Origin of the sequence: Polaribacter sp. Hel1_85 (genome assembly GCF_000766795.1) — a bacterium.
Classification (GTDB): domain Bacteria; phylum Bacteroidota; class Bacteroidia; order Flavobacteriales; family Flavobacteriaceae; genus Polaribacter.
In genome coordinates, this window is the sequence record NZ_JPDS01000003.1 from 288,358 (window position 1) to 346,028 (window position 57,671).

Annotated in this window: 46 protein-coding genes and 2 tRNA genes (2 of these 48 only partly in view); 17 read left to right on the forward strand and 31 right to left on the reverse strand. The window is 29.7% G+C overall.

Annotated elements, in window-relative coordinates; genetic code table 11:
* Both PHEL85_RS15030 and PHEL85_RS15035 read right to left on the reverse strand, forming a co-directional pair.
* On the reverse strand, positions 1-2,183 hold the 5' portion of the coding sequence (locus PHEL85_RS15030) for a SusC/RagA family TonB-linked outer membrane protein (protein WP_036827065.1). It extends 1,276 nt beyond the left edge of the window; 2,183 of the gene's 3,459 nt are visible here — the first part of the coding sequence; its start codon is at positions 2,181-2,183; its stop codon lies off the left edge, out of view.
* A gap of 134 nt (positions 2,184-2,317) precedes the next feature.
* Positions 2,318-3,445 (reverse strand): FecR family protein, encoded by a 1,128-nt coding sequence (locus tag PHEL85_RS15035; protein WP_036827928.1) that lies wholly within the window; start codon positions 3,443-3,445, stop codon positions 2,318-2,320.
* Positions 3,446-3,499: 54 nt separating this feature from the next.
* On the opposite strand from PHEL85_RS15035, the gene PHEL85_RS15040 reads away from it, so the two are divergent.
* On the forward strand, positions 3,500-4,099 hold the full coding sequence (locus PHEL85_RS15040) for an RNA polymerase sigma-70 factor (RefSeq protein WP_081965164.1): 600 nt from the start codon (positions 3,500-3,502) through the stop codon (positions 4,097-4,099).
* 157 nt (positions 4,100-4,256) lie between these two features.
* Here the strand turns inward: PHEL85_RS15040 and PHEL85_RS15045 are convergent, their stop codons facing one another.
* The 5 genes from PHEL85_RS15045 to PHEL85_RS15065 all read right to left on the reverse strand — a co-directional run bounded on the left by PHEL85_RS15045 (position 4,257) and on the right by PHEL85_RS15065 (position 6,826).
* Entirely contained in the window at positions 4,257-4,979 is a 723-nt protein-coding gene (locus PHEL85_RS15045; protein WP_036827068.1) for a tRNA1(Val) (adenine(37)-N6)-methyltransferase, read from the reverse strand.
* A gap of 1 nt (position 4,980) precedes the next feature.
* On the reverse strand, positions 4,981-5,502 hold the full coding sequence (locus tag PHEL85_RS15050) for a hypothetical protein (RefSeq protein WP_036827070.1): 522 nt from the start codon (positions 5,500-5,502) through the stop codon (positions 4,981-4,983).
* 150 nt (positions 5,503-5,652) lie between these two features.
* Positions 5,653-5,739 (reverse strand) — tRNA-Ser (locus tag PHEL85_RS15055).
* On the reverse strand, positions 5,738-6,262 hold the full coding sequence (rimM, locus tag PHEL85_RS15060) for a ribosome maturation factor RimM (RefSeq protein WP_036827073.1): 525 nt from the start codon (positions 6,260-6,262) through the stop codon (positions 5,738-5,740). The genes PHEL85_RS15055 and rimM overlap by 2 nt, the downstream gene beginning before the upstream one ends.
* An 18-nt stretch (positions 6,263-6,280) precedes the next feature.
* Entirely contained in the window at positions 6,281-6,826 is a 546-nt protein-coding gene (locus PHEL85_RS15065; RefSeq protein WP_036827076.1) for a 30S ribosomal protein S16, read from the reverse strand.
* Positions 6,827-7,143: 317 nt separating this feature from the next.
* Between PHEL85_RS15065 and dnaE the strand changes: the two genes are divergently transcribed.
* The 3 genes from dnaE to PHEL85_RS15080 all read left to right on the forward strand — a co-directional run bounded on the left by dnaE (position 7,144) and on the right by PHEL85_RS15080 (position 13,515).
* Positions 7,144-11,481, forward strand: coding sequence for a DNA polymerase III subunit alpha (gene dnaE, locus PHEL85_RS15070; protein WP_036827078.1), 4,338 nt, complete (start codon positions 7,144-7,146; stop codon positions 11,479-11,481).
* 70 nt (positions 11,482-11,551) lie between these two features.
* Complete coding sequence (locus tag PHEL85_RS15075; protein ID WP_036827081.1) at positions 11,552-12,865, forward strand: D-arabinono-1,4-lactone oxidase; 1,314 nt, start codon at positions 11,552-11,554, stop codon at positions 12,863-12,865.
* On the forward strand, positions 12,865-13,515 hold the full coding sequence (locus PHEL85_RS15080; RefSeq protein WP_036827083.1) for an HAD family hydrolase: 651 nt from the start codon (positions 12,865-12,867) through the stop codon (positions 13,513-13,515). The genes PHEL85_RS15075 and PHEL85_RS15080 overlap by 1 nt, the downstream gene beginning before the upstream one ends.
* A gap of 3 nt (positions 13,516-13,518) precedes the next feature.
* Here PHEL85_RS15080 and gldA read toward each other — a convergent pair whose 3' ends face one another.
* The 5 genes from gldA to PHEL85_RS15105 all read right to left on the reverse strand — a co-directional run bounded on the left by gldA (position 13,519) and on the right by PHEL85_RS15105 (position 19,954).
* A complete protein-coding gene (gene gldA / locus PHEL85_RS15085) occupies positions 13,519-14,415 on the reverse strand; it encodes a gliding motility-associated ABC transporter ATP-binding subunit GldA (protein ID WP_036827085.1) in 897 nt (298 codons plus the stop codon).
* A 92-nt stretch (positions 14,416-14,507) separates the two neighbouring features.
* Positions 14,508-15,278: a hypothetical protein gene (locus PHEL85_RS15090; RefSeq protein ID WP_036827087.1), complete on the reverse strand. Its 771-nt coding sequence runs from the start codon at positions 15,276-15,278 to the stop codon at positions 14,508-14,510.
* Positions 15,279-15,351: 73 nt separating this feature from the next.
* The gene (locus PHEL85_RS15095; protein WP_036827089.1) at positions 15,352-18,102 is read right to left on the reverse strand and encodes a TonB-dependent receptor; all 2,751 of its coding nucleotides are present in this window, start codon (positions 18,100-18,102) and stop codon (positions 15,352-15,354) included.
* Positions 18,103-18,127: 25 nt separating this feature from the next.
* On the reverse strand, positions 18,128-19,006 hold the full coding sequence (locus tag PHEL85_RS15100) for a GLPGLI family protein (protein ID WP_036827091.1): 879 nt from the start codon (positions 19,004-19,006) through the stop codon (positions 18,128-18,130).
* A 105-nt stretch (positions 19,007-19,111) separates the two neighbouring features.
* The gene (locus PHEL85_RS15105; protein WP_036827094.1) at positions 19,112-19,954 is read right to left on the reverse strand and encodes a GLPGLI family protein; all 843 of its coding nucleotides are present in this window, start codon (positions 19,952-19,954) and stop codon (positions 19,112-19,114) included.
* A 124-nt stretch (positions 19,955-20,078) separates the two neighbouring features.
* Between PHEL85_RS15105 and PHEL85_RS15110 the strand changes: the two genes are divergently transcribed.
* From PHEL85_RS15110 to PHEL85_RS15120, 3 genes are all read left to right on the forward strand, one after another.
* Positions 20,079-21,680 (forward strand): sensor histidine kinase, encoded by a 1,602-nt coding sequence (locus PHEL85_RS15110; protein ID WP_036827097.1) that lies wholly within the window; start codon positions 20,079-20,081, stop codon positions 21,678-21,680.
* Positions 21,673-22,350 carry a response regulator transcription factor gene (locus tag PHEL85_RS15115; protein ID WP_036827099.1) on the forward strand — a complete coding sequence of 226 codons (678 nt, stop codon included), beginning with the start codon at positions 21,673-21,675 and terminating at the stop codon, positions 22,348-22,350. The genes PHEL85_RS15110 and PHEL85_RS15115 overlap by 8 nt, the downstream gene beginning before the upstream one ends.
* 64 nt (positions 22,351-22,414) lie before the next feature.
* On the forward strand, positions 22,415-23,029 hold the full coding sequence (locus tag PHEL85_RS15120; RefSeq protein ID WP_036827102.1) for a deoxynucleoside kinase: 615 nt from the start codon (positions 22,415-22,417) through the stop codon (positions 23,027-23,029).
* Positions 23,030-23,327: 298 nt separating this feature from the next.
* On the opposite strand, the gene PHEL85_RS15130 is transcribed toward PHEL85_RS15120, so the two are convergent.
* Positions 23,328-23,897 carry an RNA polymerase sigma factor gene (locus PHEL85_RS15130; protein WP_036827107.1) on the reverse strand — a complete coding sequence of 190 codons (570 nt, stop codon included), beginning with the start codon at positions 23,895-23,897 and terminating at the stop codon, positions 23,328-23,330.
* Between the two features lie 200 nt (positions 23,898-24,097).
* On the opposite strand from PHEL85_RS15130, the gene PHEL85_RS15135 reads away from it, so the two are divergent.
* The 3 genes from PHEL85_RS15135 to PHEL85_RS15145 all read left to right on the forward strand — a co-directional run bounded on the left by PHEL85_RS15135 (position 24,098) and on the right by PHEL85_RS15145 (position 27,340).
* On the forward strand, positions 24,098-24,961 hold the full coding sequence (locus tag PHEL85_RS15135) for an RNA polymerase sigma factor RpoD/SigA (RefSeq protein ID WP_036827110.1): 864 nt from the start codon (positions 24,098-24,100) through the stop codon (positions 24,959-24,961).
* A 363-nt stretch (positions 24,962-25,324) separates the two neighbouring features.
* Complete coding sequence (gene rpe / locus PHEL85_RS15140; protein ID WP_036827937.1) at positions 25,325-25,981, forward strand: ribulose-phosphate 3-epimerase; 657 nt, start codon at positions 25,325-25,327, stop codon at positions 25,979-25,981.
* Positions 25,982-27,340 (forward strand): exonuclease domain-containing protein, encoded by a 1,359-nt coding sequence (locus PHEL85_RS15145; RefSeq protein ID WP_036827113.1) that lies wholly within the window; start codon positions 25,982-25,984, stop codon positions 27,338-27,340. It abuts the gene before it with no gap.
* Position 27,341: 1 nt separating this feature from the next.
* On the opposite strand, the gene PHEL85_RS17460 is transcribed toward PHEL85_RS15145, so the two are convergent.
* Positions 27,342-27,959, reverse strand: a complete 618-nt coding sequence (locus PHEL85_RS17460; RefSeq protein ID WP_052108607.1) for an outer membrane beta-barrel protein — start codon at positions 27,957-27,959, stop codon at positions 27,342-27,344.
* A 117-nt stretch (positions 27,960-28,076) separates the two neighbouring features.
* Entirely contained in the window at positions 28,077-28,493 is a 417-nt protein-coding gene (locus tag PHEL85_RS15155) for a CBS domain-containing protein (protein WP_036827115.1), read from the reverse strand.
* A gap of 307 nt (positions 28,494-28,800) precedes the next feature.
* Between PHEL85_RS15155 and PHEL85_RS15160 the strand changes: the two genes are divergently transcribed.
* A complete protein-coding gene (locus PHEL85_RS15160; RefSeq protein WP_036827118.1) occupies positions 28,801-34,857 on the forward strand; it encodes a T9SS type A sorting domain-containing protein in 6,057 nt (2,018 codons plus the stop codon).
* 67 nt (positions 34,858-34,924) lie between these two features.
* Here the strand turns inward: PHEL85_RS15160 and PHEL85_RS15165 are convergent.
* From PHEL85_RS15165 to PHEL85_RS15215, 11 genes are all read right to left on the reverse strand, one after another.
* Positions 34,925-34,998: transfer RNA gene (locus PHEL85_RS15165), tRNA-Arg, on the reverse strand.
* Between the two features lie 14 nt (positions 34,999-35,012).
* Positions 35,013-35,462, reverse strand: coding sequence for a GatB/YqeY domain-containing protein (locus PHEL85_RS15170; RefSeq protein WP_036827121.1), 450 nt, complete (start codon positions 35,460-35,462; stop codon positions 35,013-35,015).
* A 21-nt stretch (positions 35,463-35,483) separates the two neighbouring features.
* On the reverse strand, positions 35,484-35,933 hold the full coding sequence (locus PHEL85_RS15175; protein ID WP_036827124.1) for a retropepsin-like aspartic protease: 450 nt from the start codon (positions 35,931-35,933) through the stop codon (positions 35,484-35,486).
* Positions 35,934-35,985: 52 nt separating this feature from the next.
* The gene (locus PHEL85_RS15180; RefSeq protein ID WP_235318294.1) at positions 35,986-36,780 is read right to left on the reverse strand and encodes an alpha/beta hydrolase; all 795 of its coding nucleotides are present in this window, start codon (positions 36,778-36,780) and stop codon (positions 35,986-35,988) included.
* Positions 36,777-37,646, reverse strand: a complete 870-nt coding sequence (locus tag PHEL85_RS15185) for an alpha/beta hydrolase (protein WP_036827129.1) — start codon at positions 37,644-37,646, stop codon at positions 36,777-36,779. The genes PHEL85_RS15180 and PHEL85_RS15185 overlap by 4 nt, the downstream gene beginning before the upstream one ends.
* Positions 37,647-37,758: 112 nt before the next feature.
* Positions 37,759-39,069 carry an NADH:ubiquinone reductase (Na(+)-transporting) subunit F gene (gene nqrF / locus PHEL85_RS15190; RefSeq protein ID WP_036827130.1) on the reverse strand — a complete coding sequence of 437 codons (1,311 nt, stop codon included), beginning with the start codon at positions 39,067-39,069 and terminating at the stop codon, positions 37,759-37,761.
* Positions 39,069-39,806 carry an NADH:ubiquinone reductase (Na(+)-transporting) subunit E gene (nqrE, locus tag PHEL85_RS15195; protein WP_081965165.1) on the reverse strand — a complete coding sequence of 246 codons (738 nt, stop codon included), beginning with the start codon at positions 39,804-39,806 and terminating at the stop codon, positions 39,069-39,071. Before nqrE ends, nqrF begins: the two co-directional genes overlap by 1 nt.
* Before the next feature lie 6 nt (positions 39,807-39,812).
* Complete coding sequence (locus PHEL85_RS15200; RefSeq protein ID WP_036827134.1) at positions 39,813-40,460, reverse strand: NADH:ubiquinone reductase (Na(+)-transporting) subunit D; 648 nt, start codon at positions 40,458-40,460, stop codon at positions 39,813-39,815.
* Between the two features lies 1 nt (position 40,461).
* The gene (locus PHEL85_RS15205) at positions 40,462-41,208 is read right to left on the reverse strand and encodes a Na(+)-translocating NADH-quinone reductase subunit C (protein ID WP_036827136.1); all 747 of its coding nucleotides are present in this window, start codon (positions 41,206-41,208) and stop codon (positions 40,462-40,464) included.
* A gap of 2 nt (positions 41,209-41,210) precedes the next feature.
* On the reverse strand, positions 41,211-42,419 hold the full coding sequence (locus tag PHEL85_RS15210; protein WP_036827138.1) for an NADH:ubiquinone reductase (Na(+)-transporting) subunit B: 1,209 nt from the start codon (positions 42,417-42,419) through the stop codon (positions 41,211-41,213).
* 4 nt (positions 42,420-42,423) lie between these two features.
* On the reverse strand, positions 42,424-43,773 hold the full coding sequence (locus PHEL85_RS15215) for a Na(+)-translocating NADH-quinone reductase subunit A (RefSeq protein WP_036827139.1): 1,350 nt from the start codon (positions 43,771-43,773) through the stop codon (positions 42,424-42,426).
* Between the two features lie 205 nt (positions 43,774-43,978).
* Between PHEL85_RS15215 and PHEL85_RS15220 the strand changes: the two genes are divergently transcribed.
* The 3 genes from PHEL85_RS15220 (at position 43,979) to PHEL85_RS15230 (ending at position 46,778) form a co-directional block, all read left to right on the forward strand.
* On the forward strand, positions 43,979-45,196 hold the full coding sequence (locus PHEL85_RS15220) for a DUF5103 domain-containing protein (RefSeq protein ID WP_036827141.1): 1,218 nt from the start codon (positions 43,979-43,981) through the stop codon (positions 45,194-45,196).
* A 74-nt stretch (positions 45,197-45,270) separates the two neighbouring features.
* Entirely contained in the window at positions 45,271-45,657 is a 387-nt protein-coding gene (gene apaG / locus PHEL85_RS15225) for a Co2+/Mg2+ efflux protein ApaG (protein ID WP_036827143.1), read from the forward strand.
* Between the two features lie 146 nt (positions 45,658-45,803).
* A complete protein-coding gene (locus PHEL85_RS15230) occupies positions 45,804-46,778 on the forward strand; it encodes a DUF3667 domain-containing protein (RefSeq protein WP_036827146.1) in 975 nt (324 codons plus the stop codon).
* Here PHEL85_RS15230 and PHEL85_RS15235 read toward each other — a convergent pair.
* Positions 46,775-47,455: an NRDE family protein gene (locus tag PHEL85_RS15235; RefSeq protein WP_036827148.1), complete on the reverse strand. Its 681-nt coding sequence runs from the start codon at positions 47,453-47,455 to the stop codon at positions 46,775-46,777. The genes PHEL85_RS15230 and PHEL85_RS15235 overlap by 4 nt on opposite strands.
* A 153-nt stretch (positions 47,456-47,608) precedes the next feature.
* On the opposite strand from PHEL85_RS15235, the gene pruA reads away from it, so the two are divergent.
* On the forward strand, positions 47,609-49,234 hold the full coding sequence (pruA, locus tag PHEL85_RS15240) for an L-glutamate gamma-semialdehyde dehydrogenase (protein WP_036827150.1): 1,626 nt from the start codon (positions 47,609-47,611) through the stop codon (positions 49,232-49,234).
* A gap of 73 nt (positions 49,235-49,307) precedes the next feature.
* Here the strand turns inward: pruA and PHEL85_RS15245 are convergent, their stop codons facing one another.
* Both PHEL85_RS15245 and PHEL85_RS15250 read right to left on the reverse strand, forming a co-directional pair.
* Positions 49,308-49,991 carry a hypothetical protein gene (locus tag PHEL85_RS15245; RefSeq protein ID WP_036827153.1) on the reverse strand — a complete coding sequence of 228 codons (684 nt, stop codon included), beginning with the start codon at positions 49,989-49,991 and terminating at the stop codon, positions 49,308-49,310.
* A complete protein-coding gene (locus PHEL85_RS15250) occupies positions 49,988-53,695 on the reverse strand; it encodes a zinc-dependent metalloprotease family protein (protein WP_036827155.1) in 3,708 nt (1,235 codons plus the stop codon). The genes PHEL85_RS15245 and PHEL85_RS15250 overlap by 4 nt, the downstream gene beginning before the upstream one ends.
* A gap of 70 nt (positions 53,696-53,765) precedes the next feature.
* Between PHEL85_RS15250 and lipB the strand changes: the two genes are divergently transcribed.
* The gene (gene lipB, locus PHEL85_RS15255; RefSeq protein ID WP_036827158.1) at positions 53,766-54,476 is read left to right on the forward strand and encodes a lipoyl(octanoyl) transferase LipB; all 711 of its coding nucleotides are present in this window, start codon (positions 53,766-53,768) and stop codon (positions 54,474-54,476) included.
* Between the two features lie 29 nt (positions 54,477-54,505).
* On the opposite strand, the gene PHEL85_RS15260 is transcribed toward lipB, so the two are convergent.
* The gene (locus tag PHEL85_RS15260) at positions 54,506-55,558 is read right to left on the reverse strand and encodes a nucleoid-associated protein (protein ID WP_036827161.1); all 1,053 of its coding nucleotides are present in this window, start codon (positions 55,556-55,558) and stop codon (positions 54,506-54,508) included.
* A 380-nt stretch (positions 55,559-55,938) separates the two neighbouring features.
* The gene (locus PHEL85_RS15265; RefSeq protein WP_036827163.1) at positions 55,939-56,538 is read right to left on the reverse strand and encodes a ribonuclease HII; all 600 of its coding nucleotides are present in this window, start codon (positions 56,536-56,538) and stop codon (positions 55,939-55,941) included.
* A gap of 188 nt (positions 56,539-56,726) precedes the next feature.
* Between PHEL85_RS15265 and PHEL85_RS15270 the strand changes: the two genes are divergently transcribed.
* Positions 56,727-57,671: the start of a putative porin gene (locus PHEL85_RS15270; protein WP_036827165.1), read on the forward strand. 1,014 nt of this gene lie beyond the right edge of the window; only the first 945 of its 1,959 coding nucleotides appear in the window; the start codon lies at positions 56,727-56,729; its stop codon lies off the right edge, out of view.

Consider the following 57,671-nt stretch of genomic DNA (forward strand, 5'->3'; position numbering starts at 1 on the left):
TTTTCTCCAGTAACTAACCATGCTGCAGATGCAGAGGGAAAAGTACCATAACGATTGTTTGGGCCAAAACGAGATGAACCATCTCTTCTAATTGTTCCGGCCAGGATATAACGTTCATCAAATTTATATTGTACACGTGCAAATTGTGAGACTAATCCGCTTTCTGTTTTATCTTCATCTATATTAAGTATCTCTGCTTCAGATCCAAAATTATTAAGAATTTCATCATCTGGAAAATTACTAGCTTCCATAAGATAACTACGCCTAATACGACTCTCTGCACTATATCCTAATAAAGCTTGAATATCATGTTTATCACCAAATACTTTAGAATACGCTAAGGTATTATCCCAAACGTTTGCTGAACTTTTTGAATTAAAAAACCTTCTTTCTCCAAGACTTTGATCATCAGAACGAATAGATCCTTGTTGATAATAACGTAAACTTTCTGAGTCTGAATAGCTATTAGAAAAAGCGGTCTTTAATTTTAAACCATCTACTATTTGATATTCTAAAGATCCAGTTACACTAAGAGTAAGTGACTTTGAGTGATTGGTGTTACTTAAAGTAATATACGGGTTTTCTGTGTATTGATCTTCTGTATAAAAACTACCATCTTCATTAAAAGCCTTAATATCTGGGCGTATTTTTCTAAATGACTCTAACAGCTGATCTTTATTATCAGCATCTCTTACACCTCCACTTACTCTCAATTCAAATTTTAGATCCTCATTAATTCTTGTATCAAAATTAAAACGACCACTATAGTTTTCCGTTTTACCTCCTTTAATGACACCTATTTGATCTATATATTTAAACGATGCAAAATAGGTACTTTGCTCAGACCCACCACGTACAGAGAAGTTATGATCTACACTTATAGGTGACTGTGAAAATTCTTTTAACCAATTATTCTCGCCATCATAATATGCATCAGGGTTTTGAACCAAATCAGACATATCCCATTCACTAGTATTTAAATCAAAAAAAGCCTGTTCGTCTAACCATTCTTCAGCACGAGTATCAAAAGACCCTCTAGCCCAAGTATCTTGTTTATGCATTGCTTGCGTAAAGTTTATATAATCATCTTTTTCAAAAAACTCATAGCCATTAAAATCAGGATCACTAACTGATGCACGCGTAGAGATTTCAAACGTAGGTTTTTGATTAAGCTTACCTCTTTTAGTTGTTACTAATATCACCCCACCGGCAGCTCTTGAACCATAAACAGCAGATGCTGAGGCATCTTTTAAGATGTCAATACTTTGAACATCATCAATATTTAAATTAAAAAGAGTATTAGCGACATCACCACTAGTAACCTCAAGGGCTTGTGGCACACCATCAATAACCCATAAAGGTTGATTATTTCCTGTTAGAGAAGATGCTCCTCTAATAATTATATTTACATTTGAAGTTGGCGATGCTGAATTAATTTGAACATTTACACTTGCAGCTCTACCTTCTAGTAAACTAGAAACACTTGCCCCCATTGGTGCAGTTTCAATCTCTTTAGCTGTTAGTCTAGAAATTACACCTGTTGCGTCTTTAACTTTAGTAGTACCATAACCTATTACTACCACTTCATCTAATTTAGCTTGACTAGGAATCATTTTCACATTAATAGTAGTTTTAGAGCCAACTACTATTTCTTTTTCTTCAAAACCAAGATAACTAAATATTAATACAGTTTTTTCATTAGCATTACTTAATTGAATTTTGTAGTTACCATCAAAGTCGGTAAAAGTTCCACGTTTAGTGCCTTTCACAGATACACTTACTTCAGGAAGTGGCTCTCCCGTCTCATCTAACACCACCCCTTTTACAACTTGTTGTTGCATTTTTACGTCTTTAGCAGCCTCAATAATTAATGACGGTTTATTTTTAATCGAGATTGTTTTGTCTGCTGACAACTCAGAGATAAAATTACCATGAGACAAAACTTTTTTTAAGAGTTTTTCTGCTCTAATATACCCTTTCTTTAATGAAATTTCACTATAATTTTCAAACAAATCTGCCTTATAAATAAAAGTGTAATTTGTTTGATGTTTAATCATTTTAAACACTTCATCTACTGTAACTATTTGATCAGTTTCAATTTTAATCTTTTCATTTTGTGAAAAGACTTCTTTAGGTGTAAAGCTAAAAAGAGTAGTGCAAAAAAGTAATAAGCATGTTTTCATAATTGCGGTTAATACCTTTTTTCGAAATAAAAAAAGAATGTTTGTAAAGTTTTTTTTCATAAATTTGAATTTGGGTTAATTAATTAATTAATCTGACTATAGGGAATAAAACGAACTGTGAGAGGTTGTGTTTTTTATTCCCTTTTTTTTATTATTAAATTTTTATTATTAAAACTATATTCCATGTCAATTGCACTTTTAATTTCTTGTAAGACTATTGATATAGGTTTTTTCTTACTTAACATTCCTGTAAATCTTACATTTTCAATTTCGACATCAGTGATAAAAATCTCTAAATCATACCAGCGTGATAAAACAACCATAATTTCTTTTAATGGTTTATTTGTAAAACTAAACATCCCATTTCTCCAACCAATTTCATCCTCTACATCTACTTTATAAACTTCAAACCTATTGTTTGTCTGAAAAATTTTGGATTGTTCACCTGGTTTAATAACTTTCTTATAAACACTATTAGATAAAGCAACACTACCTTCAATTAAGGTCGTTAAAACTACTGTTTCATCATGATATGCTTTAATATTAAATTCCGTACCCAAAACTTCTACATTTTGCATTTTCGATTGAACTACAAATGAGTCACCATTATGCTTAGAACTAGAAGAAACATCAAAATAAGCTTCACCATAAATAAGTTCTACCTTACGTCTTTCCCCATCACTAAAATTTACTGGATACTTTAGTTTTGATTCTGAATTTAACCAAACCTTAGTTCCATCTTCCAATTCTATAAAAAATTGCCCTCCTCTAGGAATCGTTAAATAATTATAAACTATTTTTTTTTCAGTCTCATTAGACCCTGATTCGTAAATAATTTTTTTTCCATCAGAACTTATTTTTTTACTCTTATACTTTTTTCCTTTTTCTAAAGCAATTCTAGAACCATCTCCTAAAGTTAAAATAGCTTTATCTGTTCCAACAGTAATACTTTCATTAGTTACAGTTTTAAAAGTTGTTTTAGTTAAAAAATATCCCGTTGCAATTAATACAATAATAGAAGCTGCATATTTAAAGAAGTTGTATTTAGATTTTGATTGTATTTTCCCAATCATCCCTTTTAAAGGCTTTTTATAATCGAACTTAATTTTTGAGTTAAGCAAATAATGGAGTTCAACATACTCTTCAAAATAGATTCTATTTTCTTTTATCTCTAAACGATTCCTTAATTCAACTTGTTCTTCTAAAGTTGCTTTACTTTCAACAAATTTTATTATTAATTCATCAATGTTTTTAGTATTCATTTTCATATTATATAAGTATATGTAGTAATAATAATTAAAAACCCTCTATAATAATTGTTTTTTTTATTAATATTGCAATTCAATAATAATTCTACAGCAATTTTCAAACAAGACGTAAATAGTGACCAAAAAAAGCTAAAAGAAGGGAACCCTCTTTACTTCAAACAGTTATACACTTTATATTATAAAAAACTGTGCGTCTATTCTTTAAACTACACAGACGACAAAGATCTTGCTCAAGATATTGTTCAAGATACATTTATGTACATTTGGGACAACAGAAAGAAAATTATTATAACGACTTCTATAAATAGTTTTTTATATAAAATTGTTTATAACAAAATTATGGATCACTACAGAGGTAAGAAAAAAATAGACAAATCTCTTTTAGCATATTATAATGACGCAATTGAAAAAGTGATTGATTCTAATAGTGATTACCAAGATTTAAGATTAAAAAAACTTGAAGAATGTATTCAGTTACTCCCTAAAAGGTGTAAACTCGTATTTTTAGAGAAAAAAGTTTCTAGGTTAAAAAATAAGGAAATTGCTAGTAATTTAAACATCTCTTTAAAAACAGTTGAAGGTCATATTGCTAGAGGCTATAAGTTTTTAAAAGAATGCATAAGTTTACGAACTTCTTCTTTAAGTTAATTTACAACTTATCAAGTATGTTCTTTTATAATTTATAATAAAATGTTTCTGAAAACAAGCTATTTAAAATTAAATTTACTCTTTACAGTAATAGGCTTAACTATTATGATCGTTTTAACAATTCTAAAGACAATCTTTTCGAGTTTTCTAGTTAAACTTACATTTTCAAATAAAAATCTTTTGTCAAATCAATGTATTCTTTTGTGTATTGATGACGTTCAATTTCTATAATTAAACTTTCTTCTTTTATTTCTGTTTGATCAAAAGAAAACGCTAATAAGCTCCTTTTAATTTCTGATGACGGATTTCCCTGAACTCTACAAACCTTATTTAAAAATAAATTATTTTCTATTGCTAAAGCAATAAAATTAGCTTCTTCTTTAAAAGGAATAACAATAGCAAAAATTCCGTTTTCAGACAAAATTTTTGAAACCCCAACAATCAATTCTTTAAAAGAAAGCGAAGTTGTAAAACGAGCTTTATTTCTAGCTTCATTTTCCGTTTCAAATTCATCAGTATAAAAAGGCGGATTAGAAACAATTAAATCATAAACCTCCTCTTCCTCTGCTATTTCATCAGCAAATTCCTGAAAAGTAGCATTATAACAATACAAACGATCTCCCCAATCTGACTCTTCAAAATTGGCAACAGTTTGTTCATACGCATTTTCATCAACCTCAACAGCATCAATTGTCATCGCATCAGACCGCTGTGCAATCATTAATGAAATAACTCCAGTACCTGCACCAACATCTAAAATAGTATCAGGATAATTATCAACAGAACACCAAGCTCCTAATAAAACGCCATCTGTTCCAACTTTCATGGCAGTTTTATCTTGATGAATCGTAAACTCTTTAAATCGAAATGGTTTGCTCATTTTATTTTTTAATCACTTTTAAGGAAGTCTGAATTCTGAAAAAAACATTTAACAAAACAGTTATTGTAAAGAAAATTAAAACACAAATAATCCAATGCTGGAACTCTAAGTTTTCAAAAAATAAAAAATAAATCAATAAAAACAAAAGCCCAACAAAAATATTTATGGATAAAAAAAGATTACTAATTACACTATTTGCATAATCTGTAATTTTATTTTTATTTGCTAATTTAAATCGTTTATGAAATAATAAATGATAATTAGATAATGGCATTTTCTTTTTCCTAGTAATAAAGAATAATACAAACTCAATTACCAAACCTACACTTTGTTGCAATAAAGCAATAGCAATAATTATACACCAAGTTAAAACATTTAACTCGTCTATTTGTGTTAAATACGCTGTCTGAATTATAGAACTAGGGTTTAAAATTAATAATAAACGCCAAATTCCATATGTAAACATTCCTGGAAGCATTATAGTCACTAATACCCATAAATTTTTAGCTAAATATTCAAACATAATTCAAAATCTAAAAACTGATATTCAAAGTTAACTAACTAAAAATCGAAAAACAAGTGAAACTTAAAGTTAAAAAAAAAGACGCATTACAAACTAAAAAAACCTTCAATATAATTTTGAAGGTTTATGTTTTAAAAATATTTTTTCTTGCAGAAAGGAAGGGATTCGAACCCTCGGTACCGTTGCCAGCACACTACCTTTCCAGGGTAGCTCTTTCGACCACTCAGACACCTTTCTAAATATACAAAGCTATCAAACCTTCTGGAGTCTCAACTTGTATTATTTTGTTTTCTCTATCAACTTTTTTAATGAAATCATCAACCATAGGAATAAAAATTTCTGTTCCATCTCTATCAATTTCAAAAAGTGGTTGCGCAGCTTTGTCATTTATATGTACAATTGTACCCACTTCACCAAAATTTGCATCAACAACAGTAAAACCAATAACTTCGTGATAATAAAACTTATCACCAGTTAATTTTGGCAACATTGTATTTGGTAAATATATTCCACATTTTAAAATAGCATCTGCTTCTTCTTCAGAATACACGTCTTCAAACTGAACACGTAACTGATTTCCTTTATGAAGTGAACTTTTATCAATAAAAAATGGAACCAAATTTGCGCCAATTTCGACGTAAACTGATTCCATTTCTTTGTACAACTCAGGTTCGTCTGTATCTAATTTGATAACAACTTCACCTTTAAAACTATATTTTGTAACGATTTTGCCTAAATAAAAACAATCTTCTTTACGCATCTTCGAAAAATTTATAATTTATTCTGTTGCTTTTGCTTGTGCATCATCAATTGTTTCTGGAGCTGCTTCTACTGCTTCTTCAGCATCTGCAGCTACTTCTGCAACCTCTTCAACAACTGGTTTAGCTGCTTCAATTCTTGCTTCGTTTACAGCTTTTTCTGCTGCTAATGCTGCTGCTTTAGCTTCAGATTGTGCTTTAGATAATCCAGCTTCTTTATCAGAAATCTTAGTTGCTTTTTCTTCTAACCAAGCTGCAAATTTAGCATCTGCTTGCTCTTGAGTTAAAGCACCTTTTCTTACACCACCAGCTAAATGATTCTTTAACATTGCACCTTTATAAGATAAAATGTTTTTTGCAGTATCAGTTGGTTGTGCACCATTTTGTAACCATTCCACAGCTTTATCAACGTTTAAATCAATAATTGCAGGGTTAACGTTTGGATTGTAAGTACCTATTTTTTCTAAGTATTTACCATCTCTTTTTGCACGAGCATCAGCGGCAACGATCCAATAGAATGGTTTACCTTTTTTACCGTGTCTTTGTAATCTAATCTTTACAGACATAATTTGTTAATTTTTTTAGGTTCTCGACCTCGATTATTAATAGTCTTACCATCTCGTAGTAAGTGGGCGCAAAAATACAAAACCTTTTTAAACTAAAACCCTAATTATCAATATTTTTTATAGCGTTCGAGCGGGCTTTCACTACTCGCTTTTTTTCGTACCTCAAAAAGAGCTCAAACAAGTCGTTCAATCCCTAACGCACTCACTCTTAACCCATCAACAACCGTTAATAACTTATACTCATAAATTCCATCAAAAAAATGTAAATTTACAGTCCGTTTTAAACGAATAAACTCATCAACAAATAAACATTTTCCATGTACTTAATTTTTGATACTGAAACTACAGGTTTACCTAAAAGTTGGAATGCTCCAATTACAGACACAGACAACTGGCCTAGGTGTATTCAAATTGCATGGCAACTACATGATGAAATGGGTAATGTATTAGAACACAACAATTTTCTAATAAAACCAGACAATTTTAATATCCCTTATGATGCAGAAAGAATTCATGGTATTTCTACTGAATTAGCAGCAGAACAAGGTATTTCTTTAAATGAATGTTTAACTTTATTTAATGAAGTTTTAGGTAAAACCAAATTTATAGTTGGTCAAAATTTAAATTTCGACCTTAATATTATGGGGTGTGAATTCCATAGATTAGGTGTAGAAAACAAAATGCTTTCCTTACCAGTTTTAGACACTTGTACAGAAAAAACGGCATTAATGTGTCAAATCCCTGGAGGTCGAGGAGGAAAATTTAAACTACCAACTTTAACAGAATTACACAATCATTTATTTGGTGTTGGTTTTGGTGAAGCTCACAATGCAACTGCCGATGTTGAGGCTACAACTCGTTGTTTTTTAGAATTAATTCGTTTAAGAGAATTTACCAAAGAACAATTAGATGTTGATGCAGATTATTTTAAAAATTTCTCTGAAGCCAACCCAAAACCAATTCAAGTAATTGGTTTAAAACATATTAATCTTAAGAAAGAAAGCGATAAAATTCGCCAACGTCTAGAGAAACTAAAAAACACAGAGACTACAAAATCTACTTCTGTTGGTTTAGAAGAATTAAAAGATGTACAATTTTCCCACTTACACAATCATACTCAATATTCTGTTTTACAATCTACCATGCAACTTGGTAATATTGTAAAAGCCGCAGCAAAATATAACATGCCTGCAGTTGCTATGACAGATACTGCAAATATGATGGGTTCTTTTCACTTTGTAAATGCAGTTTTAAATCATAATAAAAACGCAGAAACTCCAATAAAACCAATTATTGGTTGTGAGTTTAATATTTGTGAAGATCATAAAAATAAATCGCAAAAAGATAATGGTTATCAAGTTGTTTTACTTGCAAAAAATAAAAAAGGATATCACAATTTAGCAAAAATGTCTTCTGCTGCTTTTGTCGATGGATTTTATTATGTTCCAAGAATTGACAGAGAACTTGTAGAAAGATATAAAGAAGATATTATTGTTTTAACAGGTAATTTATATGGTGAAGTACCTAGTAAAATTCTTAATCTTGGAGAAAAACAAGCCGAAGACGCTTTAATCTGGTGGAAGGAACAATTTAAAGATGATTTATATATTGAGTTGATGCGTCATGATCAGCAAGATGAAAAAATTGTAAATGAAACTCTTCTAAAGTTTTCTAAAAAGCATGATGTAAAAGTCATTGCAACAAATAACACTTTTTATTTAGATAAAAAAGATGCAAATGCACATGATATTTTATTATGTGTAAAAGATGGTGAAAAACAAGCGACTCCAATTGGAAAAGGTCGTGGTTATAGATATGGTTTGCCAAACCAAGAGTATTATTTCAAATCTTCGGATGAAATGAAAACACTCTTTTTAGACATCCCAGAAGCAATTATCAACATTCAAGAAATTGTAGATAAAATTGAAATTTTTACTTTAGCTCGAGACGTTTTATTACCTGCTTTTAATATTCCTGATGAATTTAAAGATGTAAAAGACAATGAAGATGGAGGAAAACGTGGAGAAAATAATTTTTTAAAACACTTAACTTTTGAAGGTGCTAAAAAACGTTATGGAGAAATTACAGAATCTATAAAAGAACGTTTAGATTTTGAGCTAGAAGTAATTGAAAAAACAGGATATCCAGGTTATTTTTTAATTGTAGAAGATTTTATTCGGGAAGCAAGAAAAATGGATGTTGCTGTGGGTCCTGGTCGTGGTTCTGCAGCTGGTTCTGTTGTTGCCTACTGTCTTTGGATTACCAATATAGATCCTATAAAATACGATTTACTTTTTGAGCGTTTCTTAAATCCAGAACGTGTTTCCATGCCCGATATTGATATTGATTTTGATGATGAAGGTCGTGGTAGAGTTATGGATTATGTAATTGATAAATATGGTGCAAATCAAGTTGCGCAAATTATTACATATGGAACAATGGCTGCTAAGTCTTCTATTAGAGATACTGCCAGAGTTTTAGATTTACCTCTTTTTGAAGCCGATAGAATTGCGAAGTTAATCCCTGGAATTAAACTTAAAAACATCTTTGGTGAAGATGCAAAAAGTAAAGGTAAAGTTGATGGTTTACGCGCAGAAGAAAAGCAATTAGTTGAAGAGCTAAAGAATATGTCTTATGGTACAGATTTAGTTTCCGAGACCATAAATAAAGCAACAATTTTAGAAGGTTCTGTTAGAAATACAGGTATTCATGCCTGTGGTGTAATTATTACACCTGGAGATATCACCAATTATGTTCCCGTTTCTTTAGCAAAAGATTCTGACATGTACGTTACTCAATTTGATAACTCTGTTGTAGAAGATGCAGGTTTATTAAAAATGGATTTCTTGGGATTAAAAACGCTGACTTTAATTAAAGACACTGTTAAAATTGTAAAAGCCAGACATAATGTTGTTTTAGATCCAGAAACTTTTCCTTTAGATGACGTAAAAACATATGAGCTCTTCCAAAGAGGAGAAACTGTGGGTATTTTTCAATATGAATCTCCAGGAATGCAGAAGCACATGCGATCTTTAAAACCAACTGTTTTTGCAGATTTAATTGCAATGAATGCCTTATACAGACCTGGTCCGATGGAGTATATTCCGAGTTTTATCAACAGAAAACACGGAACAGAAGATATTGAGTACGATTTACCTGCCATGGAAGAATACTTGGCAGAAACTTACGGAATTACAGTTTACCAAGAGCAAGTGATGCTTTTATCACAAAAATTGGCAGATTTCACCAAAGGTGAAGCCGATGTTTTACGTAAAGCCATGGGAAAAAAACAAATTGCGGTTTTAGATAAAATGAAACCAAAATTTGTAGAACAAGCTGCTGCAAATGGCCATGATGCAGAAAAATTAGAAAAAATATGGAAAGATTGGGAAGCCTTTGCTAGTTATGCCTTTAACAAATCTCACTCTACCTGTTATGCGTGGATCGCTTATCAAACAGCCTATTTAAAAGCTCATTATCCTGCAGAATATATGGCTTCTGTACTTTCTAATAATATGAAAGATATAAAAGCTGTTTCCTTCTTTATGGAAGAATGTAAACGAATGGGCTTACAAGTTTTTGGTCCAGATTTAAATGAATCTTATTTAAAATTTTCTGTAAATGACGAAGGTGCTGTTCGTTTTGGAATGGCAGCTGTAAAAGGTGTTGGAGCTGGTGCAGTAAGAGCAATTATTAAAGAACGAAAAGAAAACGGAAACTATACTTCTATTTTTGACTTAGCAAAACGAGTAGATTTAAGAGCAGCAAATAAAAAATCTTTTGATAGCCTGATAAAAGCTGGTGCTTTCGATTCTTTTTCTGACACACATAGAGCACAATATTTTGCTACCGATGAAAAAGGCTTGACCTTTTTAGAACGTGCTATGAAATTTGGAAGTAAGTTTCAAGAAAATGAAAATTCTGCACAAGTTTCTATGTTTGGAGAAGCTTCTACAGTTCAATTTCCAGAACCAGATATTCCAGAATGTGAAACTTGGGGAACCATGGAACTTTTATCACAAGAAAAAGAAGTTATTGGAATTTACATTTCTGCTCATCCTTTAGATGACTTTAAAAATGAAATGATTTTTTGTAACTCTACTTTAAGACATTTTAAAGAAGACATTAGTAAATATGTTGGTGTAAACTTAACTTTTGCAGCAATTATTACAGATGTTCAACATCGAGTTTCTAAAGCTGGTAAAGGTTGGGCAATGTTTACTATGGAAGATTATGGAGACAGTAACGAGTTTAGAATTTTTGGTGAAGATTATTTAAGAATGAAACACTTTTTAACACCAAATTCTTTCTTATTTGTTCGATGTACTATTCAACCAGGTTGGACAAACAAAGATGGTGCTACAGGCGAACCTCGTTTAAAATTTACCGATTTTAAATTGTTACATGATATTATGGATGAGTTGTGTAAAAAAGTAACTATAAAAATTCCGTTGCAAGAAATTAAAGAAGACACTATTTTAAATCTTGAAACCATTTTAAAAAACACACCTGGAAAGCAAAATTTACATTTTACTATTTGGGATGCCAAAGAAAAAATAGAAGTGAGTTTGCCTAGTAGAAATACCAAAGTTCACATTTCTAATGAATTACTAGCAACATTAAAGAGTCAGAATATTGATTTTAAGTTAAATTAGTATATAATACCAAAACAAGTACTCTAAAAAAAGAGGATTGCTTATTTTTGCGATCTCTTTTATACAATAAATGAATCAAGGTAAAAACGGTGTTTGGGCAAGTTGGAACGAAAATCTTATACACAAATACAAATCTCTTTATAAAGTTACTTCTGAAGAAGAATTACAAGAGGTTATTGGAAATTCAGAAAAAATTCGTGTTTTCGGAAGCAAACAATCATCTGCAGATATTGCATCTGGTGTCGAGACTTTAATTGATATTAAATCTTATAATAAAATATTAGCTTATAATGATTTAGAACACACAATTACAGTTCAATCAGGAATTATTTTAGGTGATTTAATAGAAGCTATTGAAGCAAAAGGGTGGTGTATTCCCTGTTTACCAGACATTAACACAGTTACAATCGGTGGAGCTTTGGCAACAGGAACTCATGGCACAAGTGGAAAATTGTTATCAGAATATATGATTAAATGTAATCTTATTTTAGCTGATGGTTCTGTTAAAAAAATTACTGCAATAGACGAATTAATTGATGCTGTTAGAGTTTCTTTAGGAGTTTTAGGAGTTTTATCTGAAATTACTTTTCAATGCGAACCAATTTATACATTACACGTAAAAGAAGGTCCAGAAAATGATACTATTTGGTTACCTAAAATTGAAGATCGTTTAAAAAAACATGATTTTCTAAGAATTCTATGGTTACCTCATACTGATAAAGGCTATGTTATAACTGGAGATAAAATTGATCCGAATACAGAGATTAAAGAAGATTTAGGTCCTGATTTTTTAAAACATAGAAGAACAGCTTCTAAAGTATTATATAAATACACTCATATTTTTCCTTGGTTTACAGCAATTGCCAATAAACTTTTATATAGAGGATTTTTTAACTCAACAAAAGAACACAAAGGATCTTTATACCAAGCAACAGTAACAAAATCTAGAGGATCTACTTTAGAATTAGCAGAATGGACAATTGGTTTAGATATGTTTCCAAAAGTTTTTGAAGAATTAAAAACTGAAATCAACAAATGGTCTAATAAATCTTTTATTCACATTCCGATGGATATTCGTTTTGTATATAAAGACACATCTTGGTTAAGTTATGCTTACAAAAAAGACATTGTTACTATGGGATGTGTTTCTAGAAATGCAGCTACTGCAGATACATATGAAGCTTTTAAAAGTATAGAGAAAATATTTTTAAAACACGGAGGAAAACCTCATTGGGCAAAACGTTTTACAGCTAAAGATACTGAGCTATCTAAAGTATATGATAAATGGGAAGATTTTAAAATATTAAGAAAAAAACTAGATCCAACTAATAAATTTTTAAACCCTTATTTAACTGAATTATTCAACGAAAAAACAAACAACTAATGGCATTACCTAAGGGATTTTTATTTGATTTTGATGGAGTTATTGTAGATAGTTTTGAAAGCCATTATGCTGCTTGGACTTCTGCTTTTAAAGAATTATTTGATAAAGAAATAGCACCTTTTCCAAAAAGTTTTTCAGGAAAATCTCCAATGATAATTTCTGAATACTTCTGTAGTGTTATTGGTAAAGAAAAACATAAAGAAGATTTATATCATTTAAAAGATCAGCATTTAGATACTCATTTTAAAGTTCCTACATTATTACCTGGAATTCATGAAATTACTAGCTTTTTATCCGAAGAAAAAATTCCTTACGGAATTGCAAGTAACGCTACAAAACAGTTTTTAAAAAATAGCATTCATCATTTAGATTTAAACTTTTCTGTTGTTTATGGATTACAAGATTATGTAAAACCAAAACCTGCACCTGAAGCTTATATTTCTTTAGCAAAAGCTTTAAAGTTTAAAGAAGAAAGTTTTAAAGATATTTGGGTTTTTGAAGACAGTTTAACAGGTACAAATGCTGCAAGATTAGCAGGTATGACCCCTATTGGAATTACAACGAATTACTCTCAAAAAGAACTAAAAGAAGTAGGAAGCATTCTTACATTCCCAACTATTTTAGAAGCTTATCAATATTTAATAAAATAAAAATCAGGAAGTTGTAACTTCTCTAAATAAGGTTTCTAAATTCTTGTTATGTGTATTCAAACCAAGAATTTTTAAACCGTTTTCTTGGGAAAAATCAAATACTGTTGATCGCATATCTTCATCACTTTCAAAAGTAATATACCAAGTATTGTCGTAATTGTTTTTATATGAAACTACGTTTGGCAGCCTATTTATAAACTGCTCCTCAATTTTATAATCAAAAGTAACTTCTATTATTTGTTGATTATTCTCTTTAAGTTCTGTTAGTTTCTTATCAACTAAAACTTCCCCTTTTTTTATGATGATAACACGATCACAAACAGCTTCTACCTCTTGCATAATATGTGTAGAAAAAAGTACTGTTTTATCTTTCCCTAATTCTTTTATTAATTCTCTAATTTCTACTAATTGATTAGGATCTAAACCTGTTGTAGGTTCATCTAAAATTAACACTGATGGATTGTGTAAAATTGCAGCTGCTAAACCAACTCTTTGTTGATATCCTTTAGATAATTGATTGATTTTTTTGTGAGCTTCAATTGTTAAGCCTACTTTTTCAATGCAATTTTCAATTTGACTTTTATCAACTTTAAAAATGGATCCTTGAAATTGTAAATACTCACGCACATACATATCTTTGTACAAAGGATTATGTTCCGGTAAATATCCTATCGTTTGTTGTGCTTCTAAAGGGTTTTGTATCACATCAATTTCGTCAACAAAAACTGCACCAGAACTTGGCTTTATAAATCCTGTTAAGATTTTCATCATTGTTGATTTCCCTGCTCCATTTGGACCTAAAAAACCAATAATTTCTCCTTTATCCGCAGAAAAAGAAACCTCATTTAATGCTTTTTGCTGATTATATAATTTAGAAACAGAGGTTACTTTTATCGACATTTTATCAACTTTAGTTTTAAAATAGTTCTCAATAGATTTTTATATAAAAAATTATTCGAACAGACTTTTTATAAAACGAAATTACTACTTTATTATTTTACAGAAGTGTTAGTTTGTAAACGAATTTTTCTAACATTTTTCATTCTTTTCCATGCTATTTTATGTCGTTTTTTATAAAACCATAAACATCCTAAATCTAATCCAAAATAAAAAAAACTAATTCCACTTGGTGGGTTTGCACTTGGTAAAAAAGGTATTTTATTCCATGCAGTTTTTGGCCACCACCAACAATCATAACTTGTACCAATAATTTCTAAATATGCAACAGCTAAAAACATTGTTAAATAAAACATTCTCTCTCTTGGCTTTTTTCTTAAAATTAATAAGGTTAACAAGGCTAAAACAAAACCAAAAACATCATTTTTAAAGATTAAAAAGTAAGTTGAATAAAGGATAATTATGGTAGTAAAAATAGTTACTAAAAGTTTTGTATTACTTTTTGCATAAGCCGTTTTTGTAAAGTATAAAACACCTGCATATACCAAAGCATGTCCCATAGGTATGTAATGTGGAATATTTTCTAACCTATAGGTATACATTCCCATTCCTAAAGAAAAAGCATATTCTCCTGCAATTGCAATAATTACAGCATACATCATTTGTTCTCTTATTCTTTTATTTACTTTATAAAGAGTTATACTAAAAATTATTACCATGATTATGTTTGCTAACCACTGTAAATCTTTATAATTCTCTACTACATAAACACTATCTAGAAAAAGACCTAAGAATATGTATAAAAACAATATTCCTAAGGTTTTTAAGAATGCTGGCAAAAAAGTTTTTGTAGTTGATAAACTCATTTTGTAAAAATAAACAAAATAAAAAATGGCTCAATAAATTGAGCCATTTTTTTTAAATTTTTAAAAACTGATATTATAGTTGATATCTTACTCTTAAACTTACAAATCTTGGTAAAATAAAAGTTTCATTTATAGAGAATAGAACATTACTCGTATTCACTGAAGCTCTAGAACCTGTGGCTAAAAGATTACTACCCACTAACTCATATTCCCATTTTGCATCTTTATCTTTTCTGTAAGATAAAGTGGCATCCCAAATTTTAAAAGAATTTGCAACTACTCCGTCTTGTTTTACTTCATTATAAGAAAAATCTGAACGAACTGTTAACGAATTCCATACATAAGCGTCAAAACTTATAGATGGTGCCTGTGTAACTCCTTTAATATCTGAAGCTCTTGCACTGTTGCTTTGATCTGTTAAACCTAACCTATATTTTAAAGTAACATTGGGTGCTTTTGTAAAGTTAGTACCTAAACTCGCTGAATAATTTTGTGAATTAAGTGTATTTGTATTTTCTATTGTATTTAAAAATTGATAGGTTTTGCTATAATTATAACTAGCACCTAAAGAAGCTTTAAACTTCTTAATTGTTTTACCAAGTCTTGCATTTGCACTAAAACTCTCATTATCAAAAGGTGAATTTAATGACGTACTACTAGATACTACAGAACCAGGTTCAAAATTTACATTTTTGTTAATTTGATCTATCGTTTTTCTATAATTTACTCTTGCAAATACATTTGTGTAATTAAACATGTTAAAACTAAAGTAATTTAAATTCAAATTATGAATATGCGCATTCATTAACTCACTATTTCCATAGTAAAATGAATCGTAACTATTAGCAACTATTCCTCTTGCAAGTTGATTAACATCTGTAAAATTTACCTCTTGTTTATATGAAAAACGCAAGCTTTCACTCTTTTTAAACTGAGCTATCACAGCAAGTTCTGGAAAGAATTTTTCAAATTTATCTTCAAATAATTCAGTTTCATATTGCGTATTTTTAACAGCATAAGAATGCAGGGTAAAACCAGGTGTAAAAGTAAAAATACCCGATTTTAAACGATATCTTAATCCTGTATAAATATCTGAAAATGTATATTCTGTATCATTCGTTGTTTGTGGGTCTGTATTTCCAGGAATTGTAGGTGTAGGATTTAAAGTATTTTCGTTATCTAAAATCTGAAAAAACTTAGAATCAAAATTCTGCTTACTTTGTATCGTTCCCAAAACCAGATTTAAATTACTCTTATCATTTAAAATATTATAGTAATCTAACTTAACATCTAATTGATTTGATTTTACACGTCTATCTTGTTCTAAGTTATAATATTCTAAACTTCTATCTAGACCTAATGTTTTTGCTGCATTATCAAAACCATCATTATCTGTATCATCATTATTAGTTGGATCATTTTCTAGTGAAGCTACATAAAAAGGATCTTCATCTTGCAACAAATGTTTCGCTTCTAAAGCAAAAATATTCTTTTCATTTGCTGTATAAAAATAACTTAATTTTTGATTGATTTTATATGGTGTTGCTCTTTCACTCTCACTAATATCACTTAAAACTCGTGAGTTTACATCATCTGTTCTATATTCATTTGAGAAACGGCCAATAATATCATAATCTAATTGATTGTTTGCGTCCTTTTTATAGTTAGTGGTAAACTTAAATAAACCTGTATTACTGGTTTGATCTGTGATACTTTGTGTAAAATCATCAGGAATTGTAGGATCTACATAATCGCTAGTTACATTGTTTTGTTGTCCATTACTATTACTAGAAAAAATTAAAAAACCACTTAAATCTAATTTAGGATTTGGAGAATAACTAAAATTTAAAGCTGTTAATTTTGTTTCAATTCTATTTGCATTTCTTGCATTTGCATTTAAAAAACCAATACCAGCACTTCCTAAACTAATATTTGTTCCGTTAGAAGGGCTTTGACTTCTAAAACCTCCACTAAAATTTCTAATATCACTTCTATTTAAAACAACTTCACCCATATTATTAATATCTCCAATAACGTTAATTGTGTATTTTGGAGAATAATAAAATAATTTTGGTTGTAAAAGATACAAACTTTCGTCTGGGGAATTACCAGAACCAGCAGTGATATCACCAAACCAAAAATTCTTTTTTCCTTCTTTAAGTTTTATATTTATAGCAACTCTATCTTCATTATTTTGCACACTTTTAAGTTGACTTACATCTCCGAAATTTTTTAAAATTTCAATTTTATCTACTGCATTAGATGGTATGTTTTTGGTTGCTAATTTAGTATCTCCGTCAAAGAAGTCTTTACCATCAACCATTATCTTTTCTACAGTTTTACCTTCAACTTCAATTTCTCCTGCATCATTAATTTCTACACCAGGTAATTTTTCTAATACATCTTCTAACTTTCTTTCAGAACCATTTTTAAAAGAATCTGCATTGTAAACAATGGTATCTCCCTTTATGGTAACTGGCATTTTAGAAACAATGTTTATTTCATCTAAGGCATTATCATTAGCTAAAACAACATTTTTAATTATATCTTCTGATTTTGTTTCTACAATAAAATCTGCAGATTTCATACCAACATAACTAATTTTAATATTAAAAACAGCGTTTTTATCTAAGTCTAATTTATACCTTCCTTTTGCATCTGTAAAACCATAAGAAGCCATTTTTTTTGTTGTTTTATTAATTGCTAAAACATTAGCCATTTCTAAAACTTCTCCTATACTATCTTTAACTGCACCAGTAAGTTTCACTTGGGCATTAGAAATCATTGTAACCATAAAAATGGTTAAGAGTAGTATTTTTTTCATAAGTGTAAATATTTTTTTTTAGGGATTAATGACGTCCTCCTCCATTACCTCTACCTCTTCTGTTTCTAAACATCTCTCTCATTTCTTCCATCTTCTTTTTAACAGTAATTGTATATTCTTCTCTATTAATTTTCTTTCCTTTTGTTGGCGCTTTTATTGCTTCTTTTTCTGAAGGATTAATAACAATCTCTGTACATAAAATTGTAGTTCTACCAGAATTGATTTCTAAAATTAACCCAGGTAATCCCCAATATTCTCCTGGCCCATTACTAACTGGTATTTGTGGTGTATACCAAGCAGTAACAACTATTTGTTTTGGCATTTCAATTTCTTCAGAAACTTTAATTACTTTAGAAGAATCTTTTTTAACTCCATCTTTTTTATCATCATCTCTTCTTCTTCTCATATTAGCAAAATCTAAAGGATCTACTTCTTTAACCAGAGTAGCTTTAAAACAAGTATAGTTACCAATTTGTTTGGTTTCACTACCTAGTTCCCATTCTGGGGTTTTCATTTCATCAGAAACTAAAAATTTTTTTCCAAAAAACTCAGTAGATTCAAGAGCAACTTTATCTTTTGTGTTTTTATATTTAATACCACTTCCTCCCATCATTCCCATAAACCTAGAACCTCCTCCTGCAGTTGGTGCTGCTAATTTGGCATCTTCCTTATAAATAGATGATATTTTATCGAATGTTAAAATGAATGTTTTTTCTAACATCGATTTCATTCTTTCTGCAATTTGTTTTTTTCTTGCTTCGGTCATTTGGGGACCTCCAGGTCTACCAAAGTTATTCATGTCCATTGTTGTTTTAGACATGTAAGTTGCTTTTCCTTGAAAATCTTTTTGCGAAAAAACAGTAATAGTTACTAATATTAAAATGAAAGTAAATAGTGGTTTCATATGTTTTAAGTTTAATTTTTTGAGTAAAAATAAATCTAATTATATTAGATAAGACTTAAAAAAAACCTAAAAGTTTAATCAACTTTATAAAAAAAAGTATAATAATTAACCACCCATCTTAATGTTTATACCATTGCCTAAATCAACTCCTTTTCTACTTTTAAACTTCTCCAACATTTCTTCAGTTTTTTCTTTTTGAATTTTAGTAAACTTTTTTTGCGAAACAACTTTTCCTTTTTTAGGTTCTTGAATAATAATTTTTTCTGAAGGATTTAAAATGATTTCAGTACAAACAATAATTTTTTTTCCATCATTAATTTCTAATATTAATCCTGGCAAACCTTGATATTTTTTTGGTCCATTACTTATTGGAACTTGGGTGGTGTACCATGCAGTTGTTGTAATAATTTCTTTCTTTTTTTCTTCAACACTTTTTCCATTCTTTATAGCATGTTGAATACTTTCTACTTCTTTAGAAAACGTAGCTTTGTAACAAGTATAATTTCCAATATTTTTAGTTTCTGATGATAACTCCCATTTATGTTCTAGTAATTTATCTTTTACTAAAAAACGTTTTCCTTGAATTTCTGTTTGATTTGCAAACCTATTTTCTTTAATATTTTTATAATAAATATCTCCGTCTCCAGAACCTCCAAAAGACATTACCATAACTCTACCGCCACCAAGTTGAGGTTTTGGAGCATCTAATTTTACATCTTCCTTGTAAATTGATGTATACTTATCAAACTCAAGAATAAAAGTTTTCTGATTCATTTTTTGAAGTCGTTTCTGCAATTCTTCTTGCATTTTATCAGTCATCCCTTTATCATTATCTCCAAATTTAAGAGTTGATTTACTACTCGTTTTATAAATTGCTTTTCCTGTAAAATTTTGCACATTTGTTGAAAAAACAAATAAAAATACTAGTGTTGAAATAATTGTTTTCATAATTTTCTGTGTTTGTTTTTTTAGATAAGACAAATATGCAACCTATATTTACTTTACAACGTTAACTAACGTTAACGAGTGTTAACAAGGTATTTAAAATAAAAAAAGAAACTACCTTTGGTATATGAATACACAAAAATACAGATGGATTCTCTATTTAATTGTAACTACAATTATTACTACAATTACAGTACAAGCCTATTGGAATTATAAAAATTATAAAGAAAATAAACAAAGAGTTACTAATGAAATTCAATTGAGTTTAGATAATGCTGTAGAAGAGTATTATTCTTCTTTAGCTAAAAGTGATTTTCTTACCATCGTAGAAACTAGTGGTAATAATCATAATAAATCATTTGAAAATAGTGAAATAAGTAATATTCTAAACAAAATAAAAAAGAACGAATCTAGAAATGAAAAACCTAGAATTACTATTAACAATTTAAAATTTACAACCGACGAAAATTTATCTAAAGAAAAAACAGATTCTATGATGAATTCAGCAAAAAAAATTGTCACAGAAATTAATTCAGGTTTTGATTCACAAAAAAGTAAAAGTACAGATACTATAAAAGTGTTCACACAATTTACAGATAAAAAAAATGGTTACACTTTACACAAAAAAGGAAGAAAAACTGCCGTAAAATATTTTAAAGGTAAAAAAGCAGCAGATAGTTTAAAATTTATAACAAGTCTAAAACCTATTTTTATTTCTTTTTTAGACCAATCTGTAGAGTATAAAAAAATTGATTCGCTTATAGAAAATCAATTAATTCAAAAAGGAATACATATAAAAACAAACTTTCAACATTTAAAAAACGACACTTTATTTCATCAATCAAAAGATTCTTTTTTAGGTAGTAAAACATACTCTTTAAGTTCTAAATCTACTTTCTTAAAAGAAAACGAAACCTTTCAATTACTTTACGGCAATACTAATTCTGAAGCTTTAAAAAGAAGTTTTTTTGGTATTTCCCTATCGTTGTTACTTTCTTTGGCAGTAATATCTAGTCTGTTTTATTTATTAAAAACAATCAATCAACAAAAAGATTTAGCTGCTATAAAAAACGATCTTATTAGCAATATAACTCACGAATTTAAAACACCAATTGCCACAATATCTACAGCTATAGAAGCTATAGAAAACTTTAATGTTTTAGAAGATAAAGAAAAAACTAATAAATATCTTTCTATGTCTTCTATTCAATTAAAAAAACTGAATCAAATGGTAGAGAAACTATTAGAAACTGCCACTTTAGATAGTGAGCAGTTACTATTAAAAAAAGAAACTACAAATATTGTTGAAATTATAGAAAGACTGGTTAACAAACACAAATTATTAGCTAATAATAAAGAGCTATTATTTTCTACAAATACAAAACCAATTTATGCTAAATTAGATGTTTTTCATTTCGAAAATGTGATTTCTAACTTAATTGATAACGCTATTAAATATGGTGGAAATAATATAGAAATTAATATTAATTCTATTTTAAAATCGATTGAAATTACAATTGCTGATGATGGAAATGGAATTGAGAAACAACAACAAGAAAAAGTTTTTGATAAATTTTACAGAGTTCCAAAAGGTAATACTCATGATGTAAAAGGTTTTGGAATTGGCTTATATTATTCTAAAAAAATTATTGAAAAACATAAAGGATCTGTAGCTCTTTCATCAGAAAAAAACAAAACCATTTTTAAAATAACCATCCCTAATGACTAAGGTAAAAATTTTACTTGCAGAAGACGAAGCTAGTTTAGGGATGATCGTTAAAGAGAGTTTAGAAACAAGAGGTTTTATTGTTTTTCATGCCATAAATGGTGAAGAAGCACTTGATCTATACCAAAAAGTAAATCCTGTTATTTTAGTTTTAGATGTAATGATGCCTTTAAAAGATGGATTTACTTTGGCAAAAGAAATAAGATTAGAAAATAAAAATATTCCTATTATTTTTCTAACAGCAAAGTCGCAAACAAGTGATGTTTTAGAAGGTTTTAATCATGGAGGAAATGATTATCTTAAAAAACCTTTTTCTATGGAAGAATTAATTGTTAGAATCAATTCTTTATTAAATAGAATTGAATTAGCAAGTAATTTAGAAGAAATAATAATTGGCGATTACTTATTTAACTACACTAAACAAACACTTATCTACTTAAAAGAAACAGTACAATTAACGCACAGAGAAGCTCAACTTTTATTTCATTTACAACAAAAGAAAAACGAAGTTTTAGACAGAACTTTTATTCTAAATAAGCTTTGGGGAAATGATGATTTTTTTAACGCAAGAAGTATGGATGTTTTTATAAGTAAACTTAGAAAAAAATTAAAAAGCGATTCAAATATTCAAATTATAAATGTGAGAGGATTTGGATATAAATTAATCTGTTAAGCCTTTTCTATTTATTATTTTTACTATTTTAGCATCCCTTATAATCTTTTTACAATTAAAAAATATGCACGTTGCAATTGCAGGAAATATTGGTGCTGGTAAAACCACACTAACCAAACTATTAGCCAAACATTATAAATGGAAACCTCATTTTGAATCTGTTGATGAAAATCCATATTTAGACGATTTTTATACAGAAATGGAACGTTGGTCATTTAACCTTCAAGTTTATTTTTTAAATAGTAGATTTCGTCAGATACTTGAATTAAGAGAATCTGGTAAAAATATTATTCAAGACAGAACCATATATGAAGATGCTCATATTTTTGCACCAAACTTACATGCAATGGGTTTAATGACAAATAGAGATTATGGAAATTATAGCTCTTTATTTGAATTAATGGAGAATTTAGTGACTCCTCCAGATTTATTAATTTACTTACGTGCAGATATTTCTACATTAGTGGGGCAAATTCATAAACGTGGTAGAGATTATGAAAACTCTATAAGCATCGATTATTTAAGTAGATTAAATGAACGTTATGAAGCTTGGATAACTACATATACAAAAGGAAAACTGCTAATAATTGATGTTGACAATTTAGATTTTGTAGACAACCAAGAAGATTTAGGATATATTATAGACAGAATAGACGCTCAAATAAATGGGTTGTTTTAAAATACAAAAAAAATAAAAAGCAAAAGAGACTGTTTTCACAGTCTCTTTTTTTTGTGATATATCACAATGATAGATTGTCCCCCAACACTCTATCAAATCTTAAATACTATTTATCTTTTTTTTGAAATTTCTTCACTGATATAAAAATCAGAAAGCGTACCAGGATATTGTATTAGAAATAAATCTGCAATATCAAAAGTACGTCTTATCATATTAATGTCATCAAGAATTTTATTCTTAAGAACTTTGGGCACCTCATGATTAGTGAGGATTTTTTTAAAAGAGTTTTTCATAATTATTACAGCTCATCATAAATTTTTACAACTTTTGCTTTTGCTCTTTTAACTCTCATTTTAACGGCACTTTCACCAACTTGTAATGCTTCCATAATTTCCTTAATACTCATATCATCTTGATATTTCATTAATAAAATCATTTTTTCTGCTGGTTCAATTAAAGTTAAAACCTTTGCTAATTTATCCGATTTTAATTCAAATAAAGTAACATCGTCAATTTCATCAAAAACATTCTCATCTTTTATTTGATCTGTAACAACAGTAATTTTTTCTTTTTTCTTGTAGGCGTTTCTTTGAACATAGTTTACACAAAAATTATATGTAAAAGAATACAACCATGTAGAAAACTTAGAATTACCTTTAAAGGTTCTTAGCTTCACAAATAGCCTAATAAAAACATCATGTGTTAAATCTTCTGCTTCTTCTCTACTTTTAGAAAAACCATAACATTTATTAAAAACTACTTTAGAAAATCTGTCATACAATTCAGCAAATAATGCAGCATTATTTGTTTCTACAATTTTAAAGACTAAATCTTCGTCCGTTACGTTTTTTAATACAAGTGTTTTCAATTCGGTTATTTTTATGACACAAAGAAATAGAATAAGTCACATTCAAAATAAATAAAAAGATTAACTGTCATATTAAGTCGGTGAATGGTAAAAAATCATCTTTTAAAAAAAATGTGAAACTTTTTGTAACATTTATTTAAACTCTTACGTATAATAAAATGTGACATCATATTAATCCTTAAATCTACCTAGATAATTAAATGAGACAACTTAAAATTACCAAGCAGGTTACTAATAGAGAAACTGCATCGTTAGACAAATATTTACAAGAAATTGGAAAAGTAGACTTAATTACTGCTGATGAAGAAGTAGAATTGGCACAGCTTATTAAAGCTGGAGATCAAAGAGCATTAGAAAAATTAACGAAAGCAAATTTAAGATTTGTTGTATCTGTAGCGAAACAATATCAAAATCAAGGATTAACTTTACCAGATTTAATAAACGAAGGAAACTTAGGTTTAATTAAAGCAGCAAAACGTTTTGATGAAACTCGTGGTTTTAAATTTATATCATACGCAGTTTGGTGGATTCGTCAATCTATCTTACAAGCTTTAGCAGAACAATCTAGAATTGTACGTTTACCGTTAAATAAAATTGGTTCTATCAATAAAATTAACAAAATGTACGCTTTCTTAGAACAAGAAAACGAAAGACCTCCTTCTGCAGAAGAAATTGCTAAGAAATTAGACATGACTGTTAATGACGTAAAAGAATCTATGAAAAATTCTGGACGTCATGTATCTATGGATGCTCCGTTAATTGAAGGTGAAGATTCTAACTTATATGACGTTTTAAACTCTGGAGAATCTCCAAATCCTGATAGAAAATTATTACACGAATCTCTAAGAATAGAAATTAATAGAGCTTTAGAAACATTAACTCCAAGAGAGGCAGATGTTGTAAAATTATACTTCGGTTTAGGTGAACACCAACCAATGACTTTAGAAGAAATTGGTGAAACTTTCGATTTAACTCGTGAGCGTGTTCGTCAAATTAAAGAAAAAGCAATTAGAAGATTAAAACATACTTCTAGATCTAAAATTTTAATGACATATCTTGGATAATCATTAATCTTAATAAAACTTAAAACTCTCGAATTCATTTTCGAGAGTTTTTTTTTGAAGCTATTTCCTGCTTTCACTACTCGCTTTTTTTACTTTTGTTCTCGATACAAATTTTTCATTCTTCAAAATTCACTCGAACAGACAGTAAAAAAGAGCTCAAACAAACCGTTTCAAATGCGGAGCATTCAACGACTCAAAAAAATATTAGAGCGGAGTTAATCAGGGCTAAACCTATTTATAAACTTTTCTACTTAATCAAACAAAACCTATGTTTTCTATGTTTCTATGTGGTCAGGTTTTTTAAAATCAAGTATCTTTGCAAAAACAACAACATTACAACAACAACATTACAACAACAAACTAATGAGTAATTTAATTGCACCTTCAATTTTAGCAGCAGATTTTGCTAACTTACAAAGAGACATCGAAATGGTAAACAATAGTGAAGCAGATTGGTTTCATATTGATATTATGGATGGTGTTTTTGTACCAAACATTTCTTTTGGAATGCCCGTTTTAAAAGCAATTGCAAAACACGCTACAAAAACAATAGATGTACATTTAATGATTATAAATCCTGACCAATACATTCAAACATTTGCAGATTTAGGTACAAATATTTTAACGGTACATTATGAAGCTTGTACACATTTACACAGAACAATACAAGCAATAAAGGCAGCAGGAATGAAAGCTGGAGTTGCTCTAAATCCTCACACACCAATTGCAGTTTTAGAAGATGTAATTGAAGAGTTAGACTTAGTTTGTATTATGAGTGTAAATCCAGGTTTTGGCGGACAATCATTTATAGAAAACACATATAAAAAAGTAAGTCAATTAAAACATTTAATAGATTTCACAGCATCTGATTGTCAAATAGAAATTGATGGTGGAGTTACCAACCAAAATGCAAATAAATTAATAGAAGCTGGAGCAAATGTTTTGGTTGCTGGTAGTTATGTTTTTGGATCAGAAAATCCTACAGAAACAATTGCAGATTTAAAAAATATTATTGCATAATTGCTATACACAGTAATAGACATAGAAACAACAGGAAATGGATATAAAGGTTCTAAAATAACCGAAATATCCATTTTTGTTTTTGATGGAAAAACTGTAGTTGATGAATTTACTTCTTTGGTAAATCCAGAGCAAAATATTCCTCCATTTATTACCAATCTAACAGGTATTACAAATGCCATGGTAAGAAATGCACCTAAGTTTTATGAAATTGCAAAAAAGGTTCAAGAAATCACAAAAGACACCATTTTTGTAGCACATAATGTCAACTTCGATTATAATATTATTCACGAAGAATTTAAAAACTTAGGTTTCGATTTTAAACGAAAAAAACTCTGCACAGTTCGTTTATCAAGAAAGATAATTCCTGGTTTAAATTCTTATAGTTTAGGTAATATTTGTACTGTAGAAAAGATTCCTATTAATGGAAGACACAGAGCAAAAGGAGATGCAGAAGCAACCACAGAATTATTTAGAAGATTAATAGAAAGAGACAATAATTTTACAATCAACTCTTTTTTAAATCCAAAATCTAGACAAGCAACTTTACCACCACTTTTAGACAAAAAAGTAGTAGACAATTTACCAGAAACTTTTGGTGTTTATTACTTTAAAAATTTAGCAAAAGAAGTAATTTATGTTGGTAAAGCTAATAATATAAAGCAGCGTGTTATCAGTCATTTTTATGATAAAAAGAAAAAAGAGCAAACTATGTGTTTAGAAACTGCCGATATTTCTTACACAAAAACAGGTAGCGAATTGTTAGCGCTTTTACATGAATCTGCAGAAATAAAACATCTCTATCCAAAATTTAACAGAGCTCAAAGAAGAGCTGGAGAAGCTGTTGGTTTATTTTCTTACGAAGATCAAAAAGGAATTATTCATCTGGCTCACAATCGATTAAAATTAATTCCAAATCCATTAATAAAATTCTATTCTGTTTCAGAAGCAAGAAACTATATAGAAGCACTTTGTAAAGAATTCGAACTTTGTCCTAAATATTGTCATTTACAAACAAATGTTTCTAGTTGTTTTCATTATCAATTAAAAGAATGTAAAGGTATTTGTTGTGATAAAGAATCTGTAAAAGATTATAATATTAGAGTTTACAAAGCAATAAAATCTATTGGTATTGGAGCAGAAAATTTAATAATTAAAGAAACGGGAAGAACAGAAAACGAAGTTGGTTTTGCTTTAATTTTAGACGGAATTTATCAAGGTTTTGGTTATATTGATGTTCATCAATCTAAAGAATTAGACAATCCAGAAGATTATCAGTTTTTTGTAGAACCTAAGAAAGACAATAGAGATATTCAACGAATAATCGCGGCTTATTTAAAGACAAAAAGTAACCTATAAATTAAAATTTATAATTTAATCCAATTTGAAAAACTCGATTAAACCTATTGTGTTTATACTCTCCTTTATTATACTCTCTATTTAAAATATCTATTAAACCAAATAAGTATTTAGCTTCAATACTAATTTTCTTATACAACCTATATTCTACTGAAGCCAATGCTCCAAAATCAAAATTACTATAATTGTTTTCATCTTCATAGAAATAATCATCTACAAAAACTAAATACCCCAAATAACCTCCAAGTCCAACAAATAAATTATCAAATAATACTGCTTTAATCCTAATTGGTAAATTAATCTGGTTTATTTCATCGAAGTTCTTTTCATTGTTAAAATCCTCTACAAAGTTTCCTTGTTGAGAATATTGTAACTGTATATTTAATGAAAATTTATCGGATTTTGCAATTTTAACAGGAAATTCAATTCCTCCACCTAAAAAAAAAGAAGTTCGATTATCTCGATTCCATTTTGATATATCACCTTTATGATTAATTGATAATTCTAGATTTGAAACACTTAAACCTCCGACTATTTCATAAGAAATAGACTGACTAAATGAGTTTAAAAAAAAAGATAATAAAAATATAGGTAGTAAAACTTTTTTTATATTTTTCATAAGCAACCAAATATATTAAAAATAGTTTCTAAAAAAAATATTTGAAGATAAAACTTAAATGAAAAAAGAGGCCTTATAAAAGCCTCTTTTCTTACTAACTAACCAATATAAAAACCACTATAATTTCGCTACCAAATATTTTACTAAATCCCTTGTAGTAACTATTCCTACTAACTCAGAATCTTCAACTACTGGTAAAGCGTGAAATCCTTTTTTTGTAAGCAATTCTGCCGCATCTTTAATAGATGTATAAGGAGGAATTGCTATTATTTCTTTTGCCATAACTTGCTCTATAGAAAATGCATTGTATACAATACTATCTACATGAGTTTCATCTTCACTTACATCAGAAAAACTAACTCTTTGCATGTCTGTGTTACTCAACATACCTATAATTTCTTTTCCTTTAACTATAGGAATGTGTTTAATCTTGTATTCTGCAAATAATTTTTCTGCTGTAACTAAATCATCATTAACACATAATGTAACTAAATCAGTTGCCATTATTGCTGATACAGGTTCATCTCTTCTCATAATGTATGGCTTTAAAACTTATGTCAAATTTCGATATAAAAACGGCTTTAAAAGATGATTTTTATCAGTTTTGGTTAAAAAATATTTTTACCTATTTGCGCTACACTTCTACCCCCTTAAAAATAAAGATGTTATCCCTTGTAATCTATTTTAACCATACAAAAAAGTATTTCATCTACACTTTTAAGTGAATCCACTTTTTAAAAAAATTCCTTTAAGTAAAAATAATAAATTTGAACTAAACCCCTCATATACAACAATATAAACAAACTTAATCATAGTGATTTATTTTCTTAAAACAACAAAAATGAAGACCCCTTACAAATTTATTATTAATTTTGTCCTAAAAATAATATTAGGACTTGTATTTCTTATTAATAGTAATTCCCTTGCTCAAACAATTTTCTTAGAAGATTTTGGACAAACTACCACTAGACAAACATCTGCTTATATGCCAACTGGTTCTTTTACATTTGCAGACCCAAATGGAACATCTAATGAAAAGCAAATAGAAAATAATCATTATGCTGTAATAGACCCTACACATATTCAAGATGCATATCCAAGTGATGGATATTGGTTCTGGTCTGGAAACATACCTCCTGGTGTTAGCTCTGGTGTAAATAGTCCAGACACTGATGATCATACAACTGGTGATATTAATGGTGCTGTAATGGCAATAAATGCTGGAACAACATTAGACTATTTATACGTAAGGTCTGTAAGCCTTAATGCAGGAGATTGTTATAGAATTTCATATTGGATATACCTTGTAAATAATGATGCACAAATTGAAGTAGATCTAAGAGATACTTCTAATCAATCTGTTTTAAATAATGATAACGATTACCAAACAAACCTTATAACAATCATCGATAATTGGGCGCAATATTCAATAGACTTTAAAGTTCCTAATACATGTACAAATACAGATTTTGAGGTAACATTAAGAAACGATTATCCATTAAACTCTGGTAACGATTATTATGTAGATGATATATTTATGGAAAAACTAAGTACATGTACTGCTACAGAAGTTGCTAATTGTCCTTTAGGCGTATCTCAAACAGATAAAGATGGAGATTCTATACCTGATATGGATGATATAGATGATGACAATGACGGAATTTTAGATACCTTAGAAAGTAATGGAAACAACCCTGATGGAGATGAAGATGGAGATGGAATTCCTAATTTCAAAGATAATACCGATGGAACACTTGGTAATGGTAGTCCTGGAACCGATTACACAGACACAAATAATGATGGTATTCCAGATGTATATGACTTTGATGATGATGGTATCTCAAACCATTTAGATTTAGATGCTGATAATGATGGAATTTATGATATTTTAGAAGCAGGAGGAACAGATTCAAATAATAATGGAGTTGCAGATGATTTAAGTGATTTAGACAGTGATGGTTTAGTAGATATTTATGATGATACTTGTCAATCTCCAGCTATTCCTGCGTCCAATTATTATGCGACAGACGTTACAGCTTCACAACATTTTAATAATACTAATAATGCATTAGGAGCTCCAAGCAATACTTTTTCTTCAGGACCCACTGGTTGGCCTGGATCAAACCCTTTTTATGTTGTATTAGACTTTACAGAAACTTTAACTGTAGGAACAGAACTAACAATCCATCTAGGAACAAATACAGGAACGGCAAGTGTTAGAGTAAGGCAAACAGATGCTTCGGGGACTGGAGACACTAATTATGTAGCATATAATGTTACAGGTACAGATCCAACAACATTTACTTATACGATAACCTATTCAAATACAGATTATATTAAAATACAAACTTATGATTACAATGTGCGTGTTTATGGGGTAGAATATGGCACAGCAGCTTCTGGAGGTGAAGATTGTGCAGGATCTGCTCTTTCACCAATAGAAACAACTTTAGGAACAGCAGATTTTTTAAATCTAGATTCTGATGGAGATGGTTGTTTTGATGTTTTAGAAGCTGGATTTACAGATGCAAACATTGATGGTGAAATAGATGGAACAAGCTATTCCACTAAAGGTATTGTTATTGGTAGCGATGGATACACAGGTACAACATCAGCTGTAACAGATAACTCTAATTCTGCTGCTTGTCAATCACTAATAGATAGTGATAATGACGGAAGTACTGATTTAGATGATTTAGATGATGACAATGATGGGATTTTAGATACAATAGAAAATAATCAATGTGGTATTGGAGGTAATATTGTTACTACAATATTTACCGAAGATTTTGGGACACAAAATACATCAAACGGAACTAAAAGTAATACTTCAGAATATACCAATTATAATTATTATGAAGCAGAAGTAGGTACAGTACCTACAGATTGGATGGATGGTAGTTCTGCTCCACAATCTCTACAAGATGGTAGATATACAATATTTAATGATATACAATATACAGCAAGTTGGGCTGCTACTGATTGGCAAACAATTGGAGATCATACTACCGGAAGTGCAACTCCATCTTCTGGTAGAATGGCAATCTTCAATGCAAACGAAAATATTGCCGGTTTAGAATTTTACAGAAGAACTTTAAAAAACATAGTTGCAGGTGCACCAATTAACGCTTCATATTGGGCTATGAATATTTATACAACTCCAGGAGGTTCAAGTGTTATCAAACCCAATATTACAGTTCAGTTCATTCAAAGAGGAAACGAAGTATATTCTTTCAATTCAGGTGATATTGATCCTGTAGCTGCTGGAAGTACTGCTGCTTGGTCTCAATTTTCAAATCAAACAGTTTTTATACCAACTTCAAATGACCCAATAGAAATAATATTTATTAATAATACTATTGGAGGTGGTGGAAATGATTTAGCCATCGATGATATTTTGATAACTCAAAGCTTCTGTGATGAAGATGGGGATGGAATACCAAGTTATTTAGATTTAGACTCAGACAATGATGGTATACCAGATGTTATTGAAGCTGGTGGTACAGATGTTAATAGAGATGGTTTAGCTGATGATGATGACAATAACGTAAATAACTTTGCAACTAATGGAATTCCTACAACTGCAGGAACTGGTCTAACAGCGACAAATACAGATGGAGATAGTTTACCAGATTACCTAGATATCGATGCAGATAATGATGGTATACCAGATAATATAGAAGCACAATCATCTAATAGATACATAGCTCCAAGTAGTGTTGGTGCAACTATTATTGACACGAATAATAATGGAGTTGATGATAACTACGAAACTGGATCAATAGTAGGATTAAACCCTATAAATACAGATAGCAGCAATGATACTATACCAGATTATTTAGATTCTGATTCAGACAACGATGGTATAAATGATGTTTTAGAAAACGGAGATACAGATAATATAGCTTCTGGTTTAGATACTGATGGTGATGGTCTAGATAATGCTTTTGATGACAATGATGATTCTAGTATTACTGGTTCTACCATTAATGATGGTTTAGGTATAGGAAATAAAGTAACTGATTCTTCTTCTTTAGAATCAGCTTTCGGAGATGAAGATAGTGATTTTAACCCAGGAACTGGAGATTTAGATTATAGAGATTCCTTTAACCCACAAGGAACTCCAATGATTACGCAAGTATATCAATTCGGAACAGAAAAATGGATAGAAATTACAAATATTAGTACTACTAATTCTATTGAAGCAAATCTAATTAAAATTCAATTATACTTAAATAAAACTGGAGACCAAACTGGTGTAACACCAGATGTAACTTATACCGTTACTTCTGCACTAATTCCTGGTCAATCTATTATTATTGGTAATTCTGCAAATTCAATTATCAATACTAATGCTGGTGCAATAACTGTAACCAACGATGCTTTAACAAATATTGATGGTGCTAATGATTTAATCACATTATCAACTACAAATGATACAACCTCTTTTGCTAACAGATATGATGTTATTGAATCATCTTCTAATAAAACATCTTTTGTTAGAATAGATGAAACTCTAACTCCAAACTCAACTTATACGGTTAGCGAATGGGCGGTGTTTATTGATGATGCTTTAGATCCGTATCTTTTATTAGGTGCTGGTGGTGCAGAAAGACATCCTCATGATCCGTTAATCTCAGAAATTGAAAATGCGAATGCTCAAGCGAATATTCAATTAGGTTTGCATAGAATTGATATTACTAATAGAGTGGCTGCTTCTGGTGGTAGTTGGGATAATGGATACCCAGATAGATCTCGTTATGTTATTATTGATGAAGATTACAATCATACAACTGATAGATTAAGTGCTAGAAAACTAACAGTTAACACTTCTAAAAAGTTGTCTATTACAGATAATCTATTAGCTGTAACTAATGATATTCTTTTAAATGGTGAAGTTCGACTAATTGGTTCTTCCCAATTAATACAAACACATACTGCTGCTAGTTTAGTTACTGGAACAGGTATATTATTAGTGGATCAAAATTCTACGGTACCTAGTAAATATAGATATAACTATATGGGATCTCCTGTTAAAAATAGTACAGGAGCAGCCAATTATACTGTGGCAAGTATTTTTAAAGACGGTACAAACCCAACAAATCATACAGGTATTATTAATACAAACATTGCCAAAGATATTACTTGGATTGGTGGCTATGATGGAGACACAACAGATCCTATTTCTCTTGCTGAACATTGGATTTACACTTATGCTGCTAATGGAGGTTCTAGAGCTAGTTGGACTCAAAAGTTTAGTGCTGGTAATATTCCAAATACTGATGGTTTTATTTTTAAAGGTCCTGGAAGAGCTCAAAATTACACCTTCTCAGGTATTCCTAAAGACGGGCTAATCACAACTTCTATTGGGGCTAATGAATCTTATCTAGTTGGTAATCCTTTTGCTTCAGCAATTAGTGTAAAAGAATTTATTGAAAATAACAATGCTTCTATTTCTGGAACGCTTTATTTCTGGGAACATGCAAGTGAGCAAACTACTCAAGAAGGATCTAGTGTAGGGCATAATTTTGCAGGTTATATTGGTGGATATGCTACAAGAACTATTGCAATGGGGGTTAATGCTAAAACTGCTGCAAATACAGGTACTGTAAATACAACTTTAGAAGCTGAAAATGCGAATACGATTAATGGAACTTCAGAACAAATAGTAGACAATAGTGTAACAATAGATGTGGTCCGTTTTAACGCAACAAATAATTTTATCGAATTTGAAAATATTGTTAAAGGTGTAGATACTTTAAAAATTAGATACAAAGCAGATCTTGATAAAAACATTATTCTTAAAACACAAGGTGACGTTTTAAAAACAATTAACATTACTTTACCTCAAACTAGTGGTGAGTTCAGTATTTTTGAAATTAAACATTGTGCAGAACCTTCAGACAACATCACAATAACCTCTAATGATACTAATCTTTTATATATAGACCACTTAAATTTATATGATGGTGATGGTCTTATATCTTGTGTACCAAATGTTGGTGGTGATCAAATAACATACACAGAACCAGAACCTTATATTGCAATTGGTCAAGGATTCTTTGTACAGGGAGATAATGTAGATGGTGGTCAAATTATATTTAACAACAGTCAAAGAGAATTTAAAACTGAAGGAACGGGTTCTTCTGTATTCTTAAAATCTAATGCTAAAAAAACTACAGATAATAACTCTATTTTAACCCTACCTGTTATTAAATTAGGGATGAACTTTAATAGTACAGATGACAATAAAAAGTATCATCGTCAAATTGGAATCTCTTTTAGCAATTATACTTCTTTTAGTTACGACAAAGGGTATGATGCTGAAATTTATGATGTTGGAAATACAGATGTTTATTGGAAATTCCCTGACGATGAAAGAAAATTTATAATTGCTGGGGTACAAAATATTACAGATGATTTAGAAGTTCCTCTAGAAATAACAATGGGGTATTCTGGTGAAATTGTTTTAAAAGTTGATGAAATGAAAAACATTAGCAATAATATATATATTACAGATAAATTAACAGGCAACTCTTATGATATATTAAACAATAAAGCTATGTTAAATTTAGAGCAAGGTCTCTATACTGATCGTTTTGTATTGGCATTTGCTCTTACTAATGCTTTAAATATAAATGATGAGATAATTAAACAATATGCCACTGTTTATGTTGATCATAATAATGCACATTTAGTCATTACTAAAAACCAAAACATCAACATAAAACAAGTTTCTTTGTATAATATATTAGGTAAAAAAGTAGGCTTTTGGAACATTAAAGAACAAAATCAAAAAACAAAATTATCTTTCAATAAAAGATTAGCTACAGGTCTTTACATCACCAAAATAAATACTGATAAAGGTCAATTCTCTCAAAAAATTATTATTGAGTAACTATAAAAAGGTAAATCATATAAAACACTTAAAAGTGTCTTTTAATCTGATTTACCTTTTAATATTGTGACTCCAGCAGGATTCAAACCTGCAACCCTCAGAGCCGAAATCTGATATTCTATTCAGTTGAACTATGGAGCCTTTATATATAATATTTACATTAAATTCTTTTTCACCAAACTAGATATCAACTTACCTTCAGCTTGTCCTGCTAATTCTTTAGAAACAATTCCCATCACTTTTCCCATATCTTTCATTCCTGATGCTCCTAATTTTTGAATAGTAGCAACAACAACTTCTTCTACCTTTTCTTCAGATAATGCTTCTGGTAAAAATTGTTCTAGAATAGCAATTTCAGCCAATTCTGGGTCTGCTAAATCTTGTCTACCTTGTTTTATAAAAATAGCTGCACTATCTTTTCTTTGTTTAACTTGTTTCTGAATAATTTTGGTTTCCTTTTCTTCAGTTAATTCAGCCTGAACACCTGTTTCTGTTTTCGCCAATAAAAATGCAGATTTTACAGCTCTTAAAGCTTGTAAAGCAACAGTATCTTTTGCTTTCATTGCTTCCTTCATTTTATCCATTACTTGTTTTTGCAAACTCATATTTTATCTATTTTAAATTAATTATTTTTTTGCCTTTTTTAAGTACAAAACATTTTTATTATAATCTATAAATGCTTTTCCTTTTTGTAAAATATCAGCTCCAATAATACCATGAACCTCCTTTGCATTGTGTTGTGTTAAAGCAGTATTTACATGTGATAAATTAAACAATACTAAATGACACTTATTTGTTTTCCAACTGCCAATTTTTAATGAATTATTATCAGATTGAAGAGTTTCCATGTCTGTAGCTCCAGCACCTGCAGCTTTGGTTTCACTTTCTTGAGCATCCAATTTAAAATGTTCAATTAAATCTAAACCTACACAAGAATTTGAAGCTCCAGTATCTAAAATAAAACGTCCTTTTACACCATTTATAGTTGCTTTCAACTCTAAATGATTTGTGGCCATCTTTTTAAGTTTTATTTTGATGTATTTTTTCTTTTTAAAAAATTTTTCTAATCGTTTCATGCAATAAATCTATCTGAGATTCAAAAATACAATTTATAAAATTCAGAAAATACTAACGCTCTAAAATTTCTTGAAGCTTTTCTTTATAAATAGCAAATTCTCTAAGGTTATGATGGGTTCCTCCATCAATTTCAATATGTTGGTTTTTGGTTGAAGTGTTTAACTTTAATAATTTTTTTGACCCTATAAACGAAGTTGTTTTATCTTCACTTCCATGAAAAACAGTAATTGGAGCAGTAACTTTTGGAATATCATTATTGGTTTTAAATTGATATTTAAGTAAAAAAGTTGGAGCAATTCTAGAATAACATTGAAAGGCTTTTTTTAAGTTATAAAAAGGAGCTTCTAAAATAAGTTCCTTTGGTTTATTTTTAGATGCAATTTTTGTGGCAAAAGTAGCGCCTAATGAAAAACCATACACAACAATGTTTTCTTCTTTAAAATCCTTCTTTAAACTATTATATGTCGATAAAGCATCATTATACATTTTTTCTTCATTAAAATCCCCAGTACTTTTTCCATAATTTCGATAATCAAAAACTAAGACTTCATAATTATATTCTAAAAAGTAATCAACTCTATTTCCCCATCTTGTTAAATTCCCTTTGTTTCCATGGCAAAACAAAATAACTCCTTTTGGGTTTGGTAATTTAAAATGGAGTGCATTTATTTCATTATCTCCATCAGTTTTTATAAAAATTTCTTTGAATTTATTTGAAAAACTGTATTGATAACTTCTATCTAATTTTTTCCAATTGATAAAAATAAATTTATCTTGAAAGAAGTAGAAAAAAACCAATCCTATTATCAATAAAAAACTAATGGAAGTTATAATTCTCTTTATCACTTTTTCTTGCTCTTTTTAGTTCTAATAAAATCAATACTGGTTTTTTCTCTGTCTATTTCCAATTCTTCTTTGGGTGTTAAAATCTCATGTAGTACTTTATGATAACTCTCAAAATTATGTAAATCTTTATGCCCACCACCAATTATTGGAAACAATTTAGTTTGATTTGGCTTCATCTTAGAAAGCCGAATACTTGAAGCAAATTTAATTACTTTATCATTAGTACCATGAATAATTTTGATTGGACATTTTACATATTTAATCCATTTATAAGTTGGCATAGAATAGCGCATTACTAATCCTAGAGGAACAAAAGGTAAATATCTTTTTACGTTTTTTTTCATACTAAAATAAGGACAAGCCAACACCAACATTTTTGGGTTGTTCATAGATGCTACTTTGGTTGCCAAACCTGTACCTAAAGAGCGTCCATAAATTATTATATTCTCTTCTTTTACTACTTCTTTTAATTTATTATAAACATACAAAGCATCATGCTTCATACTTTCTTGACTCATTTTACCTGTGCTTTTTCCAAAACCCCGATAATCTATCATTATTACATCGTAATTATGCAGTGTAAAATCTACAGCAAATTTACCCCAACCTTTTATGCTTTTAGAGTTTCCTTTTAAATAATACACTAATCCTTTAGAATTTTCTGCTTTAAAATGCAATCCATTTATAGTAACTCCATCTTTTATTTTAAGATTGTATTCTTTTACTTTTTGATTTTCATATTGAAACTGAAAGTTTTTATGTAATTTTTCTGGATGAAATAAAAATCGTTCTTGAAAGAAATAAAGAACGATACTAACTACAACAACAATACTTGCAAAAATTAGAAGGTAGGTTGTCCAGTTCATTACTATTATTTAGTTCTACTAAACTACTGAATTTTAAGGAATAAAAAAACCGACACAATTGTGTCGGTTTAATATTTTAGATTTCTGTCGTTAAAAGAATGACAATTATTGTCTACCCTCCAAAATCGTCAAAACGAATATTCTCATCAGCAAGACCAAAATCTTCACCCATTTTCTGAACTGCGTTATTCATTAATGGTGGTCCACAGAAATATAATTCTAAATCTTCAGGAGCTTCATGATGATTTAAGTAGTTTTCTATTACACAATTATGTATAAATCCTACAAAACCATCTCCTGCTTCATCGTTAATATCTTTTTTCTTTACCCAATTATCTGCATCTGTAGGATCAGATAAAGCAATATAAAATTTAAAATTTTGAAAATCTTTTTCTAAAGCTCTAAAGTGTTCGATATAAAATAATTCTGCTTTAGAACGACCTCCATACCAATAAGTAACTTTTCTACCCGTTTTTAATGTTCTGAATAAGTGGTATAAGTGAGAACGCATTGGCGCCATACCTGCTCCACCACCAACATAAAGCATTTCTGCATCAGATTCGTTGATAAAGAATTCACCATAAGGTCCAGAAATTACACACTTATCTCCTTTCTTTAAATTAAAAATATAAGAAGATGCAACTCCTGGATTTACATCCATCCATCCACCTTTTACTCTATCAAAAGGAGGTGTTGCAATACGTACATTTAACATAATTTCTCTTCCTTCTGCAGGGTAAGAAGCCATAGAATATGCTCTTTCTACAGTTTCAGCATTTTTCATTACTAATGGTCTAAGTTTAAACTTATCCCATTCAGCTTCAAACTTATCTGGTGTATCATGTTCTTCTGGGTGAGCTGTAATGTCCATCTCAGAATAATTTACTTCACAAGCTGGAATTTCAATTTGAATATACCCTCCTGCTTTGTAACCCATATCTTCTGGAATCTCAACCACAAACTCTTTAATAAAAGTTGCTACGTTATAGTTTCTTACCACAACTGCATCCCATTTCTTAATTCCAAAAATTTCTTCTGGAATAGAAATATCCATGTCTTGTTTTACTTTTACTTGACATGATAAACGCACACCATTTGCTAATTCTTTTCGAGTAAAGTGAGGTGTTTCTGTTGGTAAAGCTTCACCTCCACCAGAATTTACATGACATTCACATTGAATACATGTTCCTCCTCCACCACATGCAGATGGTAAAAATATCTTTTCGTTTCCTAAAGTAGATAATAAAGATCCACCTGAAGCAACTTCAATTGTTCTTTCTCCATTAATGGTAATCTTTACAGGACCAGATGGAGATAGTTTTTGTTTTACAAATAATAACAATGCAACTAATAACAAAGTTATTACTAAGAATGCAGCTACTGTAGCTACAATGGTTCCTAATGTACTTGCGGCTAACATCATTATTCTATAATTTCTTTAGTGTTGTTCGCTAATTCTTTATTGTTCATTTCTTTAGCTTTTACCTCTTCTTTAACTTCAATAACAGCTTCTGTTTTTGGAGCATCCTTCTCTTCTTCATCACCACCTGTTAACATTCCACCAAAGCTCATAAAACCTATTGCCATTAAACCAGTTACAATAAACGTAATTCCTAGTCCTCTTAATGGAGCAGGTATGTTAGAATATCTAATTTTTTCACGAATAGCTGCAATAGCTAAAATAGCTAAAAACCATCCGATTCCAGATCCAATACCATAAGTTGTTGCTAACCCTAAAGTGGCTATCTCACGAGATTGCATAAATAATGATCCACCTAAAATTGCACAGTTTACTGCAATTAATGGTAAGAAAATACCTAATGAATTATATAAAGAAGGAGAGAATTTCTCAACTATAATTTCTACCAATTGTACCATTGTTGCAATTGTTGCAATAAATAGAATAAATGATAAGAAACTTAAATCGTATTCTGCATATTCTGCACCTAACCAAGATAATGCTCCTGGTTGTAATATGTATTGATCTAATAACCAGTTTAAAGGAACTGTAACAGCTAATACAAAAATTACTGCTGCTCCTAAACCTACTGCTGTAGTTACTTTTTTAGATACTGCTAAGTAAGAACACATTCCTAAAAATGTAGCAAATACCATGTTATCTATAAAAATTGACTTGAAAAATAATTCTAAATGTTCCATATCTTTTTAGTTATCTTCAATTAATGCTTCATTTCTACTACGTTGAATCCAGATAATAATTCCAACAACTATTAATGCCATTGGTGCTAATAACATAAATCCGTTATTTTCATATCCTATAGAATACAATCCTGTTTTTTCAATTGGATCTCCTAAAACTTTAAATCCTAATAAAGTACCAGAACCTAATAACTCTCTAAAGAAACCTACAATAATTAGGATAACTCCATAACCAACTGCATTTCCTATTCCATCTAAGAAAGATTTCCAAGGTCCGTTTGCTAAAGCAAAAGCTTCAAAACGTCCCATAATAATACAGTTTGTAATAATTAATCCAATAAAGGCTCCTAATGTTTTACTTAATTCATACTGAAAAGCTTTTAGAACTAAATCAACAATAATTACTAATGTTGCAACAACAATTAACTGTACAATAATTCTAATTTTTGAAGGAATAATGTTTCTCATTAAAGAGATTACCACGTTTCCTATACCTAACACAAACAATACAGAAACTGCCATTACAATAGATGCTTTTAATTCTGCTGTAATTGCTAATGCAGAACATATTCCCAGTACCTGAATAGTAATAGGGTTATTATCTGCAAATGGATCTGTGATTAATGCTGCGTCTTTTTTTGATAAAAGTCCCATATTAATTTGTTTTTAAAGTGTTAAAATATGATACGTATTTTTTCAACTCAGATTTAATCATTGCTGAAACTCCATCACCAGTAATTGTTGCACCGGCAATTGCATCTACTTCGTTATCTGTTTTTTCTATGTTCTTTGGATCATTATTAGATTTAGAAATTGAAATTCCTTTAAAATCTCCATCTTTTAATAAATGTTCTCCAATAAAATCATCCATAAAGTAACGTTGTTTAATGTTTGCACCTAAACCTGCCGTTTCTCCTTTGTGATCAAAATATGCTCCTTGAACTACCATATTGGCATCCATTGCAACATAAGCCCAAACTGCATCCCAAAGACCTTTACCTCTAATTGGCGCAATGTAAAATGTTTTACCATCTTTTTCTCCAATAAATAAAGGTAACTTTCTTTGTTTACCTTCTTTGGCTGCTGTTTGTTCTTTCTTAATATCAATTAAATATGCATTTGCATCTTCAGAAACTTTTGTCCCTTCAATAACCAATTGTTTTTTAATATATTTAGAAAATTCTGCTGCAACTTTGCCTTTAGAAACAAAGACGGCACTAGTTTCATCATTTTCGTTTACGCCCATTGCGTATAATATATTTTGTTGCTTTTCTATACGTTTATTTTCATCAATCGTAGGTTTTAATGACGATGCGAAAAACGCTAATATTGCTCCTACTATTATCACCATACCTGTGGCGAATAATATTGTATATAAATTACTATCTGTGTTTTTAGACATAACTAAGCAGTTTTGGCTTTTAAACGTTTCTTTCTTCTTTTTACATTTCCTTGAACCACATAATGATCAATGGTTGGTGCAAATACATTCATTAACAAAATTGCTAACATTACTCCTTCTGGATATGCAGGATTGAAGACACGTATCATAATTGAGATAAACCCTATTAAGAAACCGTAAATCCACTTTCCTTTATTTGTTTGTGATGCTGTTACAGGATCTGTAGCCATATAAACAGCTCCAAAAGCAAAACCACCAATTAATAAATGATGCCAAAAAGGTGTGTTCATCAAACTATAAAACTTACTACTTTCAGTAATAATACCTGCATCTGCAATTTGATTGAATATTAAACCCATTGCTAAAGCTCCTAAAGTAGCACTTAACATGATTCTCCAACTTCCTATTTTTGAAAATATTAAGAAAAGACCTCCTAATAAGATTAATAAAGTAGATGTTTCTCCAACAGAACCAGGAATAAAACCTACAAACATATCCCAAGCAGAATATACGATCTCTTTACCTTGTGCTAAACTTCCTAAAACAGTTTCTCCAGAAATAGCATCTGCTGTTCCTGCTGTTTCTACTGCTCCTGTTACCCAAACTTTATCTCCAGACATCCAAGTTGGATATGCAAAAAATAAGAAAGCTCTAATTGTTAAAGCTGGATTTAAGATATTCATTCCTGTACCTCCAAAAACTTCTTTTCCGATAACAACACCGAAAATTACAGCTACAGATAACATCCATAATGGCGTATCAACAGGTACAATTAATGGAACTAACATTCCTGTTACTAAATACCCTTCTTCAACTTCGTGTCCTTTTATAATAGCAAAAATAAATTCTACTCCTAAACCAACACCATAAGAAATAATTACCAATGGTAATATTTTAGCAGCACCAATTAGTAAGTTTCCAAAGTTCCAAAAGTCTCCGCTAAAGAAAGACATTCCTGAAGCGAAATTACCATTTACTGCTACATTATGTTGAAAACCTGCATTAAACATACCGAATATTAAACATGGCACCATTGCCATAATTACAGTATTCATTGTACGTTTTAAATCGTCTGCTGCTTTAATATGAGTTCCTCCATGAGTCGTCTCATTTGGCAAATATAAAAAGGTATGGATTGCGTTAAACGCAGGAGCCATTTTTGTCCCTTTATATTTTTCTTTTAAATTATGTAAATTTTGTTTTAAGCCCATAATCTTATCCTAATTCTTCTCTCATTAAATCTAAACCTTCACGAATGATTTTCTGATGAGGTTGTTTTGATACACAAATAAATTCTGTTAGTGCAAAATCTTCTGGTGCTATTTCATAAGCACCTAAAGCCTCCATTTCATCTAAATCTTTATACATACATGCTTTTAACAATTGCATTGGATAAATATCTAAAGGAAAAACATCCTCGTAAGAACCAGTAACTACAAATGCTCTATGTTCTCCGTTTGTATTTGTATTTAAATCGTATTTTTTCTTTGGGTTTAACCAAGAAAAAGTTAACGCTCTAGTAGTTGATATTTTATTGAATACTGGAGCTGTCCATCCAAATAATTCATAATCATCTCCTTCTGGAATCGCAGTTATTTGATTATCATAATACCCTAAGAATTCATCTTCTTTTACTTGCTTTCCAGAAAGTACGTTTCCGCTAATAATTCTTGTATTATCGTTTTCTAAATTACTTGCAGTTACATCACTAATTGTAGCTCCTGCAATTGCAGATACATATTGTGGTTTGCTAAATTTAGAACCTGTTAATGCTACCATTCTTCTAGCATTAAACTTACCTGTTAAAAGTAACTCACCAATGATTACTAAATCTTGTGGTGTAATTACCCAAACAACTTCTCCTTTATTAATAGGATCTATGTTTGCAATTTGTGTACTCACATTTCCTGAAGGATGTGGTCCTGAAACTTTATGAATTTCTATTCCTTTTAAACTTGATAAAGGTGAATTAGAATTTGAACCTACAGAAACATGAACTTTACCATTAGTAAGTTTAGAAACAGCTGTAATTGCTGCTTGCAATTCTGCTTCTTTACCCGCTAAAGTAAAATCTAAATCTGCTGCTAAAGGTGCACTTGCATATGCTGATACAAAAATAGCTTTTGGTGCTTGGTTTGGATTTGCAACAACATCATAAGGACGTTGTTTTACAAATGGCCAACAACCCGAAGCAAATAAATGATTTTTTACTTCTTCTGCAGACATTTTTGCTGCATCTTTAGAACCAAAATCTTTATATTCTTGCGTTGAATCTGCTGCAATTTTCATTGCTAACACTTTTCTTCTTGCTCCACGAATTATCTCTACTACTTTACCAGAAACCGGACTTGGAAATAAAATGCGTTCGTCACTTTTTGAATAAAAAAGTGCTTCTCCAGCTTTTACTTCTGAGCCTTCTTTTGCTATAAGTTTAGGTGTAATTCCGTGAAAATCTTCTGGCTTAACTGCATAAACACTACTTAAAGAAACCTTAGTAGTTGTTTTTTCTGCATTGCCAACAAGCTTAATATCTAAGCCTTTTTTAATACGAATGTCTTTTGACATAGTAAATTGGAATTGTTAGTTATCTTAAAAAAATCATGCAAATTTAGGGTTTTTGCTATTTATGACAGGAACATTTTAACTTTTATCTTGGCTAAAAAATCTTATTTATAATTGTTCTAAATAAATATTTATAAAGAAAACGTTGTAGTTTTAAATTTTGGCTTAAATATTGATAATTCAAATAAATGTATCCTATTTTTGTAATATGTTTAAGAAATTATTAATTCCTTTTTTTATCCTTTTTTGCTTAAATGTTTTTTCACAAAACATAAAATCTATCCAATTAAGACCTCTACAAGAAAACAACTTTTCTTCAATTGTTCCTTTAGGTACTGTTTTAGAATTATCTTTTGATGATTTAGATGCAGACAGTAAAGACTATCAATATAAAATAGAACACATGACACATGATTGGCAATCTAGCAGATTATCTTCTAGTCAATATATAGATGGGTTTGAACAAAATACAATCATAGATGTTACTAACTCTTTTAACACTTTTCAAAATTACACGCATTATTCTGTTCAAATACCTAATATTAATACCATAATTACAAAAAGTGGAAATTATCTTTTATCCGTATTAAATTATGATGATGAAGTTGTTTTTACAAGACGTTTTGTTTTATATGAAAGTGCAACTACAATTGGTGTAACCGTAGAAAGAAGCAGAAATACAAAAACCTTAAACACACAACAAACAGTTCAATTCTCTATAAATCATCCAAATATTAGAATTAACAATCCAAGGCAAGAAATAAATGTAGTCGTTTTAAAAAATAATAATTGGAATGAAAAAACCACCAATCTACAACCTACGTTTTTCAAACCAAATCAATTATTATACACTTACACCAATAAAACCAATTTTTGGGGAGGAAACGAATATTTCAATTTTGATAATAAAATAATTAGAAACAGTAGTTTAAATGTTGTAAAAGTGATAAGGAAAGATATTTTTCATCACTATTTATATCCATTTACATATAATAAATACAGAAATTACAAATACAACCCAGATATTAATGGGCAATTTGTAATTAGAACTTTAGAAGCAAATGATAATGAAACAGAAGCAGATTATGCCATGATGCATTTTTCTATTTTGGTTGATGAACCCTTTACAGAAAAAGAAATCTATGTTTATGGTGCTTTTAATGATTTTACAATTTCTGAGGAAAACAAAATGTATTATAACCCCGAAGCAAATGCTTACCAAGGAAACATTTTACTAAAACAAGGTTTTTACAATTACACTTATGCCACTAAAGATGCTAACAATAACATAAACACAAATGATGTAAATGGCTCTTTTTATGAAACCGAAAACGAATACTCAGTTATTGTTTACTACAAACCTTTTGGCAGTTTTTACCAACGTGTAATTGGTGTTGGCAAAGGTTACTTCAATCAAAATAGATAAAACTTTTTTGAATTTCTTAAATGAAATAAAAAATCATTTGTGGTTTATATTCAAAAAAACTACATTTACTTGCAATGGTAAATCAAATTACAAAAGGAATTAAAATTTCTGTTGAAACTAAATACAATGGCACAAGCTATAGAAATTATAAGTTGTATCATATTTTTGGATATGTAATTACTATCGAAAATAAATCTTTAGAAACAGTAAAACTAACAGATCGATTTTGGAAAATTTTTGACACCCTTAATAATACAGAGATTGTAAGTGGAGAAGGTGTTGTAGGGCAAACCCCAATTTTAAAACCAAATGACACATACACATATAGTTCTGGTTGTTTTCTAGAATCTAACATAGGTGCTATGAAAGGTTTTTACACTATGATAAACACCGAAACTTATGAGCAATTTAAAGTAATAATACCAACATTTCAACTTACAAACCAAACGATATTAAACTAACTAAATCCAAAAAAAAAGTAGCTAAAATTAAAGACCCTAAATGTTTAAATTGTGGTCATCCATTTTTTGGACAGGAAAAATTTTGCCCAGAATGTGGTCAAGCAAATAAAGGAGATAAAATTTATTTTAAAAATTTTATTTACGAAATGTTTAATGGGTTATTCAATTTTGATGCGAAATTTTGGAAAACATTAATACCGCTTTTAATTAATCCAGGTAAAGTCTCTAAAGATTATAAAGAAGGTAAAAGAAGTAGATATTCTAATCCTTTTCGATTTTATATAACAGTGTCTATTATCTTTTTTTTGATTATTGGATTAATAATGAGTAAAAAAAGATTTGATGAACTAACTAAAAGCAACAAAGAAAATATTGTTGAAGTTGTTAAGGACGATAATACTAAAGAAATAACACAAAAAGAAATTGATTCATTAAAAACGTTAGTTTCAGATAAAATAGATGCTGCTATTATTCCAATTCCAGAGGCAGCCAAAAACCAAATTTTAAAAGAAATCGAAAAAGAAGCCAAAGACACAACTGCTATTAAAATGTCTGATGGAAACAGAATTTCATTTAATGGGGGCTCTAGATTAGATAAATTTGTTAAGTATCAAAAAAAATATCCAGACTCAAAAATAGACCAAGCATTAGACAGCCTAAATTATGATAAAAACTTTACAAACAGATTTTTATATACTAGGGCAAAAGCGGCAAACTCAATGGTTAAGAAAGACAATAGAGATAAATTTATTAGTGAGTTAATTTCTTACGCTTCAATTTCTTTATTTATATTCTTACCAATTTTTACATTATTTTTAAAACTGTTTTACATAAGAAGAAAATATACTTATGTAGACCATTTAATTTTTGTTTTCCATACACAAACAGTTTTATTTATGTTGTTAACAATATTTTCAATAATTACTCTTTTTATTGCAACGGAAAATTTTTGGATTTTTATACTCTTATTTTTATTATACCTGTTTTTAGCAATGAAAAAATTCTATCAACAAGGTTATTTTAAAACCTTTGTAAAGTTCATTATGTTAAACTTTGTCTATCTATTATTAGGAACATTAGGTGTAACGATGGTTGGCTTAATTTCTTTTGCTTTTTATTAATTCAATAAATCTAAATACAACATATTTACTGTTGAATTTTCTTTTTGTACAGATGTAACACTTACCGTTTCAACAAACTCTCTTTTCATTTTTGGTGAAGTTTCAGCAGTTCCTAGTTTTTCATTTTGATGAAATCCAATAATTGATTCTTGACGAAACCTTGTATTTTCCTTTAAAAAATCAGCAAACCATTTTTTTCTTAATTGCTTCATTTCTTCTGTATACAAAGTTGAAGAAGACCAAATTTTAGGTTCTTGAGGTAATTTATTAAAATGCTTTTTTTCTCCATCCCAAACCAATTCATAAGTTTCTAATTGGTGTTTCCAATCTACCAGAATTAATGTAAAAGGCTCTATATCGGTAAAATCAAAATTATTTATATAAGAAACTCCATCATCTGCAGATAAAATATTTTTTACAATAATTCCTCTACTTATTTTATACAAACTCTTTCTTACATGTATTTCAAAGGCCCCATTTAAGAGACAAACCAAACGTTTCTTATCACTCAAACCAATCCAAGTTCCACCAGCTAATTCATCTTTTGGATACGTTAACTCTACACCGTTTTCTAGATATTTCTGTGGATAAATCGTATTTCTCAATGGGGTTTCATCTCTGTTAGAAGTTAAAATAAAATTATTATCGCCTAAAGGCAAATAGGTTACTGTACACATATTCTCACTACTTATTTATGATAAATTTCATGTTTATGTAAATTCTTTGAATTTAATGCAACAAAAGACATTAAATATCCATCAAATTTATTGAAACAAAAATTGTAACTTTGAATCTCAAAATTAGTCGATAAAATTTAAATAACATACAATATGGCAAGAGGATTTTTTAATGTTCCAAAAGCAGTAAATGAACCTGTAAAAGGTTATGCTCCTGGCTCTCCAGAAAGAGAAGAATTATTAGCTACTTATAAAGCAATGTTTAACAGTAATATTGATGTGCCAATGCATATTAATGGTGAAGAAGTTAGAACAGGTAATACTAGAAATATTACACCTCCTCATGATCATAAGCATGTAGTTGGACAATATCATACTGCAGATAAATCACATATAGACACGGCAATTTCTACTGCTCTAGCCGCCAGAGAAGCTTGGTCAAGTGTTTCTTGGATGGAAAGAGCCTCTATTTTCTTAAAAGCTGCTGAATTATTAGCAGGTCCTTATAGAGCAAAAATGAACGCTTCAACAATGATTTCCCAATCTAAAAACGTACATCAAGCAGAAATTGATGCAGCTTGTGAAATGATTGATTTCTTCCGTTTTAACGTAGAATATATGACAGACATTTTTAAAGATCAACCAGCATCTGCACCAGGAATCTGGAATAGAGTTGAATACAGACCTTTAGAAGGATTTGTGTATGCTATTTCTCCTTTTAACTTTACATCTATTGCTGCAAACTTACCTGCTGCTGCTGCTTTAATGGGTAATGTTGTAGTTTGGAAACCTTCTGATCATCAAGCATATTCTGCACAAGTAATTGTAGATTTATTTAAAGAAGCTGGTTTACCTGATGGAGTAATAAATGTAGTTTATGGAGATCCTGTTATGATTTCTGACACTGTTTTAAGTTCTCCAGATTTCTCTGGATTACATTTCACAGGTTCTACCCATGTTTTCAAAAACTTATGGAAACAAATAGGTAACAACATTCACACATATAAAACATATCCAAGAATTGTTGGAGAGACTGGTGGAAAAGATTTTATTTGGGCGCACAACTCTTCTAATCCATTACAAGTTGCAACTGCAATTGTAAGAGGTTCTTTTGAGTATCAAGGTCAAAAATGTTCTGCCGCTTCTAGAGCTTACATTCCAGCTTCAATGTGGGAAGAAGTTAAAAAACATGTAATTGCTCAAACTAGCGAAATTACAATGGGTTCTCCAGAAGATCCATCAAACTTTGTAAATGCAGTGATACATGAAGCTTCTTTTGATAAAGTTTCTAGTTTTATTGATGCTGCTAAAGCTGATAATAATGCAGAAATTATTGTTGGTGGAAACCACGATAAATCTGTAGGTTATTTTATTGAGCCAACTGTTATTTTAGCAAAATCGCCAACATACGCAACAATGACAACTGAATTATTTGGACCAGTGATGACTGTTTTTGTATATGAAGATGCTGAGTGGGAAGCTTCATTAAAACTAGTTGATGAATCTACAGAATATGCATTAACTGGAGCAATTTTTTCTACAGACAGATATATTGTTGAAAAAGCTTCTAAAGCCTTAGAAAATACTGCTGGAAACTTTTATATTAACGACAAACCAACAGGAGCTGTGGTAGGTCAGCAACCATTTGGAGGAGCAAGAGCTTCTGGAACAAATGACAAAGCTGGTTCTGCTCAAAACTTATTACGTTGGACTTCTGTTCGTTTAATTAAAGAAACATTTGTAACTCCAACAGATTATAAATATCCTTTCTTAGGATAAGAAAATCAATTTTACATAATAATAAAGCCTCATCATTTAAATGATGAGGCTTTATTTATGAACTACACTTTGTTTAATTCGTAGTAAACTTCCAAGTTTGACCAATAGATTTTGCTCCATTTTGATCTACAACATTTACTTTCCAATAATAAGTCTTTCCTATTTCTGGAATAACAGTATAAGATTCTGAAGTTAAAGAAGTTTCTATTAATGTTGGTGGTGAAGTTTCACTAAAATAAAGTTCATAAGTTAAAACGTCTCCAAAATCTGCATCAGAACCTGTCCATTTTAAATCTAACGAATTAGAACTAATAATGCTATTATCTAAAGGGGCTACCAATTTAGAAGCAAATGGTGCGTAATTTACTATTCCGTCTCCTTTTGTATAAAGAGAAAAAATTTCTGAATTACTTTCTTCATTATTTTGAGTGTTTACAGCAATTACTTTCCAATAATAAGCTGTTGCCTTATTTAAAGTAACTGTAATTTTAGCTTCGTTTACTATACTATTTTCTACGATATCTAATAAAGCTCTATCTTTTGCTATAATAATAGTATAATTTATTGTGCTGTTTTCAGATTCTAATTCATCACTCCATTCAAAAGTTATAGTATTCTCAATACATAAAAAATTATTTGTTGGAAATGATAAGTTAAGCACATCTGTAGTTGGCATATTTAATCCATCAGCATTATTACAACCATAGTTTAACAAAATAAAACTTGCTAGCACAACAAAATTTATTACTCTTTTCATTGTTTTATAATTTTAATAGGTTTAGAATTCTCTATAGATAACTTTAAAATATAAACACCTTTAGCGACATAAGAAAAAGGGATTGATAAATTATTATTTTCTTTTTTTATTGATTTGTTAAAAATAAGTTTTCCATTCATATCAAAAACCATAGCATTTACAAACCTTTCTCCTAAGTTAAACGGCAAAACTAACTCTACAGCATCTACAACAGGGTTTTGTTTTAAATAAATATTACCTATACTTGTTTTAAATGATCCTTCACAATCTTTTACTGTTTTTACCTCTAAGTTTCCATTCTCTTCTAATACAACTTCAAAAATATTTTCTTCAGAAACATATACTAATTTTTCATTAAGAAATACTTTATAGGGAGCTGTACCACTTGAAATGTTAAATGAATAATTTCCAGCTGATCTTTCAGCCACTTTTAATGCTATTTCTTCAGATTCTTCAATTACCACTTCAAAACATTGAGTTTGATTTATTTCTTGGGCAGTTATACAAACTTCATAATCTCCAGGTTCTAAATCTGATAACGAATAATTATCACTAGTTAGTATTTGATTTACATTTGTTGATGGACCAGTAACAACTATTTGAGAAGTTAATCCAGTTTGATTAATATCTACATTAATAATTCCATCATTTTGATCTACACAAGTTTCAGAAGTTGTTTGAATTATATAACTATTCGAATCTACTCCAATTACTATTATTGTATAATCCTCTGTTTCACCCCATTCTGTTAAATGATCTTCATCACAAGCTCCTTCTCCAAATCCATCACTCGGGTCTTCATACTCTATAATAACCCTCATTCTTGTGCTACCTATTTTAGCATCACTGGGTACATTAATATTAAAACTTGCAGTTGCTACATCATCTACTTCACCTCCAAGATCATATCTTTCTGTTGTATTGTCAAAAATATAATCTTGATTCCAATCAATAAATACATAGCAATGATCTTGATAACCTCCTGTATCTAAAGTCACACTAATTTGATGTGATTCACCTCTTTCTACAATTGTATTTATGTTTGTAAAATCTTCATAACCATCTTCAGTATCATTTCCTGAATTATTATTAATGGTATTAAATGAAACATTAGTTATATGCTCTGAACCATTAGCTTCATCTGTAAAAGTTGAAGTACAATAAGAAGGTGTAAACGTTGTAAAACTAAAAATACTAGAATAAGGGCCTTCACCACAATTATTCTTAGCTTTTACTCTCCAATAATAAGTTGTATCTGCAGAAAGGTCATTTATGAAATATGAATTTGTGATAACATTTCCACTAGATATAATAAAAGTAAAATTATTATCTGAAGCTACCTGCACATCATAAGAAACTGCATTAGAATCTGCATCCCATTTTAATTCTTCTGACAAAGCAACACCTGTTGCCCCATTTACTGGAGATGTTAATGTTAATACATCAAAAGTAGAAGTTGTTAAATTTAATTCAACATCTATGTTTTGATTAACTGTTACTGCTTCTCCTTTAATATTAATACTATAATTTTGAGGTGTTAATCCATCTAAATTAGAAACTTCCATAACTACATCACCACTTCCACTTATTGAATTTGGTGTAAAAACAATAGTAGCACCCGAAGGTTGACCTGTTGTCGTAAAAGTTACAGGTTCAGAAAAACCATTTAAAAAATCAAAATTTAAAACATAGCTTACTGTTTGATTTCCTGAATTACATGCAGATTGAACTCCACTTGTATTACTCATTAAAAATGTTGGAACAGTAGAATTTATTGTAAAATTTGTTGAATTTACATTATAAAAAATATTGTCTGCAGCTTCAATTATTATTCTAGCAGTAGTAGTTGCATTATTTGGAATAACAACATCTTCAGTTCCATCATTTGGTGTGTTAGACTTTATGGTTATCGGAAAAGTCAAACCTCCGTCAATAGATAATTTAATATTTACATTTTGGCAATTTATAGGAGCTACATCAGTGGTTCCTTTATTCCATGTAATTGTTTGTGTAGAACCTGTATCCCAAGTAACTGCAGAATTAGGAGTTGAAACAACAAATGCTTCTGCATCTGTTACTGTAATTTCCATATCATCTCTAGCCGTACTTCCTCCTCCTGCATTGTTATCTCTAACAAGAAAAGAAAAACTCATATCTCTTGCTACAGATGGCAAGACTTCCCAAGTTGTAGCAGTACTACCTGCAACAATTGTTGCTAATTCTGGTAAATATCTATTTGGTGATGTTTTAGATGGTAATGACCTAAACAATGGCCCTCCTGTATTTGTTGACAAAGGTGGCATTGATGCAACTCCATTATCTATCTGCTCCCAATTGTAAGTTAAACTAGAAGTACCATCAACATCTGTTGCCATTCCTTTTAAAACAAAAGGAGTAGATTTTGGTATATTATAATCAGATCCGGCATTAGCTATTGGTGCTGAATTACTCGTATCTGTTAACGTGGCACAATTTGCAGAAGATTGAATAGTATTCCACATTTCAGTAATACTAACAGTATGAAAATAATCATCACTTTGGTTTTGTACGTTTGGCGAACAAATACCTGCATAACCCATAATTGTAGATGCACTTCCTGGTTCTACTGCTGTTGCATTATTTCTATTACAATTATTATTTTGAGTATGATTAGCCCCAAATTGATGTCCAATTTCATGCGCTACAAAATCTACATCATATGCATCTCCAATTGGCTCACTTCTACCAGTTACTCCTTTTGCCTTCTGGCCTGTAACACAAACTACACCTCCACCTGCTAAACCATCTCCTCCAATACTAAAAATATGGCCAATATCATAATTAGCATTTCCAATTTTTGTGTCACAAATAGTTTGAACTTCATCAATCATTGTCTCAGGATCTCCATCTGTAATTCCATCAGTTGCAGCGTCTAAAAAAATTACTTCATCATTATTAGCAACTAAAACCATTTTTACAGATAAATCTCTTTCATAAATTCCATTAATTCTTGTTAATGAAGTATTCATTGCTGATAAAACAACTGCTTTTTTTTCTGCATCTGTAGCTGTGTCAGAAGTACCTTGTCTTTTTAAATGAAATTGTGCATATTCTGCACTGCAAACAATTGCAAAACGAAATGTTCTTAATTTTCCATCGTTTGCGTTTCTAGCTAAATTTTCTGGCTGTAAATTTTTACTTACAACTTCCTCTACTTTACAACTAAAGTCTTTTTCATCTTTACCTAGATTACTTCTCTTATAAACAATATAATCTTTATTGTCTTTTGAATAAGGGTCTATATATATCGTTTTTTCGTTTCCAGAATATACAACTGCATGAAAGCCATCGATACCAACACTTATTTTAGCCACAGATGTAGGATCATCTATACCTTGTGCTGAATAAGATTTTATTGTTGGGAATTTAGCCGATAAATCTGATTCAAAATTTGAAGTTTCTTTAATACTAAACCTCAACAATTCTCCTTTTTCATTTGGCAATACTATAATCTCTTGCTTTTTCTTTAAGTCAGTTTTTAATTCATTAATATTTAATGACAACAATTTATACTTAGAAGGAAAATTTTTGTTTTTATAAATTTCTTTTCTTTGTAATGAAGAATTAGTTTTCTCTAGTTTTTTCCAAAACTTTTGAGCATTAACCTCTCCTACAGATAAAAAAAACGTAGCAAAAACAAAAACAAAGGTTAATCTAATTTTCATGAATTATAATTTAAAATAGAAATTTTTAGTCTTCAAATATAAACAAATATTTACCTTTGTTGTCGAGATTATGAATAGAAACATATTACTAAAAGACTTATCTGTAAAAGATTATAAAGAAACTTGGGATTATCAAACTGAATTACTACAAGAAACTGTAGCTGTTAAGATTGATAATCGAAGAAACAACAACAAGAATGATACCAAAAATCATTTTTTATTTGTGGAGCATCCTCATGTTTATACTCTTGGAAAAAGTGGTGATTTTAGTAATTTATTACTAAATGAGAAACAGCTTGAAGAAAAAGGTGCTACTTTTTACAAAATAAATCGTGGTGGAGATATTACCTATCATGGTCCTGGACAAATTGTTGGGTATCCTATTTTAGATTTAGAAAATTTCTTTACAGATATTCATAAATACTTACGTTTTTTAGAAGAGGCAATTATTTTAACGATTGCAGAATATGGAATAAAAGGAACTAGAAGTGAAGGCGAAACTGGTGTTTGGCTAGATGTTGGAACGCCTTTTGCTCGTAAAATTTGTGCTATAGGAATTCGCTCTTCACGTTGGGTAACTATGCATGGTTTTGCTTTGAATGCAAATGTAAATTTGGGTTATTTTGATAATATTATTCCTTGTGGAATTAAAGGTAAAGCAGTTACTTCTATGGAAGCTGAGTTAAACAGAAAAGTTGATTTAGAAGAAGTAAAAACTAAAATTTTAAAACATTTTAAAGCTTTATTTGAGGTTGATGAGTTTTTGGTTGATGGTTTATGAAAATTTTACCCAACTAACAACTAACAAAACTACTTTTCTTCGTTAAAATACACTTTGTAATATTTCATTTTCTTTTCTTCATCATAACCTCTTTCTAAATATTCTGAAGCGGCTTCTGGTGCATCTACATCTAGCTTTATACTAATATTAGTGTCTAATTTAATTTCTGTTTTAAGCTTGTTCTTCTCTTTCTTTAAAACAACTCCAGAAACATCAAAATTATTTCTAACTAAAACATCGTTTAACGTTTCGAAATGTTTTTTATACTCATCAAACTTTTCTTTATGTTTCTCTTCTTCAAAGACTTCATCTTTAAATGTAGCATAATCTACAGTTTCATTTTCTTTAAAATAATCTACAGTATTTGCTAAGAAATTTCCTTGTTCATGCATTCCTAACTCTGGCTTAATTACTTCTTCTGAAAATTCTTTACACAACTCTAAGTAATTCTGTGTATGTGAATTATAATCGTCTGCTAATTTTACAGACAAGAAGTTTTTAATCCAATATTGAGCATCATAATTGTTATTATCTACCGAAAGTACAATAGTACCTTCTGTGTCTGAAGTATTTAAAATTAAACAACCTTTGTCTATTCTTTTTGTTGAAATTCCTTTTTGTACAACTACATCCCAACTTTCGTTATCGTCTAAATAGGTTTGAAAAAAGTCGACTTTATTTTCTATTTTAAAAACTCCAACTGCTTCTGTTAAAACATCTTTATACTCGATACCTTCTATAAAAACAACCAACACATCTCCTGTTTTTATCTGGGCAGAATTAGATTGTTCATATAAATGATTTACAATGTTTTTTGAGTATTCTACAAATGTACTTTCTTCTTTAAAAACTTCTGAAGCGTAATTATTTAGTTCATTTAAACGAACATCTGCATGATGAGAAAATCGGTAACTTTGTGTTAAACCACCAAAAGGTTTTAGTAAAAACCCTTTCATTAAATCGTAACTTTCTTGATCGAAACGAATTAAGTCTTCAGAAAAAACATTGCTTCCGCTATTAAATTTGTTTGCAACTTTATGAAGGATACATTTTGTAATTTCTGCTCTGGTTTTTTTAATCATCACTTAGAATTTTGGAGCGTAAAAATAGAAAAACTTTATGTATGAATTTTAATAAAATGAAATTAGTGTGAAACTATTTTTTATTCTTTTTCTTTTTTCCATTGATGAAAAAAGAAACAAAAAAATCTAGACTGATTTTAATTTTCTTGAATTCAATATTTTATTCCACTATCACATCCAGACCACTTCGTTCTTTGGATGTTTTCCGTTTCATAAAACGTGAATTCTTACTAAAATTAAAAATAGGTCATTAAAAAGAGGAAATTTAAAAATTTATTATAAAAATTGGTGAGTTAGTTTAGCCCTGATTGAAATGGCATCCTTTTTTTTTCATAAAAAAAGATATAATGGAAAGCAGGAAATGGCTTCTAAAAAAGGATTTACAAATCTAATTTTATTTGTTCTGGCAATAGCTTAAATGTTTTTCTGTGGTAATTTGTTGCTCCAAATTCTCTAATTGCATTTCTGTGTTCTTTGGTAGGATACCCTTTATTTTTTTGCCAATTATACATAGGAAATTCTTGATGAATTTTTGCCATATAGGCATCTCTATACGTTTTTGCCAACACAGAAGCTGCTGCTATACTTAGATATTTTGCATCTCCTTTTACTATAGTTTTGTGTGGAATATCTTTATAATCTCTAAATTTATTACCATCTACAATAATATATTCTGGTTGTGTTTTTAGCATTTCAATTGAGCGATGCATACCAGTTATAGAAGCTTGCAAAACATTAATTATATCTACTTCTTCTTGCCAAACAAACGAAACACCAAAAGCAATAGCATTTTCTTCTATAAAAGGGCGTAATTCATCTCTTTTCTTTTCTGATAATTGCTTTGAATCGTTTAAAAAAGGATGTGTAAAGTCTTTGGGTAAAATTACTGCTGCTGCAACCACTGGCCCAGACAAACAACCTCTACCAGCTTCATCTGTACCTGCTTCTAAAGAAAAACCACTAAAATTTGATGTTAACATTTTACAAAGAAAAGAAAACTTTTTCTTTTAAATTGCTGTTAGCCCAATCTAGTTGAGCATGAATTTTACGGGAATGACACTTTTTAAAGATTCTTTAAATAAATTTACTTTAATTAACAGTTTTCGTGATAATTATTAACAATTATTTTCGTTAAATTATTTTACATTTGCCATTGCAGAAACAATCTATGAACAAATCGTTATTTTATCTTTTGATACTTACTTTTTTAAGTGTAAACACATTGTTTTCGCAAAAAACTCTTAAATCGTTTCAAAATGGGAATGGTTTTAGCAACATTCAAAACGATTCTCTTAGAAGTTCTGGTGAAATTACCGTAAAGTTATCTGGAAAAACAAAATATACAGATTATAAAATCTTTTCTCACCAAAGAGATACGACTTATATTGATACGACTTTAACGATACAAAAAGATTATAAATTCAATTATTTAAGAACAGATAATTTTGAATTATTAGCTTTTCATAATCAAGGTCAGACTTTTACAAATTTAGGATATAATTTTAGTAATTTAAAACTATTTCCGGATATTGGTTTTACAGCAAAACAGTTTAGTTATTTAGATATTGATGAAATAAAATATTACGAAGTTCCTACAACAACTACAGAAATAACTTACAGAACTGGCTTGCAACAAGGACAGGTTTTAGATGCTCTTTTTACATTAAATTTTTCACCAAGATTAAATGTTTCTCTTTCTTACAAAGGGATTCGCTCTTTGGGAGCTTACAGAAGATCTTTAGCAAGTCATGGTAACTTTAGAGGGGCTTTTCATTATAGAACAAAAGAAAATCAATATGAAATTCGTGGTCATTTAACTTCTCAAGATTTTTTTAATCAAGAAAGTGGTGGATTGCCACAAACAGAAATTGAGAAATTTCAAAGTAATGATGACAACTACACAACAAGGGCTAGATTGGATGTGAATTTTACAGATGCCGAAAATCAATTTGAAGGAAGAAGAGTATATTTAGAGCATAGCTACAAGTTACTAGCTAGTAAAGACACTATTAATAAAAAAGATTTTAGCAATTTAAAAGTTGGACATGTTTTTACAAATGAAACTAAAGAATATAGTTTTACTCAACCAACAGTTTCGTCTATTTTTGGAACT

What these genes read in the sequence shown, in the direction of transcription:
- PHEL85_RS15035 (WP_036827928.1), bottom strand. Translation starts at nt 3,445, where the DNA reads ATGAATACTAAAAACATTGATGAATTAATAATAAAATTTGTTGAAAGT.
- PHEL85_RS15045 (WP_036827068.1), bottom strand. Translation starts at nt 4,979, where the DNA reads ATGAGCAAACCATTTCGATTTAAAGAGTTTACGATTCATCAAGATAAA.
- PHEL85_RS15050 (WP_036827070.1), bottom strand. Translation starts at nt 5,502, where the DNA reads ATGTTTGAATATTTAGCTAAAAATTTATGGGTATTAGTGACTATAATG.
- rimM (WP_036827073.1), bottom strand. Translation starts at nt 6,262, where the DNA reads ATGCGTAAAGAAGATTGTTTTTATTTAGGCAAAATCGTTACAAAATAT.
- PHEL85_RS15065 (WP_036827076.1), bottom strand. Translation starts at nt 6,826, where the DNA reads ATGTCTGTAAAGATTAGATTACAAAGACACGGTAAAAAAGGTAAACCA.
- dnaE (WP_036827078.1), top strand. Translation starts at nt 7,144, where the DNA reads ATGTACTTAATTTTTGATACTGAAACTACAGGTTTACCTAAAAGTTGG.
- PHEL85_RS15075 (WP_036827081.1), top strand. Translation starts at nt 11,552, where the DNA reads ATGAATCAAGGTAAAAACGGTGTTTGGGCAAGTTGGAACGAAAATCTT.
- PHEL85_RS15080 (WP_036827083.1), top strand. Translation starts at nt 12,865, where the DNA reads ATGGCATTACCTAAGGGATTTTTATTTGATTTTGATGGAGTTATTGTA.
- gldA (WP_036827085.1), bottom strand. Translation starts at nt 14,415, where the DNA reads ATGTCGATAAAAGTAACCTCTGTTTCTAAATTATATAATCAGCAAAAA.
- PHEL85_RS15090 (WP_036827087.1), bottom strand. Translation starts at nt 15,278, where the DNA reads ATGAGTTTATCAACTACAAAAACTTTTTTGCCAGCATTCTTAAAAACC.
- PHEL85_RS15095 (WP_036827089.1), bottom strand. Translation starts at nt 18,102, where the DNA reads ATGAAAAAAATACTACTCTTAACCATTTTTATGGTTACAATGATTTCT.
- PHEL85_RS15100 (WP_036827091.1), bottom strand. Translation starts at nt 19,006, where the DNA reads ATGAAACCACTATTTACTTTCATTTTAATATTAGTAACTATTACTGTT.
- PHEL85_RS15105 (WP_036827094.1), bottom strand. Translation starts at nt 19,954, where the DNA reads ATGAAAACAATTATTTCAACACTAGTATTTTTATTTGTTTTTTCAACA.
- PHEL85_RS15110 (WP_036827097.1), top strand. Translation starts at nt 20,079, where the DNA reads ATGAATACACAAAAATACAGATGGATTCTCTATTTAATTGTAACTACA.
- PHEL85_RS15115 (WP_036827099.1), top strand. Translation starts at nt 21,673, where the DNA reads ATGACTAAGGTAAAAATTTTACTTGCAGAAGACGAAGCTAGTTTAGGG.
- PHEL85_RS15120 (WP_036827102.1), top strand. Translation starts at nt 22,415, where the DNA reads ATGCACGTTGCAATTGCAGGAAATATTGGTGCTGGTAAAACCACACTA.
- PHEL85_RS15135 (WP_036827110.1), top strand. Translation starts at nt 24,098, where the DNA reads ATGAGACAACTTAAAATTACCAAGCAGGTTACTAATAGAGAAACTGCA.
- rpe (WP_036827937.1), top strand. Translation starts at nt 25,325, where the DNA reads ATGAGTAATTTAATTGCACCTTCAATTTTAGCAGCAGATTTTGCTAAC.
- PHEL85_RS17460 (WP_052108607.1), bottom strand. Translation starts at nt 27,959, where the DNA reads ATGAAAAATATAAAAAAAGTTTTACTACCTATATTTTTATTATCTTTT.
- PHEL85_RS15155 (WP_036827115.1), bottom strand. Translation starts at nt 28,493, where the DNA reads ATGAGAAGAGATGAACCTGTATCAGCAATAATGGCAACTGATTTAGTT.
- PHEL85_RS15160 (WP_036827118.1), top strand. Translation starts at nt 28,801, where the DNA reads ATGAAGACCCCTTACAAATTTATTATTAATTTTGTCCTAAAAATAATA.
- PHEL85_RS15170 (WP_036827121.1), bottom strand. Translation starts at nt 35,462, where the DNA reads ATGAGTTTGCAAAAACAAGTAATGGATAAAATGAAGGAAGCAATGAAA.
- PHEL85_RS15175 (WP_036827124.1), bottom strand. Translation starts at nt 35,933, where the DNA reads ATGAAACGATTAGAAAAATTTTTTAAAAAGAAAAAATACATCAAAATA.
- PHEL85_RS15185 (WP_036827129.1), bottom strand. Translation starts at nt 37,646, where the DNA reads ATGAACTGGACAACCTACCTTCTAATTTTTGCAAGTATTGTTGTTGTA.
- nqrF (WP_036827130.1), bottom strand. Translation starts at nt 39,069, where the DNA reads ATGATGTTAGCCGCAAGTACATTAGGAACCATTGTAGCTACAGTAGCT.
- nqrE (WP_081965165.1), bottom strand. Translation starts at nt 39,806, where the DNA reads ATGGAACATTTAGAATTATTTTTCAAGTCAATTTTTATAGATAACATG.
- PHEL85_RS15200 (WP_036827134.1), bottom strand. Translation starts at nt 40,460, where the DNA reads ATGGGACTTTTATCAAAAAAAGACGCAGCATTAATCACAGATCCATTT.
- PHEL85_RS15205 (WP_036827136.1), bottom strand. Translation starts at nt 41,208, where the DNA reads ATGTCTAAAAACACAGATAGTAATTTATATACAATATTATTCGCCACA.
- PHEL85_RS15210 (WP_036827138.1), bottom strand. Translation starts at nt 42,419, where the DNA reads ATGGGCTTAAAACAAAATTTACATAATTTAAAAGAAAAATATAAAGGG.
- PHEL85_RS15215 (WP_036827139.1), bottom strand. Translation starts at nt 43,773, where the DNA reads ATGTCAAAAGACATTCGTATTAAAAAAGGCTTAGATATTAAGCTTGTT.
- PHEL85_RS15220 (WP_036827141.1), top strand. Translation starts at nt 43,979, where the DNA reads ATGTTTAAGAAATTATTAATTCCTTTTTTTATCCTTTTTTGCTTAAAT.
- apaG (WP_036827143.1), top strand. Translation starts at nt 45,271, where the DNA reads ATGGTAAATCAAATTACAAAAGGAATTAAAATTTCTGTTGAAACTAAA.
- PHEL85_RS15230 (WP_036827146.1), top strand. Translation starts at nt 45,804, where the DNA reads ATGTTTAATGGGTTATTCAATTTTGATGCGAAATTTTGGAAAACATTA.
- PHEL85_RS15235 (WP_036827148.1), bottom strand. Translation starts at nt 47,455, where the DNA reads ATGTGTACAGTAACCTATTTGCCTTTAGGCGATAATAATTTTATTTTA.
- pruA (WP_036827150.1), top strand. Translation starts at nt 47,609, where the DNA reads ATGGCAAGAGGATTTTTTAATGTTCCAAAAGCAGTAAATGAACCTGTA.
- PHEL85_RS15245 (WP_036827153.1), bottom strand. Translation starts at nt 49,991, where the DNA reads ATGAAAAGAGTAATAAATTTTGTTGTGCTAGCAAGTTTTATTTTGTTA.
- PHEL85_RS15250 (WP_036827155.1), bottom strand. Translation starts at nt 53,695, where the DNA reads ATGAAAATTAGATTAACCTTTGTTTTTGTTTTTGCTACGTTTTTTTTA.
- lipB (WP_036827158.1), top strand. Translation starts at nt 53,766, where the DNA reads ATGAATAGAAACATATTACTAAAAGACTTATCTGTAAAAGATTATAAA.
- PHEL85_RS15260 (WP_036827161.1), bottom strand. Translation starts at nt 55,558, where the DNA reads ATGATTAAAAAAACCAGAGCAGAAATTACAAAATGTATCCTTCATAAA.
- PHEL85_RS15265 (WP_036827163.1), bottom strand. Translation starts at nt 56,538, where the DNA reads ATGTTAACATCAAATTTTAGTGGTTTTTCTTTAGAAGCAGGTACAGAT.